Here is a 57,671-nt window from a genome sequence, read left to right as displayed (position 1 = left end):
TTGTGCGGGTTGCTTAAAACAAAGGCCCTGCATCTGGGGGATGCCGCTTTCCTCTCAAAATCTGCAAAGTCGATCTCATAGCGCCCATCCCTGAGCTGTAACGGACTGTTTACAACAACCCGTTTCTGCTGCTGTATCGAATCAGCGAAGGGATAATACACCGGTCTCTGGATCAGGACCTCATCGCCTTCCTCCGTCTCTGACAGCAGCAGGAGATTGATGGCTGTCACGACACCGGGGGTAAAACGGAACCAGTCCGCCGCCGCATTCCAGCCATTTCTCCGTTGCTGCCAGCGCAGATAGGACGCAATAACCTCATCAGTGACTTTGGTATATCCATACATGCCGTTCTTAGCTGCCTCAATGATGGCTTCCTGAACCTCCGGAAGCGTCTTCAGATCCATATCTGCAATCCAGGCGGGCAGAACGTCTTGGGTTCCAAAAGTCTTTTCCAGTTCAGCTGGCTCCCACTTAACCTGCCCCCACGGCAGGCGGCTTTCAAAGTGGTCAAAGTCAAACGTTTTTTCCATCCTTACCTCTTTCTGATCCTAAATCGGGATTTATCACAGGCCATTAATCTCCCTCACAAAATGGCATTTGACAAAATGATCCTTTTCGATCTCTTCCAGCTGGGGCTCATTTTCAAAACATTCCGGCTTCGCATATACACATCTGGGGGCGAAGCGGCAGGACTTTGTCACGTTGATAGGCGAAGTGATCTCACCCTTCAAAATGATCTGATTATCCGGCGCATTGTACTTGGGCAGCGGGATCGCAGAAATCAATGCCTTTGTATAGGGATGATATTGGTGGGCAAAGATCTCTGCGGATCCAGCCTTCTCTACCATCTGTCCCAGATACATCACCGTGATATCATCGGAGATATGCTTGACCACGGACAGGTTGTGGGTGATAAACAGATATGTGAGATTCCGCTCCTTCTGGAGCTCCATCATCAGGTTCAGAATCTGTGCCTGAATGGACACGTCCAAAGCAGAGACCGGCTCATCGCAGACCACCAGCTTGGGATCCAGAATCAGCGCCCGGGCGATACCTACCCGCTGGCGGCGTCCACCATCCAGTTCATGCGGATACAGGCCATAGGTTCTCTCTGCCAGTCCCACCACATCCATGATCTCACGGACTTTTTTCTGCTGCTCCTCTTTGGAATTGCAGAGCTTATAGATCTTCAAAGGCTCTGCGATGATATCTCCGATGGACATTCTGGGGTTCAGAGATGCGTAGGGATCCTGGAAAATGATCTGCATATCCTTGCGAAGCTCTTTCAGCTGCGCCTTGGTCACGTCCGAGATATCCTTTCCCTGAAAGATAATCCGGCCGCCTGTTCTCTGATGCAGGTGCAGGATCACCCGGCCCAGTGTAGACTTTCCGCAGCCGGATTCTCCCACGATCCCCAGCGTCTGTCCCTCCCGCAGACCGAAGGTGACGCCATCCACTGCATGGAGTGTCCCCTTTTTGGTGGCAAAATACTTTGTCAGGTCTTCTACTCTTAAAATCTCAGCCATACTCAAACCTCCGTGTCAGAAAAACGGTTGCAGCGGACCATGTGAGAGTCCGAAAGCTTCACCGGCTTGATTTTTCCGGTCTGGCAGGCTTCTGTCGCATAGGGACATCTGGGGTGGAACTTGCATCCATCCGGAAGGTTTGCGGGGTCCGGTACCATGCCCTGAATCACTTTCAGCGTAGATGCGTCGTTCTCAATATCCGGCAGAGAGTCAAACAGACCGATGGTATACGGATGCCGCTTATCTGTATAAATTTCCTTGAGGGTTCCGGATTCCACGATCTCCCCGGCGTACACCACCGCGACCTTGTCGCAGATCTTCGCCACAACGCCCAGATCATGAGTGATGAGGATCAGGGAGGTCTGATACTCCTGCTTCAATTTTTTCATCAGCTCCAGCACCTGCGCCTGGATCGTCACGTCCAAGGCTGTGGTAGGCTCGTCCGCGATCAGCAGCTCTGGGCTGCAGGCCAGGGCGATAGCGATCATCACCCGCTGCTTCATGCCGCCGGAAAACTGGTGGGGGTAGTCGTCGCAACGGGCGCCGGGGATACCCACCTGCTCCAGCATCTCCATAGCACGCTTCCGGGCCTCGGCCTTCGAGATCTTGTTGTGCAGCAGGATCACTTCTGCAATCTGATCTCCTACCCGTGTCACCGGGTTCAGGGAAGTCATGGGATCCTGGAAGATCATGGAGATCTTTCCGCCGCGGATCCGGCGCATCTGCTTTTCTGAGAGTTTCAGCAGATCCTCTCCCTCAAACAGGATCGATCCCTTTACGATCTCTCCTGGCGGATCCGGCACCAGCCCCATGATTCCAAGGGCCGTGGTGGTCTTTCCGGCACCGGTCTCCCCCACCAGGCCGATACTTTCGCCCCTCTCCAGAGAAAAGGTGATGTCATTCACCGCCTGCACAGTTTCCTCGTCTGTCACATAACGGATTTCAAGGTCGTGCACTTCCAATATATTTTCAGCCATACCGTACTCCTTTCACCGCTCACTTCTTCAATCTGGGGTCCAGGCAGTCCCGCAGGCCATCTCCTACAACGTTGAGTGCATAGACCACCACCATGATGGCAAGGCCGGGAATGACCGTGAGGTAAGGTTCTGTCCGGATGTACCGCCGGCCGGTGGACAGCATTGCGCCCCACTCCGGCAGCGGAGCCTGAATGCCAAATCCCAGGAAACTCAGAGCAGAAGCGGAAATGATGGCGCCCGCCATGGCCAGTGTGGCCTGCACGATCAGAGAGGAAATAGAATTGGGAAGAATGTGGTGGACAATGATACGCCAGTTATTGGCGCCGATGGCTCGGGCCGCCTCGACAAACTCCTGTTCCCGTGTTGACATAACTGCTGCCCGCACCACGCGCGCGAATTTTGGCGTAGAAGACAGGCCCACCGCCAGCATCAGGTTGAACAAGCTGGAACCCAGTGCCGTGACAATGCACATGGCCAGCAGCATCTGGGGAATGGCCATGAACAGATCCATACAGCGCATAATGATATTGTCCAGCTTGGGATAGTAGGCTGCCAGGACACCCAAAATTCCGCCTGTAATGACAGAAATTCCAACCGCCAGGAAGCCGATGGCCAGAGAATAACGGCTGCCATAGATCAGGCGGCTCAACTGGTCCCGGCCAAGGTTGTCTGTGCCGAAAATATGCTCTGCGCAGGGCGCGATCATGGCACGGCTGGCATCCTGATCATCATATCCGTATGGTGCGATCTGATCGGCGAAAATTGCGATGAGAACGAAAAGGATCAAAACGATCAGTCCCACCAGCGCCTGCTTGTTCTTTTTAAAACGTCTCCAGATTTCGGAGAGCATACTGTGATTTTTCATGCCGCCTTCTTCTCTCCTCTCTTCTTGAAACGGAAGAACCCGCTCTTGGAGCTCTCATACATGGTCTTCATGCGGGGGTCAATAAACGTGTAGATGATATCTACAATCAGGTTCAAAATGGCCGAGACAAACGCGATCAGCAGCACACATCCCTGCACGGCAGCATAGTCTCGGGCATTCATGGAATCCACCAGGTACTTTCCCACGCCATTGATGGAGAAAATCACCTCTGTGACAATGGAGCCGGCCAGCAGAACACCTAGCTGCAGCCCGATTACGGTGACAATGGGGATCATAGCATTTTTCAATGCATGGCTCAGGATTACCATCCAATAAGTCTGGCCCTTTGCCTTGGCCGTGCGGATATAGTCCTGCCGCATAACCTCCAGCATGGAGCTGCGGGTTGTCCGCATGATAGTGGCAGAGGAATTCACGCCCAGCGCAACCACCGGCATGATCATCTGCGTCCAGCTATTCCCGTAGCCCGAAGCCGGAAGCCAGCCCAGTCCAACGGAGAAAATCAGAATCAGCATCAGGCCCTGCCAGAACATCGGCATGGAAATTCCAAATAAAGCGCACCCTGTGCACAGAGAGTCCAGAATGGTGTTCTGTTTCAGAGCAGCTACGATTCCGAAGAATATTCCAAGTATAATGCCCAGAACAATGCTCCATGCGGAGATATTGAATGTTACAGAGAAGCGCACGAGAAGTTCGTTCAAAACCGGAGTTCTGGAGCGGTAGGAGATTCCAAGGTCCCCCTGAAACAGGCCCAGCAGTGTCCTTCCCAGCCGCTCCCAGTAGGTCCCGTTGATCCCCATCTCAATGCGGTATGCCTCAACAGCTTCCGGCGTGGCGTTATCTCCCAAGGCCAGATAAGCAGGATCACCAGGAGAAAAATAGAGAATTGTAAAAACAACAATGGTTACACCGATCAATATGGGAATGATCCATAAGATTCGCTTGATAATGTATTTCAGCATGGTTCGTTTTCCTCACTCAACCAGCGCGGCGCCCCGGAGGCCACCGCTTTTTTGTACTGTCATGTAAAAAAATAGGATGGGTGAATAATTGTTGTATTATCCACCCATCCCTTGGATCAAATCAAACCCTTAATCCGGAGAATCATTTTACGCGAAGTAGCAATACTTCAGCAGCGGAGCCTGGAATGCGCCATTGCGGAAGCCCTGCAGATCGCTGGTGTAGCAGTGGATATCCTCCTGCTGATAGATGGGAACGATGACACATTCATCCAGCACCTTCTGCTGGATTTCTGCATTCAGTTCGCTGCGCTTTGCAGAGTCCGCCTCCATAGCAGCAGCATCAATCAGGGCATCCATCTCAGGATCGCTGTATCCGAAGATGTTGTTGGCGTTATCGGTGTAGAAGAATCGGTTCGCATAGTCAATATCGCCGTTGGTGGCAGAGATGCCCCAGGTATAAATATCGAAGTTGTGCTCCACCTTCAAAGCCTGAGAGTTTGTGGCAGCGTCCAAAGCAACGATCTCCACATCAATACCGATCTGCCCCAGTGCATTGGCAAAGAACTCACCATAGGCCTGACGCACAGCCATGTGGCCCACGTGATATCTGCAGGAGAACCCGTCGGGGTAACCGGCCTCTGCCAGCAGTTCTTTGGCCTTCTCAAGATTATATTCATAGACCGGATAATCCACATGATAGGGAGAGTCCACATCCGCGATGGAATCAGGAATATTGCTGGGCAGCAGGCCTTCCGCGGGCTGACCGACGCCGTCCATGCAGACCTCCCATGCACCGTCAATATCCAGTGCATAAGCGATAGCCTGGCGGACACGGACATCGTCAAAGGGAGAATTCCGCAGATTGAAGCTCAGATAGCAGTTGTCCGTCGTATACTCACGGAATACCACAACATCAGAATTGGCCTCGGCAGCCTCGATATCCACGCCGGAAAGATTGTAGCACATATCTGCGCCGCCGGTCTCCACCTCGATGTAGCGGTTGCCATCTTCGGAAATCACTCTGAATTCCACATTCTTGATGGCAGGCTGGCCCTCCACATAGTAGTCGTCGAAGCCCACCAGACTCACGCTGCTGCCGATAGACCATTCGCCCCAGGTATAAGGACCGGTACCGATGTCCATATTGGCCCAATCCCCGTTTCCTTCCTCATATCCCTTCTGGCTGAACATCACGCAGGTAGGGAATGAGAGGTTGGCGATTACAGGCATATAGGGTTCGTCCATCACGATGACAAAAGTCCTCTCATCCACCGCATAGCTGTTTTCCAGATCCATATGGTCGGTAACAGAGGTGTTGGAGCTCTCCCGCAGGCAGCGCAGAGAGAAGAGGCAATCCTCGGCCGTCAAAGGCTCGCCGTTATGGCACATGACGCCTTCCCGAAGAGTCATTGTCAGCTCAGTGGCATCATCGTTGAATTCCCAGGATTCGGCCAGAAGCGGCTTGTACTCTCCTTCCGGCACTGTGCGCTCGATCAGGGTCTCGTAGACATTTGCCTTGATCTTCAAAGTATCATTGGTGCTGCTTCCGTTGATAGGGTCCTTGTCTGCCATATCTGCCTGAACGGCAATAGTCAGAGTATCTTTCGCCTCTCCCCCATCATCGCCGTTTCCGGCATCTTCTGTGCCGCCGCCACATGCAGTTGTCAACATGCAGAGACACAGCACGGAGGAAAAAATCCGCAGCAACTTTTTTTTCATAACATCTCTTCTCCTTTTTCATATTTTACAATCACCGGTTTTCACCGGAAACTGCCATTTTTGTTGCCCCCTTTAAAACCGGTCATAGCTGACGATTTCTTCCATATTCTTTTTTGTCTTCCGGGGGCTGTTGTCCGCACCATATCCGAGCGCTACCATAGATACGACCCGCGCAGATGCCGGAACATGCAGCAAATCTTTGACCGCATCTTCTCTAAATGCACAGATGATACACGTATCTAACCCCTGTTCTGCCGCTTCCAGCAGAGCAAATCCTGTGGCCAGAGACATGTCCACTACATAGCCATATTGCCCGCAGGGCATTACAAAATCTGTGCGGTCCGTAGCGCAGAACACCAAAAGTACATCTGCTTCCTCCACCATGGGCTGTGTCTCAGCCTGCTGGCGGATCTGCTGCTTCAAGGCACTGTCCCGTACCACGATCACCCGGATATTCTGATCGTTATGTCGGGAAGGCGTCAGGCGGACAGCCTCCAGAACTGCATTGAGTTTTTCCTGTTCCACCTTGCGGGGCAGATAGCTCCGCACACTTCTTCTAGCCTTCATGGCCCCTATGACATCCATGCCTTTTCCTCCAAAAGCCGCTGGTCAGCGGACCATCTCCTGAATCTCCTCCAGCGTCTTGCCGGCCATCCCCAGCTTTTCTGCGGTGCGTCCCTCTTTCCAGAAGTCCCGACCGCAGACAGCACTGGCGATATTGACAAAGGCGTCCATCATCGGGGTGGGGATGCCCAATGCATGGCCCACGGAAGCCAGAGGTACCAAGCCGGACATGGTATCCTCCACGATGAACCGGTGCTTGGTATTGGTCGGGTTGCGCAGAGCGCGATAGGATTCGATGCTCTGAATCAGATCATACAGGCTGTCCTTCGGCTCCAGCTTGTAGGTCTTGACCAGCATATCCCCCAGCGCCAGCGCATCCACGCCCAGCGCCCTGCATACAGCGACACGCTCCTTGTCGCAAGCGGAGATGATATCGGCAATATGTGGGGTGATTCCCTCCATGTAATAGTCGTAGCTCTGCCCCAGATCCATCTTGTTGATGTTCATGAGGCTGGGGATGGGGTGCAGCATGGCGCCGGCGCCCTCAAAGCCGGTCTCCAGCACATTGGCCGCAGGCTGCAGGCAGGGGAAGATGGGTCCCAGCACTTTCATCAGGCGGTCGATATCACTGGCGGGCAGTGTCGCCACCGGCACGTGGACCTTCAGGCCCGTGTGAAGGATATTGCCGACCTCATAACTGCGGCAGCCATACATCAGGTCCCCCGCCTCCGCAATGATAAGATCCTTGCCGCAGCCATCCTCGCCGCGCAGGATATTGGCGATCTCCAGAGCACCTCCGCAGTGGCCGGGATTCAGCATGACGATCTGCCCATCCTTCAGATAGGGCTTGCAGGCATAGGCGATGCTTCTATGGGCATCCGTAGTAGAGACGACCATGATCACGTCCACGTCATCCATGACTTCATCGATCCGGTCCGTAATAACCGCCGGTGCGGCCTCGCAGGCAATGACGCCGGTGACCTTGATTGTTTTGAGTTCCTGCAGACGATGGATTTTTTCCTTGTCGATGTCATACAGCTTGGCGATATAGCTCTTGCTGGTGAGAATGGCGGCCATGCTCTGTCCGCCTGCGCCCGCTCCGATAATCGCAAATTTCAACATCTTGATTCCCTCCACATTTCATTTTCCTATGGAATTTGAACAAACGTATTTTGCTTTGAAAAAATACCCAAGGGCGTTTCTCCTTAGGTGTTGTTTCCATTTCCAAAATTACCGCGGCTTCTATGCCTGATTGAAGGTGATCTCGTCAGCTCTTTTCCTGTCCGTACTGCTCCTCTCTGCAAACATTGTGTTTTTTGTCTGATCCTGTCCTGTTTTGCTTGTCTTAATTTTATCACATTGACAGGAAATCCGTTTATATGGTATTGTTAGTACTAAATATATGAATTTCATATCTTTACGGGCACACTTCAGGGAGACTGTCTCTCCCGGGCGCACGCCGGATCTCCTGTCCGACTTCCGCGTTTTTCCGGACTGTGACAGGACATTGGAGAGCAATCCCAAAGGCCCCTCAGCAAACTGGGCGGAAAATGCCGAGGCTGTCTAGGGGGGCATTATTATGTACGGAGGGAGGATCCAACATGACGTTCCAACAGCTCAGCTTCGTGGTAGAGGTCGCCAACTGCGAATCCATCAACAAAGCCGCCGAGCGGCTCTATACGTCCCAGAGCAATGTCAGCAACAGCATCAAGGCCTTGGAGGAAGAATTGGGAATCCAGATCTTCCTTCGAACCAAAAAGGGCGTTTCCGTCACGGAAGAGGGGCGGGAGTTCTTGAGCTATGCAAACGAGATCATAGACAAAAAAATTTTTGTAGAAGATCTGTATGCAAAGAGCCACTTCCGCAAGCAGTATTTCAGTGTCTCTTCCATGCGATCCTTCTTTCTCAGCACGCCCATCACAAGGCTTTGGCCGCAGATTTCAGACGGCCACGGCGGCTCTATCTATATCAGGCTGAAAAAACAGTCTTTTTACGATGTTCTGGATGATGTGCAGCACTGCCGCTCCGACCTGGGGATCGTCTTCCTGATGAAATCCCACAGTAATCGGATCACGCGGCTTTGCAGCGTAAAGGACTTGGATTACCATCTGTTGGGGGAGAGCCATATCAGCATCGTCACGAGAGCGGACCACCCCATTCTGCAGGCTCAGGAGACCGTTCCGGTGGAAGACCGTATGACGGACTATCCCTATGTGATTGCAGAAAACCACGAGAATTTCGGCAGATTTTACGATGATGATTCCGAGTCCATCTCTCAACTGTTTCAGTCTCCCCCAAAATGCATCATCTCTATTAACGACAGTGCTGCCAGCCAGGATATTGTGGCCCAATCCGATGCTTTTTTCATCAGTTCTACCCGCTGGCAGCATCCGCAGCACTACCATTTTTCCTCGGTCCCGCTTAAGGGAGAAGATAGTATCCTGGCCCATTATTATGTCACCAAGAAGAGGCAGACGCCTCACCCTTTGACCGCTCCCTATGTGGAAGAACTGAAAAAAATGTTCCATGGTCTTTAACGAGGATATTCCGACATACTGAGCAAACAGCGACATGGAGCAGCCTCCTTCCATCCTCAAATCTCCCCTTCCGAAACACTTCTCTGCCCAGTCTCGTCTCGGCCTCGCATCCTGTGCCTTTTATTACATAAAACCTGCTTGCTCCAGGCGGAGATTCAGAAACTGCTGATCCAGAGTATAACTTGGACCATCCTTGCTCATCCATACCCGGGATTTTTCTCAGATTTTCTTCTATAAAAGAATGATGAATGAGATTTTTTCTGGCGTGGAGGGTGTTCCGGACAGCTACTTTTCCCTGTGGATGACCGTTGGCCGCATCTAAGCGGGAACTCTGCTGGGCTATGGTATCTATGCGGCGATAGCCCCCCAGAATAAGGATGTCCTTCCGAGTCTCGTAAATACGGACAGCATCGTCCCCCCCCTGCCCTGTTCCGTAAAGAGTGGTCTATCCTTCAGCCCGTCTGGAGTTCCTGGCAGGCGCAGGATATGGATTTTACGGGGGCAATACACAGCAAGTAATTGGCTGGACATAGGAATATTTACACAGGTATTGAATAAGATCGGACGCCGCACCAATGGACTTTTGGTGCGGCGTCCCAATATATTCTTCAAAATGACAGCCCCGAGATAGATTTCTAATGTTTCTGAGCCAATTGTTTATGAATGTGTTTTGTCTGGGGACACCGGAAATTTTATATTTCCGCTTCTAACGCTTCTGCAACCGTTTCCAGCAGATCACGGGCGGAAGCCTCTGCGGGCAATTTTCTCCCGCAGGCCACAGCGGATGCAGTCGGATGCCTTTCTGTAAGTCTGGGGCAGAGCCGCATAATACGCCTCCTGGTTGGCAGTGTAGCCCGTGTTGTTCCCCAATCGCTCCGGATTTCTCATGCCGCTTAAAACAGTCAAAGCCCCGTCCAGCCCCGCAATGAGCCGGATGGACCAGGAGGAGGCCGGTCCGGCGGTCGCATCAGCTTGGTACAGCAGCACAGCGGCCTCCTCCGGTAAGTTCATCAGAGCACCTCCCTTCACCGGCTCCACGACCGCAATCTCTTTCCCGTATCTCCGGGCCACCTCATCGCACTTCCGGCACTGGAGATTGGGATCCCTCCCAGTCCGGACAGTTGCGCTGAAGCTGCACCAGCTCAACTATCTGGATGATCTTGGGGGATCTTCTCCAGGGCCTCCGCAGCTCTTCGGAAAGAACAACTGATATGCTGCGCCAACTCCTTGTCTCGCATTTCACGGGGAAACCGGAAGCTGCCAACTGGATCTGGTCCGGGAGCCGGATCGAACCATGACTGTGTGGTAAAAGGGATCGTCATGTAACCCTTGTCATGCTTGCCCTCAGAGCACTTTTTCTCTATGAATTGATGCGCAGCCTCGTTTACAGGGGCATTGGGGAGATATCCACCCATCAGCAGGAAAAGTTCTGTAACGAAGCGGAATTGCGGATGTAAATATCTATTTGACCAGACTGGTAAGGCGATGCATCAATACCGGCAAAAGCCACCGACGCCGTCTTGGAGTGGAAACGGCGGACATCGCCAATCTCCGCCATAAGTTGTGAGCCGAGCGATGGACCAACACCAAATATCCTCATCACCACGGGATATTCCGGGCGTGAAGATGCCCAAGATCGCATTTGCAGTTTTGCAGTTTCAGGGCGGCCAATGCTGCACAGGCCGTCCGGAGTTGAGAGACAGCCCGTTCTGCCAGAAGTCTGGCAGTATCAGTTTTCGGCATAACACCAAAGTGACTACGGGCAGAAGCATAAATATCCAATGCCCTATCTTCGCTGAAGTTGTAGCTATATTTCTTACACCACCTTTGGTATTTGGAAATAAATGCTTTTTCACATAAAACGCAAACGCACTCACAGTTCCAAAATGTCGCTGCGAAGTCCACCATTTCTCGCTGCCATCGGTACGCGGAGGGCTTGAAAACAGGCGGTTTGCGCCCGGAAAAGCTGTGTCTAACAGAGAGATCAGGTTGTTCTTCAACTTTTGAATACGGCTGGTATTGCCTGGCAGCAGTTTCTGCGCATCAATCAGGTATCTATACCTCGCCAAGATAAGCCAGTGGCCAAGACCGTCGTTTGCCGGTTTAATGGCATCCTTCTTGTCGGTCTTGGCACGGCGCAAATTGGCACCAGCGCTGCACTGACTGCCGAAGCATAGAATCCGGAGGCATTCAGCAGTCAGGCTTCCGGTAAATGATAATTACCCGTAGACTCCATTACAACACGGGGCTTGCCTGGCAGCCCGCGAAGCAGTGATCGTTCGCTGTCTGTATGTTGCCCCATTGTGGCTGAATCTTGGGAACGAATGAAGCACGTCTGACGGGTGTGCTTCACCCGTTGTAGTAGCGTCCAAATAGGAGAAAACTGGTAGGAGCCATTTCGATGGAATCGCTCCTGTAGAAAAGGCTAAAAACTTCAAGATATAACCGTTTTCTAAGAGATAAAATCAGAAACAACATCCACGAGATGCGGGGGAGAAAGCTGGCGGGCAGAACAGGATTCAGCTAGTTGATGGGCGGTTCCGTAATCGTTGGAAAAAGGGGCAGTAACTGCTACTGTAATCCAACTTCGGCCTATTTTTTCTTTAGCAAGAATGCCGTAAGATCTGGAAGATAAAGAATGTATCTTAAATACCTCATACTTGTACATGACCAGTCACCTCAGTATCCCCGGATTCTTTTGCTGCATGGGTATGAACAAGAGACTCCTGACGTTTAGATGCAGTTATTGGAGTGCCAGAGGCTTCCATCAGATCTTTCAGAAAGCTATTCATATCAATTTCGAGAAAGACTGCAAGTTTGATTGCGAGAAAAAAGCCAGGCATCTTCTTACCAGATTCAATTTTCTGAATCCATCCATGGGAGGTCCCAACCGCCTCTGCAAGTTGAGCCTGTGTCAGTTGAAATTGCGTACGTTTGAGAAGGACGTGCTTTGAAAAAATTCGTCGTAAAGTTATTTTTGTCATGGGAAAATCCCTCCTTATATAGAGGATTTTAACCATGAACTATAAAAATTTGGACGGACCTATAGTTCTTGTTGGATAGAGCAACAGAAAAACATCGGATTTTGTCGCAAAACACATAAAAGCAAGCCCGCTTCTAGCGAGCTTGCTTGCAGAGATAGATCACGTGTTAAACTGCTCTGCGAAATAGCAGTTTCGTCACCCAATGTCATCCAATTTTCACGTATTCTTGCCTGAGCCTCCTTGCAAGATGTCTCTATCTACTCCCCCTGTTTCATGGATGCTGCCGGAATCAGATATCCCTCTTGCAATACAACCAAGAAAATCATATAATAAATCTATAAATTGTGCATTTTATATAATTTCAGGATGTGGTTGCAGGATGGATACTTACGCCTATCTGGCCCATCTCACAGAAGACGGCCGGACCCAGACAATTCTGGAACATCTCAAAGGCACCGCGTCTCTGTGTTCCGCTTTCGCAGCTGCTTTTGACGCAGAGGCGCAGGGACAGCTGGCCGGTATGGCTCACGACATCGGAAAATACTCCGCTGCCTTTCAGCGGCGGCTCCATGGCGGGCCGAAAGTGGATCACGCCTCTGCCGGGGCTTTCGAGTGTCTGAAAGCTCAACAGCTGGCGGCTGCTTTTGCGATCTCCGGACACCACGGCGGCCTCCCCGACGGCGGCGGCCGGGGAGACGCCGCTGGCGCCGGCACCTTTTGGGGGCGCATCAATCGGGCGAGTCAAGGGAGGCTGGAGGACTATCATGCCTGGCAGAGTGAATTCTCCCTGCCTCATGCAAATACCCCCGCATTTGCGGGAACAAGGCTGGAGGGGATGTTTTTCACGCGGATGCTCTTTTCCTGCCTGGTAGATGCAGACTACACAGATACGGGCGCGTTTATGGACAACAGCCCGTATCTGCCAGCATCGTCCTCCTCTATGGAGGAATTGTGGCGCCGCCTGGAAACCTATGTCTCCGGCTGGTTTCCCCCAAAAGGCGCTCTGAACATGCAGCGATGTGTGATTTTGGAACAGTGCATGTCGGCGGGGGCACAGTATGGACCAGGCCTCTTCACGCTGACAGTGCCCACCGGCGGAGGAAAAACCGTGGCATCCCTGTCCTTTGCGCTGGCGCAGGCCAAAGCCCGCAGGATGAAGCGAATCGTTTATGTGATCCCCTACACATCGATTATCGAGCAGACTGCCCAGGCCTTTCGGGAGATTTTGGGTGATGAAAATGTTCTGGAATTTCACTCCGGTGTGCAGTTCGACCAGCAGGAGGACGATGCATCCAGTCCGGAGGCCGTTCCGCTGACCCGGTCTGTGGAGACGTGGGATGTTCCTGTAATCGTCACCACAGCAGTCCAATTCTTTGAATCCCTTTATGCCTGCCAGCCTTCCAAATGCCGGAAGCTCCACAACCTGGCCCAGAGCGTCCTGATCTTTGACGAGGCCCAGATGCTCCCCCTCCCCTATCTGCGACCCTGTGTCTGGGCGATTGCCCAGCTGGTCCGGCACTACGGCGCTTCCGCTGTTTTGTGTACCGCCACTCAGCCCGCTTTGGACCCCATTTTTCAGGAATTCGCTCCGGAGATCCCCATCCGGGAGATTTGCCCCATGGCCGAAGCGCACTGGGAGTCCTTCCGCCGGGTTTCCTTCCAGCAGGCAGGAACGCTGTCCTGGATGGACCTGGCCGCCCGCCTGCAGCAGCAGGAGCAGGTTCTGTGCGTCGTCAACACCCGCCGGGCCGCGCGGGAGGTCTTCCACCAACTGTCCGGTCCAGGCAATTTCCATCTCTCCACCCTGATGTACCCCGCGCACCGCAGGAGAATTCTGGATGAGATCCGCCGGCGCCTGCGGGATGGGCTGCCCTGCCGGGTGGTCTCCACCTCTCTCATCGAGGCCGGTGTCGATGTGGATTTCCCAGCCGTCTATCGGGAGCTGTCCGGTCTGGACTCCATCCTCCAGGCCGCTGGGCGGTGCAACCGGGAGGGCAAGCGCCCTCCGGAGGACAGCATCGTCACCATCTTTCAGGGAGAAGATCCACCTCCCCGTCTGTTTGAGACCTCCATCGGCGCCGGGAAGATCGTCCTGGATCACTGCCAGGACGTCAGTTCCCGAGCGGCCATACACACCTATTTCTCCACGTTGCTGGATTTGAAAGGCGCGGAAGCTCAGGATGCCCACCACATCCTGCCGCTGATGGAATCGGAGTTCTTCCCCTTCCGCACTGTGGCGGAGCGATTCCACCTGATTGAAAGCCCCACCACAACCGTGTACCTTCCTCTGGAGGAGGGCGCCGGACTTGTGGAATTGCTGCGGAGCGGTCAATACAGCCGCACACTGTACCGCCGCCTGGGGCAATACGGCGTGTCGGTCTATCCGCAGCATTTAGCGGCATTGGAGCAGGCAGGGGCGCTGGAGCATCTGGAGGACGGCTCCGTGGTCCTGCGGGATATTGGGCTGTATACACAGACTACCGGGCTGACTCTGGAGCCCAGCGGTGGAAATGCCCTGTTCATCGGATAGGCCGGAGAATCCATTGAAATACCTATACCAAAATCTGTCTATGGAGCGGTACGCTGCTCCACCCTTCCACAAACGAAAGAAAGGAGTGCATGCTGATGCCCATCTCTTTGGAGGTCTGGGGGGACTACGCCCTCTTCACCAGACCGGAGATGAAGGTGGAACGGGTCAGCTATGATGTCATGACCCCTTCGGCAGCCCGGGGGCTGATCGAGGCAATTTACTGGCATCCGGGGCTGCGGTGGGTGATCGACTGCATCCACGTGTGCGCGCCGATCCGGTTCACCAATCTGCGGCGCAATGAGGTGAAGTCCACTCTCTCCGCCCGGTCTGTCCGCACCGTCATGGAACGCGGGACCGGAGAGCTGTATCTCTGTACTGCCAACGACATCCAGCAGCGGGCGGCGCTGCTGCTGCGGGATGTGCACTATGTCATTGAGGCCCATTTTGATGTGACGGACAAAGCCGCTCCCGGGGATAACCCGGGCAAGTTCCAGGACATTGTCAAGCGCCGCATCCAGCGGGGGCAGTTCTATCATCAGCCCTGCTTCGGCTGCCGGGAATTTCCCGCCCAGTTCCGTTGGTGCGAGGAGCCGCCGCCCTGTCCGGAGGAGCTGAAAGGGCCAAGGGATCTGGGCTGGATGCTGTATGACATGGATTACACGAACCCGGAGGATATCCGCCCCCTGTTCTTCCGGGCGTCCCTGGAAGACGGCGTCCTGCGGGTCCCTGGGCGGAACAGCAGGGAGGTGCGGGGATGATCTTACAGGCGCTGACCGACTACTACCGGGTACTGGAACAGGCCGGGAAGATCGACGCCCCCGGCTGGGCGCCGGTGAAGGTGTCCTATGCGCTGCTGCTCTCGGAAAACGGCACGCTGGAGCAGGTGCTTGACATTCAGACGGAACAGCCGCGGGGAAAGAAGATGGTTTCCGCGCCGCAGATCCTCTCCCTCCCCGCGCCTGTGAAACGAACGGTGGGAGTGGCCGCCAACTTCCTCTGCGACAACGCCGGTTATCTGCTGGGGATCGACAGCAAGGGCAAGCCCCAGCGAACGCGGGAGTGCTTTGAAGCCAGCAGATCTCTACACGAGCGGCTGCTGGCGGGTGTAGACTCCCCCGCCGCCCGGGCGGTCACCGCTTTCTTCCGCTCTTGGGACCCCGAGACAGCCCGGGAACACCCCGCTCTGGCGGAGCATCTGGAGGACATCCTCTCCGGCGGCAACCTGATCTTCCGCACCCTGGACGGCTATGTCCACAGGGACCCCTCCGTCCGGAGGGCCTGGGACGCATCCTATCAGACCAAGGGGGATGGTCCTCAGGGAATCTGTTTGGTCACCGGGCAGCCGGGACCGGTGGAAAGCGTCCACCCCGCCATCAAAAATGTGGCGGGTGCCCAGTCCAGCGGAGCGGCCCTGGTGTCCTTCAACGCCCCGGCCTTCTGCTCCTACGGAAAGGAGCAGAACCTCAACGCTCCCACCGGCAAGTATGCGGCATTTGCATATACCTCTGCATTGAACGCGCTCCTGGCCGACCGGGAACACGTCTTTCGCGTGGGCGATGCTACCGTCGTCTGCTGGGCCAGAAGCGGAGAGCGGGGATATCAGGACGTCTTTCAGACGTTTTTCTCCGATTTCTATGACGAAACGGACCTGAAAGGGCTGGTTGGCGCCTTGTGTCAGGGCAATCCGGTGGTCTACGATGAGACAAAACTGGACCCCAGCATGGACTTTTACATCCTGGGCCTGTCTCCCAATTCCGCCCGCCTGTCGGTGCGGTTTTTCCTCCACAATACGTTCGGCGGGTTTCTGCGGAATGTCCAGGCCCATTATGACCGGCTGGAGATCGTCCGCCCGGCCTACGACAAATTTGAGACGCTGCCCCTCTGGAAGCTGCTCAGTGAGACCGTCAACCAAAATGCCAGGGACAAATCCCCTGCTCCCGACCTGGCCGGTGAAGTGCTGCGGGCAGTCCTGACCAATACCCGGTATCCCGCCACGCTGCTGAACGGCGCGGCCCTTCGGATCCGGGCGGAGCGGGAGGTCACTCGGGGGCGGGCAGCCATCGTAAAAGCCTACTACCAAAAGCTTGCAGAAACTACCAAACACGAAAATCCAGACATACCAGAGGAGGTCTTGCAAGTGTCCCTGAATCCGGATGCATCGAACGTGCCCTATACGCTGGGCCGGCTCTTTTCCCTGTTGGAAGCCATTCAGGCCTCTGCAAATCCCGGCATCAACGCCACCATCAAGGACAAGTATTTCAACTCCGCCGCCGCTACGCCGGCCGTGATTTTTCCCGTTCTCATCAATCTGGCGCAGAAGCATCTGAAAAAGCTGCGCGGCTCCAACGCAGGGCTGGTGGTCTTCTATGAAAAACAGCTGACAGAGCTTTGCAGCCGCATTGGGAAAGCGTATCCCGCCCACATGAATCTGCCCCAGCAGGGCTCGTTCCAGCTGGGCTACTACTGCCAGACCCAGGCCCGCTATCAGAAAAAGGAGGAAGCGAAAGATGTCTGAACCCATCAAGAACCGCTATGAATTTGTCATTCTCTTTGACGTGGAAAATGGCAACCCCAATGGAGACCCGGATGCGGGGAATATGCCCCGGGTAGATCCCGAAACCGGCCTGGGCCTTGTCACGGACGTGTGCCTGAAGAGAAAAATCCGCAATTATGTAGAGACGGTCAAGGAAGACGCTGCCGGCTACCGCATCTATGTGAAGGACGGGGTCCCTCTCAACCGGAGCGATGCCGAGGCCTACAAGGCGCTGGATGTCGATGAAAAAACCGCTAAGGAGAAGAAAAAAGCCGATCCGGAACTGGACCGAAAAATCCGGGACTGGATGTGCGCCAACTTCTACGACATCCGCGCCTTCGGCGCGGTGATGACCACGTTTATGAAGGCCGCCCTGAACTGCGGGCAGGTCCGCGGCCCGGTGCAGCTGGGCTTTGCCCGCAGCGTGGAGCCCGTTATCCCCCAGGAGATCACCATTACACGGGTGGCCATCACTACCGAGGCGGACGCGGAGAAAAAGGGGACGGAGATGGGCCGCAAGTACATCGTCCCCTATGGACTGTACCGGTGCGAGGGCTATATCTCCGCCAATCTGGCCAGCAAGACCACCGGTTTCTCCGAGGAGGACCTGTCCCTGCTGTGGGAGGCCATCCTCAACATGTTCGAGAACGATCACTCCGCCGCCCGCGGCAAGATGGCAGTCCGGGAGCTGATCGTCTTCAGGCACGACAGCGAGCTGGGCTGCGCCCCCGCCTGGAAGCTGTTCGACACGGTAAAGATCGCCCGAAAGGACCCGGCGGACGCCTCCCCCGCCCGCTCCTTTGGAGACTACACTGTCTCAGTGGACGAGTCCGCGCTGCCCGCCGGCATCACCTGTACCCGCATGGGGTGATTGATTTTTCTGAGGACCTCCTCCCCCTCTCCGGTCTGCAGCACTTCGCGTTCTGCCGGCGGCAGTGGGCACTGATCCATCTGGAGCAGCAATGGCAGGAGAACCTGCGGACTGTGGAGGGCGGCCTTCTCCATCGCAGAGCCCACGACGAGGCGGCCCGGGAGCGGCGGGGCGATACCCTGATCCTCCGGGGATTGCAGGTGGTCTCCCATCAACTGGGGCTTTCCGGCCAGTGCGACGTGGTGGAATTCCACGCCACCCCCAAAGGCGTACCGCTTCAGGGGGAGGAGGGGCTTTGGCAGCCGTATCCCGTGGAGTATAAGCGGGGAAAGCCCAAATCCCATCAGGCGGATGAACTGCAGCTGTGCGCCCAGGCCATGTGCCTGGAGGAGATGCTCTGCTGCTCTATTCCAGAAGGCGCTCTGTTCTATGGGGAGCCACGCCGCCGCACGGTGGTGCTCTTCACCCCGGAGCTACGGGAGACGGTGCGCAGGGACTCCGACGAAATGCACCAGCTGTACCATCGAGGCCATACGCCCAAGGCCAAGCCCTCCAAATCCTGCAACGCCTGCTCTCTCAAGGAGCTGTGCCTGCCCCAGCTGGTCCGGCGGGAGAGCGTCCAGACGTATCTGCGCCGCGCCATGGAGGAATCGCCATGAGACATCTTCTGAATACGCTGTTTGTCAACAGTGAGGACATCTACCTGTCTCTGGACGGGGAGAATGTGGTGGCCAGCCGCGGCAAGCAGGAGATGGCTCGCTATCCCCTCCACATTCTCTCCGGTATCGTCTCCTTCTCCTACGCCGGCGCCTCTCCGGCGCTGATGGGGGCCTGTGTCCAGAGGGATGTGTCTCTGGCGTTCTGCACGCCCCGGGGACGGTTTCTCGCCCGGGTATCCGGGGAATCCTCCGGGAATGTGCTGCTGCAGCGGACACAGTACCGGACAGCAGATGATCCCGGCCCCTGCTGCCGGATCGCCCGCAACATGATCTTTGGAAAGGTGCACAACACCCGGTGGAGCGTTGAGCGTACCCGGCGGGACCACGGCCTCCGGATAGATGAAAGCGCGTTTTCCAACGCCTCCGCCCAGCTGCGGGCGCTGCTGCCCCAGATCGCCGCCGAAACCTCCCTGGAGCAGCTGCGGGGCCTGGAGGGCGCCGGGGCCACGATCTACTTCAGCGTGTTTGACCAGATGATCTTAGGGGAGAAACCGCTGTTTGCCTTTTCGAACCGAAACCGCCGGCCGCCGCTGGACCCGGTCAACGCCCTGCTGTCCTTCGCATACAGCCTGCTGACGCACGACTGTGCCTCCGCTCTGGAGAGCGTGGGGCTGGACGCCTATGTGGGATTTCTCCACCGGGACCGCCCCGGGCGAACCTCTTTTGCCCTGGACTTGATGGAGGAACTGCGTCCCTGCCTTGCGGACCGCTTCGTCCTGACTCTAATCAACAATCGTGTCGTGCACAGGGACGACTTCCAGTTCCGGGAAAATGGGGCGGTCTATCTGACGGACTCCGGCCGCAAGGTCTTTTTGACCCACTGGCAGGAGCGGAAAAAAGCTGAACTGACGCACCCCTATCTGGGAGAGAAGATCCCCTGGGGCCTGGTCCCCTATGTACAGGCGCTGCTGTTGGCCCGGACTCTGCGGGACGACCTGGAGGAATACCCGCCCTTTTTGTGGAAGTGAGGCGTCCGAATGCTGGTACTGATTACCTATGATGTGAACACGGAGGACCCCGCCGGCCGCAAACGCCTGCGGCAGATCGCCAGGCAGTGCGTCAACTACGGCCAGCGGGTCCAGAACTCCGTCTTTGAGTGTATGCTGGACACTGCCCAGTGCAAGGTGCTGCAGGCCAAACTGCTCTCCATCATGGACCCGGAAAGAGATAGTCTGCGGTTTTACTATCTGGGAAAGCGCTATGAAAACAAGATCGAGCACTTCGGCAATCAGCGCAGCTACCAACCGGAGGCCCCTCTGATCCTCTGAGTGCGAAGGGGAAGCGAACATCGTTTTCCCGGCAGGTTCGCACTCAAATATCATCAAATGGACAGGAGATTTCCGTAAATTTAAGCGTGCGAACTGTGACACAGACACGGCTCCTGGCCATTCCAGTTTACGAAATTGCACATTTGTCACAAAACATACCTGTGCCTTTGTGCTGTTTCGCTGTCGCTCCCCTCACGGGGAGCGTGGATTGAAATACCCTTAATCCGGATCCGTTGTATCCCTGGCTTGGTCGCTCCCCTCACGGGGAGCGTGGATTGAAATTCCTCCCACAGCACCGCCGTCCCCTCCAGCATGTGTCGCTCTCCGCGAGGGGAGCGTGGATTGAAATAAAGCGGACGGCCACACCGTCCACGACTTTGACGTCGCTCTCCGCGAGGGGAGCGTGGATTGAAATTCATGAAACAAGCCTATCCCATCATCCTGACGCCGTCGCTCTCCGCGAGGGGAGCGTGGATTGAAATATCCTCCACCACCTCATAGCCCATCAGGCGGGCGGTCGCTCTCCGCGAGGGGAGCGTGGATTGAAATAGCTCCGTCTCCAGACGGTGCACCAGAGCGGAGAGTCGCTCCCCTTACGGGGAGCGTGGATTGAAATCCCGGCGGCTCCGGAAGGGGCATCCACCACAAGAGTCGCTCCCCTTACGGGGAGCGTGGATTGAAATTTTACCGGGAACTCGCTTTGATGGCGCAGGACCCGTCGCTCCCCTTACGGGGAGCGTGGATTGAAATTTCACGGCGGCGTCAATGGCGGCCTGCTGCTCTTGTCGCTCCCCTTACGGGGAGCGTGGATTGAAATCCGAGCCGGACGAAGCGTTGGATGTGAGGTGATCGTCGCTCACCGTGAGGGGAGCGCGGATGGAAATTCAATGTCCGCAGACAGGATCTGCTTGGCGCTGAGAAAATCCGCATGATTCTCATGCAGAGGGAGCACAAGGTCAACACAAGATTTGTGGCTGATATCTATGCGTGAGATGGGGTTGATCTGTGTCCGAAGTACTTCAAAATCGGAGGGACTATGCTTCTGAATCAGAGTTCAAGAACAGGATCGACTCATATATTGAATTCCGCAATACAACATGGCCTTATCGCACATTAAAAAATTGGACTCCATGCCAGATGGAGGAAGACTACCAAACGTAGTGGTGCCAATCCTAAGAGGTTGGCATATAGGGGTTCAGATTTCGGAAATCTTCTGTTTTGTAAATCGATTTCAAGTTTTTTGTGTTTTCATGTCCCATTTCTATTGCAGATATGAAAATGGCTGAAAACCTTGCTGTGTCAAGGTTTTCAGCCATAAAACACCCCCACCTAATCCGTCAGTCTCATACAAACTATTCAGATTAGGCGGGGGGCGTTCAAATCATTGAAGTGTAGTAGCCCACAAAATCTATATCCCATCTATTTGTTTTCATCTGCACTAGCTTTTCTTATCTTAACTAGATCGCTTAATCAACAGCTGCCTAGCTGAAAGGATGCTATATAATGTCTTCTCGTAGCAAAAATCCGAGAGGAGACCCTCTGTTTACAAGAAAGTCCAAGACATTTAAAACCTTGTGCTTACGCAGGGCATCCGATTTGAAGAGGTACAGCCGCTTTTGAACATAACGGTACATATACTCTTCCATATAGTAGATAGTGTTTGTGGGAAGAGCGGTTTGACGCAGCTGGGGGTTGTTGGATATAATGTCGCTGAGCCATTCCACGCCGTCTTCAAAGAACACTTGGGAACCGATGCTGTTCAATACCCGACCGACAGAGTACAAAATTGCCGGATGTGCTCCCGTCCTATTTACTGCCGTTTTATAAAAGACCGCACAGTCCTCCCGGAGGGAGTGCCAGGTTGTGATGCCTTCTCTCCATTCAGGTCCTGCCAAAAGATACTCCGTCAGGACATTTCCTATTCCAAAACTGATGGCCCGATCCTCATCCATCTGTTGCTCGAATTCGGGGGCCCGTTCGAAGGCAGAGAAGATGTAGTTTTTCAGCAAATCCCAAAATCCCCAAAAGGCGCTATACCTAGGTTTAATATCTTCGGCCTGGATAACATCCCGCAAAAAGCGGGTGAATTCCTTGCCGTATTTCACGTGCTTCACCAAATGGTCCAGAAAGATGCTCTGCTGCTCCGCAGATAGGCCCAGAACATAGTCGCCGAGCCACTGTGTATATGCGTACTCTCCTTCGTAGTCCTGATAGCCGTCTCTGTCCGTGTCCTCAGGTCCGAGCAATGTACCCCAGACCCGGTCCCCGATTTTTAATACGAAAACGAAGGAGCCTTCTACATTACCGGACGGAATCATCCGCTGCAGGGCAATCAGTTGGTGAACCTCAAGGCCGCTCAAAGGGATGTCTTCTAAATCGGAGACCTCCTCTTGAAACAGCGCCTGGATTTCTTGACTGTGCTGCTCAAAAAAGGTCCTTGTAGAAATGCCGTTGTAGCAAAGGACTTGGGAGAAATATCGGGGTGCGAGCACCGCATAGGTATGCATTAGCTTTCGGGCCACATTGGGGGCGGAGGGCCAAAGGATGGAGGCCACACTGTTCAGCGCTTCATTCTGTTTGCCGTTATACATCACAAGGGCCAGCAGCATGAAAAGTGGAGAAGACCAATCGGCGATGAAGTCGTCACTGGAAACCAGACTTGCCACTGCGGAGATAACTCCATTCAACTCATAGGGACCTAGATGGCAATCTCGATTCAAAAAGTTCAGACAGGTCGCCAGAAGTACCTCGGTGCAAAAGGCAAGCGTTGTCTCATTTATAGCCGTCCGTCGCTCCCGTAAAAGGACTGCACAGGCATTTACGGCACTGGAAATGTCGTGGGAGTCCGCTTCTCCCTCCTCCAGAATCTGATAGATCTCATTTACCACTGGCTCGATACCGCCCTCAAACTGTGGGTACTGTTGGGCAGCTTCCTGATTGCCTCGAAGTTTTGCATCTGCCCAAAGCATTAGCGGTACATGCCGCATAAAGTCCTCATAATTGCGTTGGGCCTGTTCGCTGAGGGCTGTGAGATTTTCCGGCATATCTGGCACCACAGAGATCATCACTCTGTCCTGGGACACCTTCTGGCTACTAATCTGACGCCTTCGAAGGTCGCTCCGATAGTACGCAAACTGATATACCTCCTCCCAGGAATCGATGCTCTGGGTTGCCTCGTCAAATGCGGCATACAGCTGTGTCTTTCTCTCTTCCAGCTCATTCTCAGACAGAATGCCTTTTTCAATCTGGTAGTCCACCAAAACTTGTTCAAATTGCTTTTTTCGGAAGGGTAGTGCATTGGTCTCCATCCGCTCATGGTCGAACCAGCGATGAGATGCCAGCGTTCCTTTCAGAAAATCGGCACTGTGCTCCGCCTGCAGTCGGGCGATGTCGAAGACAAAGACCTCCTTGGTCTTCAACAGAATACAGCTGATGGGAAAGAGCTTATCTGGATAGGCAATCACCACACTCAGTACCACGGCAGTAATGGCTGCGCTTGCGGATTTCCTCAGCAGATACTCACAGAACTGGCATATGGTTTTCTCCTCGGTAAACTCGGCCAAATCCAGTAGCCATTTTTCCAGTGCCATCAACACGCTCTCCAACAACTTGGGTGCTACATGAGTACCTCGGTACATCTTCCACAGTCTGTCGCTGCACACCTGTCGCTGTACCGTGCCGTCAGTGAAATGGATTTCAATCTGAGAACATTCAGAATACTCTGTTGCCAATTTGGAAGAACTGTAGCAGTTTGTGGCGTAGTTCATGATCCGCAGGATCGTGTTCAACGCCCGGATTGGTGCCTCCTGTAATAGGAAAAACAGCGGAGTTTGAAGGGCGCTTTCCGCCTTGTATTTCATATCCAAGCTGTGGGACAGGCCGAAATAGTACTCCATGCTGTCATGAGAATAGTCATTATGTTCTCGTTGAGAAGAGTCGCACCAATAACGCTCCGCAAGACTGAGTACCTGCTCCGGAATTGCCTGGCAAACTCTTCCGCATTCATAAACATTGGACAGGCTCTTTTGCAGGAGTAAATAGTTTTCCTTGTAACTATCATCCGTCTGTGTATCTGTAAAGGATTGGAAGATGTCGGTCAGTTCCTGCTTCAGTTCCATTGCGGCAGCCAAAATCACATCGGTAAGGGTGATAAATCGCGAGTCTCGCCGAAGGGTATAGGGATACCGCTCCCTTTTCCATATCTCACTTTTCAAATAGAGGGCAATCCTCCCCGCCAGTCCCGTTGTCTCTCCTGTTTCATATTTCGCTGTCCATGTTTTCAATGTATTAGTGACGATGTCCAGATTTTGGGCTGTCCAAGGAATCAGGCCACGGTTATTATAAATATATTGAAAGACCGTAAACCAAGCCCGTCCTACAGGGCAGGTGAAGCGATACTTGTTCCCTGTTGGCGTGGACAGTTTCTTTAACAGTTCCCGGTCGATGTCACGGCAGGCGGTGTTCAGTAGAAAGACCATGCGGGTGAACAAAGAGTATCGTTCCTGACTCAGAATGGGGTCGATTGCCCGGAAACAGTCCACCTGATCAGACTGCATCAGTGCGATCAGCGTCTCATCCTTCCAAGCCTGATCCAGTCCGCTTTGGAGCATAGAGATCAAAAAATCTGCATAGCGACCTCCACCGCTAGCAAAAACGGATTCCAGCCAGATGCGATACAGCTTCCTGGCTCGTAGAGATAGGCCGAACCCCTCTAGAACCTTCTCGGCCTCTATTCCCTCCTGGTACCGCTGGGTCAAAATGTGTTTTATAATCAGCTCCTCATACACATCGTGACTCATCATCCACCGACGTGGAGAGTTGTCGTAAACGGCGATAATTCCGCTATCCTCCAGCGCGGTCAGCGCCATATAGTCATCGTTGGCACTGCTTATGTAAATGGTGGATCCCCGTTGCAGCATAGAGAACACGATGTGCGTTACCATCTCCTCTCGTCGGACGGGGAGGTTTTCTGCGCGACGGTGGCTGTCACAGATGACCTCCTTCCAGACCTGCTGCAGAAACAGCTCCTCAGAGGATACCAAATCCAAGCCAGCCGGATCTAGCTTTAAGTACAGCTTTAAATAGAAGAAATCCTTCAGGAGGCTTCGAAGATTCTGGTTTTGGGGAAGTGGGAAGTGATACTGCTCTGAGATCGCTTCTAGCACCTCATCAGCTATGCTCTCCACCCGAAACTCGTCATAAGCGATGTCTTTGAGGAGAATATTGCAAAAGCTGTCCTTGTATACGGTACGGATGGTGAAGATCATCTTCCAGCCGTGGTCAATGAATTTATGGACAAGGGCAGCAAATACCTGTGGGCTATTAAGTGCGGAGAACTTCTCAGCGGATTCAATTACACAGACCTTTCGCTTCTCTTGACTGTAGAGGGTAAATAAGTCTTCCAGTTGGTAGTTTCCATACTTGCGTAAAAACAGACTTTCTTCCTCCACATCCAAGTCGGTGGAAGAGAACAAGAAGCAGGCAAACTCATCGCCCTGCTCCTGCCGCCGAGAAATGAGATCCTTCACTACGCCAGATTTACCCGTCCCTGCGTCACCATATATGATACAGACAGCTTTTTCCGACTCCCATAGTACATCGAGCTTCTGCATATCATAATAGATTTTGATCCGCTCACCCTGGCACGGAATCTCCGACTGAATATTGGAACGGATGGAGTCACTCCGGTTTTGGATCTGCTCAACCCACTGGGAAAGACCCGGCATAGGGTTAAAATATAAATCTCTTACTGTGGGTAGTGCCAAAAGTATCTGCTCGATATGGCTTGGCCCCCGCCATTCAACAGTGATGCCAAGGCTTTCGCCGTGTGTTTCGATATTCTCTTGATATATGGGCTTCTGGGTATGAGGGCGCTTGCTGACAGACATTTCCTTATTAATATAAAAAATAATCCGGCTGATTCCTGCATATTTCTGCTTTGCATCCGCAATAGCATTTTTGAAATCCACTTCTTTAGATGAAATCCGAGTGGAAGCATCATAGTATTTCGCTTGAAATCCGGTCAAAAGGCCATCCGGAGCCATCACGGGCTGTGTTTCGATATATGGTTGATTGAAGTACCGGAAAATACCGTGCGAAAGCCCCATCTCGTGGCAGAACAGCGTGGTGACAAGGCCCTCAAAGGCAGCCCTGGGATTCTGAGAAAACTTGGACTCAAAAACCTTCCAGTCAACGGGGATATTCGTCATGTATAGCCCTCCCTGCGGTGCCGAATATAACGTTATTACAATTTCATTATGGCATAATTGTGGTAGATTTACAATGCTACTCTCATAGAGACATGAATCAGATTTCTGTTAATGGTATATGCGGTGTAGTACAATTCATAATCCAAAATAGGGTAGTTCCTTTCATGTGATATGCTAATTCATATCACATGAAAGGAGCAAACACCATGACCTACACAGATCAAGAGAAAACCGCTATCATCACACAGTACAGACAGGGCAGGCCAATCCAGCAATTATGTACAGAATGCGGCGTCTGCGCACGGACGATCTACCGCTGGGCGAAGATATACTGCCCAGTGGTTCCGGACGAAAAACGCACCTATACCGTCAAAGAGTATGATGCACTTCTTCGCAGAGTTGCCAAATTAGAAAACATGGTCGCTATTTTGCAAACTGTCGGCTGCACGGTCCATGCTCCATTGAAGGAGCGGTTAGGAGAACTGGAGTTGTTATACGGCCAATACGACGTACACACTCTTTGTGAAGCTATGAATGTCTCCCGCGGAACCTTCTATAACCATATTCTCCGAAATAAGCGGAGCAATGCTTGGTTCCAAAAACGCAGAGAGGAATATTGCGGATTGATCCGTGAAGTATTTGATGAGTATCGTCAGGTGCTGGGTGCTGAAAAGATCCGCACTATTCTTGTTCAACGAGGTCATCAGGTTAGCCCAGAATATGTGGCAAAGTTGATGAAGGAGATGGGGCTGACCAGCATCCGCAGTACTGCGAAGCAGGATTACATGAAACTTCATGAGCCAGAAAAGAAACGGAATGTCCTGCGTCAACAGTTCCAGGCGGACAGGCTCAATCAAATCTGGGTCAGTGATGTTACCTGCTTTAAACTGGGGGAGCTTTATCTCTATACCTGCGTAATTCTAGACCTGTTTTCACGCAGGGTTGTTGCCTATAAAGTGTCCAGGAAGAATAGCACCCAGTTGATTACCTCCACATTTAAGGACGCATGGGAGCAGAGAGCTCCCGATACCGGCCTCATTTTTCACAGTGACCGTGGGGCTCAATATACCTCACATCGGTTCCGACAACTGCTTCATGAGCGCGCAGTGGTGCAATCTTTCTCCAATTCGAGGAAACCTCATGGCAACGCTGTTGCGGAGTCTTTCTTCGCCACCCTAAAGAAGGAAGATCTGTATCGGAAGGATTACACCTCAGAGGCGGCTTTCAAGCGTGGCCTTGCCTCCTATATCGAGTTTTACAGCACCCAGCGCCCACATCGTACCTTGAAAAATCTGACGCCATGCCAGGTTGAAGATGCGTTCATGAGTGACAAATCATGAATCCGTATCCCAGTGACACAGCTGGGGGGCAGATTCCATCGATTGCGCGTTTTGCGTCTTGATTTCGCCCTGTTTGCATTTGTTTGGTGACATAGTGCCCTCTATAATAGGAACGCCAGAAACCATTGTGGCACAATGGTTTCTGGCATAAAATGACCCTACCTATTCTGAACATTGACATCTTTTTGTTCAGATCAGGTAGGGTCATTCAGCAGGCTGACTTGGATGATAGCCAGCCTGCTGAACGAAGACGTTTATTCGATGTTTTGCCTTTCGGCAGCAATACGTGTTCTTTTGCCTGAGAATGCAATGCCGATTTTTATAATTGACGTAACATTCATTGCCTGCAAATCAACGCTGTATGCACGGTCGTTAATCTGTTGCAAGGCAACATTAGCAAGGTCTTCAAGCTGTGCTTCAGAGCGGCCTTTTCCAGCCTTTAATTCAATCAGAATACCAGGAAGCCGCTTATTCAAAGGAAGCATCTGAATATCAAATCGTCCATCACCAGCTTCGCGATTGGAGGTAATGCGATAGCTGTTGTCCATCACAGCGCACATACCCAATATCAGACCATGGTAAAATGTTTCGTCGGCAGCATCGTGGAAACTTATTGTTTGGAGCAGAAACTTCTCCAAAGTTTTTTGCAGTGAGTCGCTATCTACCTTGTAGATAGCTTCCTGAATAGCAATAGCAACGGAACGAGGAATAATATTCTCAAGCTGAGAGAGGACCTCCTTGCTGTAGACGAAAGAAATCTCTTTGTTGGGCAGAGCTACTTCGCACATATAATCCTCGCCGTAAGACTGGTCGCAGCTCACAGCCTTCAAATAACCTGCCACCAGCAGGAAGCTGTAAACAGAGGACGGATCATTCTGAATCTGCGGATAAATGACGCCAGTGTCAATGTGCGTAACGAAGGATTCGCCCTTCATCAACAGCTCCAGACGCTCCATAATATCCGGCGTTGCAGAAGCCAGCACCTCGCGGATGATGTCATTGCTTCCGGTAGACTGCCAGAACGCTTTGGGACGGCAGTTATTATTGAAGTATCCAATAACAGACCAGGGATTAAAAATCTCGGTATTGCCGAAAAGATAACCATCATACCAATCGCAGAGCTCCTGATATTTATCAGAAGCATGATAGTAGTCCGCCATCTCATGTACTTCGCTTGAAGTGAAGCCGAAATATTCACTGTAGCGCTCGTCTAAAATCGAGTTGATCTTCAGGTTGTTCAGGCCGCTGAAGATACTTTCCTTGGCAACACGCAGGATGCCGGTCAGGAAACCATAGCTCAGATGCGGATTGTCCTTCAGACCACCGGAGAACAGGTTTCGCATGAACCCGATGATCGTGTCGTAGAAGCCGCTCACATGGCCCTGCTGAATGGGAGTATCATATTCGTCAATGATGACGATAGGTGCGACATTGTGGTGCTTATGGAGGAGCAGCGTCAGTGTCCGCAGGGACATTTGATATTCCACTTCGTCAGCAGCTTCTGTTGCAAGAAGGGAGTATTCCTCTTTTTCGTAATCACTAAGTGCGGAGCTGGATGCCAACTCGTCGTGACGGCGGAATTCCTGTGCGATCAGCTTTTGGAGCGTCTGATAGGTTTCTTCCCAAGAGGTGTATTTAACATCCTTAAAGGACAGGAAGATCACAGGGTACTTTCTATGATGGGCAAGATAGGATCCTCCGCAGGACCAGATTTTCTTATCTCTGAAGTAAACGGAAGTGTCCTCGGTCGTCTTTTCGAAGAAAGTGCGGAGCATATCCATGTTAAGCGTCTTGCCAAAGCGTCTGGGGCGGGTAAACAGAGATACTTTGGGGCGCTCGTCCAGAAACTCTTTGATCATTAAGGTCTTGTCTACATAGTAGTAGCTTTTGCAGGCGTCCCGGTAATCAGATACGCCAATGGGCAACGGCTTGCGCGCAGATGATACTGCGGGCTCCACCGCACTCCGATGACCACGCTTATCCATCGGCTTTTGAGCGCTGTCCGGGATAAACCACTGCCTGCCCTCCTTATACGCGCCGGAAATGCGTCCGGCTTTGCAAAGTGCATTGACCCGCCGTTCGGTAATCCCCCAAGCGGCAGCCGCTTCTTTGATCGTCATATTGGAACACCTCCATTGCAGTTCGTCAAGAATATTATAACCACGCTTCCGAATAAAATCAACTATATTATTCCGAATAATGTCGGTGTTATTCGGAACGGTAGTTTTCCTGCAAATATTCCGTTCTTTCCGGTAGCTATTTCCTGCTTTCTGTGATATTGTTCGTTTGCCAAAAGGAGGCGACGATATGCAGAAAGAAAATACCATGACAGTCGGGCGGTGGTGCGGCCGGTGGTTCATCACCAACCGCCATAAATGGAACGGCAACACCGAGGGCGGGTACCGCAATCTGATTTACAGCCACATCATCCCCGGCATCGGAAGTGTGGCGCTCTCTGACCTGACAGAGCAGACCATCACCGATTTCTATGAGACGCTACGGAGTCAGGGACTCAGCGCCAGAAGCGTCTGGTGCGTCCACCTGCTTCTGCGGCGGTGCATGGACGAAGCGGCACAGGACCAGCTTATTCCCTACAACCCGGTGCGGCTCTGCCAGGAGCCCAAGGCAGAGGAATACAAAACAGCCCCTTTGCGATTGGGGCAGCTCCAGCGTTACCTGAACGCAGCGGAGCAGCTCGGCGTACTTCCCGTCATCTATACAGGACTATCAAGCGGCCTGCGGCAATGTGAACTGATCACCTTGTCGTGGGCCGATTTTCATATCCGCTGCAGGTACATCCTCAAAGGCCAACGGTTGCTGACGCTCAATGAGAAAGCGGCGTATCTCCTGACGCGGATATCAGAAACCAGTTCATCATATGTGTTCCAGAACCCTAAGACCGGAGTACCCTACAAGCTCCACGAGTTCTACTACTTACACAAGAAGATCCTGAAACAGGCCAGGCTCCCGTGGGTGGCCTTTCGGGATCTGCAGCGCCAGTGCATGGAGGTGGGAATATGACACTTCAGGAATACATCAGCTTCTGGCAGGAAACCTATGACAAGCATCAGAGCAGGCCGACTACCTATGCGGCACACAACTATGTATTCAAGAACCATATTCTCCCCGGTTTGGGTGATATACCGCTCTCTGAATTGACATCGGAGATGGTTGGAGAATTTCTGGAGGAACGGAAGCGCTTCGGCAATCATCGAACCGGCAGTTCTGGCTTGGGAGAAGAAACCATGCGGCACATCCACCGCCTGCTTCAGCAATGCTTGGATCAAGCCATACGGGACGGTCTCCTAACAGAGAATCCCGCCAAGGCATTCCGCTACCGCAAGTCCACAACGGTGAAAGCGAATATCATGACGCCTCTGGAAACGGAGGACTATCTGGACGCTGCCGAGCGGCTGGGCTACCTGCCCATGTTCATGCTGGCGCTGACGACAGGCCTACGCCAAGGCGAGCTAATCGCCCTGAAATGGAGCGACCTTGATATCGAAAATCGGACGCTGACCATCGCAGAAAACCGTGCCGTGGTACGGCGAGAGCTGGTGGAGTACGGCAGTCAGACAAGGACGATAGCACTGACACCAGAGGTAATCGACCTCCTAATCAGGGAACACGACAAGCACCCAAGCAGTCCGCTCATGTTTATGCACCCGGCCACGCTGAAACCTTACTCGCCGCAGATGGTGCGCCGGATGCACGATGAGATCATAAAGGAAGCGGGCATCGACCATATCAGGTATGTGGATCTCCGCCATACCTGCGCCATCCTCGCTCTGAAGAACGGCATGGATACCAAGGAACTGGCGCAGATGCTTGGACACTACCGCCCCACGATCACCAGGCAGAACTATGAACCCTATCTGCCCCACAAGGTACAAAAGGACGAAGATATACCAAATGAGGCCACCCAGAGCGAACTGCAACAGGCGGCAAATATTCTGGATAATCTTCTGAAGTTCTAATAGCTATTCCGCAAAAGGTGTGGTATATGTCTGTGTCACAAGGAGGCGAAGCCCATGAAATACAAGCTGATCAAAGAACTATATGACTGCTTCTACACTCCGCCGGAGCTTTCGGTACCCCGGCAAGAAATAGAGGACTGCCACAAAGCTTTGATTGAGGTGCTGGAGAAACCCGAACGCAGGCTGGTACTCCAGATCATCGATGCCAAGGACCGCATTGCCGAAGACACTTCCATCGACAGCTTCATCTCCGGATTTGAGCTGGCGTGGCAGCTCTCTATGGAACTGAACAACTATAAAAACGAGCGCTTGGTCTCCTGCCGAACTGGGAGACTGGGCGCTCGTTTCACACGCAAAGAGGAGGAGCCAAAATGAAAAAGCGTATCATCATCACCGTAGCATTTACCGCCTGTATGGCCCTGTGTGCCGCCGTGTGGCCGCAGGCCGAAACGGTCGGGGAAACACCCGCACCGCACCAAACACCTGCCGTAAGCGCCCCAGAAGCGACCGTTGTGGAAATCAAAACAGAAGCCGAAACGGCACTTTCGTCAGAGAAAGAAAAGGCTGTGATTCCGCAGCCGGAACAGACCCAGGAGGCCGTCGCAGAACCGAAGTCAGCACCTGCAGAAACACCCGCAGTCCAGCTCGCCCCGGAGCCAGTACCTGTCCCGGAAGCGTCTTATGGTCTCACCCCGGAGCGAGCTGCAGAACCGCCCGTAGCTAAAACAACCATTGAACCTCCGTCTGGCGACATGGTCTATGTCCCCGGCTTTGGCTGGATACAAAGCAAAGGCCCCAACCATGTCGAGTATGCCGAGGATATGTACGAGAACGGCAACAAAATCGGCATCATGGGATGACCTCAAAAACTGCGCCGCATAAACAATGAAAAAGCCACCTTGAAAATCGGCGATAAAAAATCGGTGATAAATGTCGGCGACAAACGTAATAAACCAATAGTCCGAACCTATGGCAATCAATAGATGTAGAATTTTTGCTGAAAAGTATACGGGCACACAATGATATAGCAAGCATCAACGAATAGCGGAAATAATACGAAATATGTTCAAAATGGTTGAAAAAGACGTAAACACTCAGTATAATATAGAAATGAATCTGCGGAAACATACGAAGACGAGGTGTGCCAAATATGTCTAATTCAATCAACGAAAACTATATTAGTATCGAAGATGCAGCGTTGTTTCTTAATATTAAACCAGTCACTTTACGCAAATGGATAAAAGATAAAAATGTGCCCGCTCACAAAATCGGTAAGCAGTGGAAGTTCAAACGTTCTGAGCTGGAAGAATGGGTAAAAAGCGGAAAGAGCGCTATGGAGTAATTTCGCTGATTTCGTAGGAACACTTAGGGAAGGAATATATATAATGTCGGTTAATATAAAATGTGTTGACTTGTTTTGCGGCTGTGGCGGTATGTCACTTGGCTTTCAGAAAGCTGGATTCAACATCGTCGCAGGTATTGATAACTGGAAATCCGCGATTCGAGTATATGGAATGAATTTCAATCATCCGATTATAGAGCAAGACCTATTGGATGTAGATGAGGCAGTTAAAATAATTGCGGCATATGCTCCCGATTTAATTATTGGAGGGCCTCCGTGTCAGGATTTTTCAACAGCAGGATATCAAGACGAAAGCCGTGGCAGGGCTATTTTATCAGTCTGCTATTCACAAATTGTCAGCAAGGTCAAGCCAAAATATTTTGTCATGGAAAATGTCGCAACAATTCGCAATACGACATCTTTCCGTAATGCTATTGCTAATTTCCATACAGCAGGCTATGGATTAACACAAATGGTTCTGGATGCTGCGTATTGTGGTGTACCGCAAACGCGAAAAAGGATGTTTGTTGTAGGAATGCTCGATGCTCCAGATAGCTTCTTAGATGAGGAGTTGCGCCGTAATTTATCTCAGACACCTATGAGTATTCATGATTATCTTGGTGATTCGCTTGGGATAGGCTATTATTTCCGAGTCCCGACAAATTACAGCCGAAGGGGCGTGTTCAGCATTTATGAGCCGTCTATGACAATCCGTGGGGTTGATCGTCCAATTCCGAAAGGCTATAAAGGGCATCCTAATGATCCGGTCCCAGTAGAACAGGTGCGTTGCCTGACCCCGAAGGAAAGAAGCTACATTCAAACATTTCCGGAGAGCTTCCAGTTTGTTGGTGGAAAATCTGATGTCAATTCAATGATAGGAAACGCTGTCCCGGTCAATTTAGCGAAGTATGTTGGCTCGGCCCTTATGAGGTATATAATGTCTAACGAAAGTAGAGATAACAATGAGGGTAATTGACTTATTTGCGGGTTGCGGCGGTATGTCCTTAGGATTTGAAAATGCAGGATTTGATATTATCGCAGCATTTGACAATTGGGATGCCGCAATAAAAATATACGAAAGTAACTTTTCCCACCCTATTTACAAAAAGGATTTGAGTAAAGACGATATCATACAGCAGCTTTCTGATATGCGCCCCGATGTAATTATGGGTGGTCCCCCATGTCAGGATTATTCTATAGCAGGAAAGCGAGAACTGGGTAATCGTGCAAATCTTACGATAAGGTTTGGAGAAATCGTAATCGCAGTAAAACCTATGTGGGTAGTCTTTGAAAATGTTTATAATATTGAACGCTTTTCGACCGTCACCACGCTGAAACAGATGTTGGTAGATGCTGGGTATGGTATTACCACACGAGTTTTAGATGCAAGCCGCTGCGGCGTGCCACAAAAGCGTCATAGGTTCTTTCTAATCGGTAAGCTTGGCGAAAAAAATGGCTTTCTTGATGAGACGCTTGTGTCCAACCTGTCATGCAAGCAAATGACTGTACGAGACTACCTTGGTGATGCCCTAAACACAGAATTTTACTATATGCATCCGAGAAGCTACCATCGTCGGGCCGTTTTTTCAGTAGATGAACCAGCTGCAACGATTCGTGGCATTAACAGACCGATTCCAGATAATTACAAACGCCATCATGCTGATAAGGCTGATATATGCGATGGTGTTCGTGCCTTAACGACACGCGAGCGTGGCTATATTCAAACTTTCCCGGATACTTTTGATTTCCCTGGTGCGAAAACAGATGTCGAACTTGCAATAGGCAATGCTGTTCCACCAGCTTTGGCCAAGTATGTGGCGAATTGTATAAAGCAGTACTGTACTGAATAGGAACAGAAAGAGGTGTGTTTATGTCGTATTTCAACGAAATATCTGATTATGCAACATATTCTGGGCATGAAGCAGATTTTCATTTCTCCTATAATGCAAACAGTGGCGGCGGTCAGGCTTTTTTAGGTGGTCGGTTTTACGATGAAAATGGTCACTTGACTTCTCCGGAAACTTTAAACGGGCGAATCGTTGCGTTTAAATATCTCTTCCGAACCGAGAATGGTGAGGAAGTGTCTGTTGTTATTGATGATGAAAAAGCAAAATATGAAGTTAAACCACGAGGAAACGGCTCAACATCAATGAAACTTGGCATCGGGACCGATCGCGTGTCCCCGAGTAAAGTGGTGTCAGCGTTTATGATGTTGCCTCCTACCTGCGGCGTGAAAACGCCAAGCAATTTGCAATTATCCATATTAAGTGCAAATAATTATTGGCTTCAGTCCATGTGGCTTGAATGTAGCACAGAAACCGAAACACCGACTGAAGCTATTTTCATCGTGAAAGATTGCGTTTTTGGCGGTGGCGTGAGCAAGGAAACTACGGATCGGGCAGGCCGCTATTTTAAATTAGACATTGAAAAGCGGATTGCGGATATTATTGCTTTATCTCACAAAACAGATGCTTTTCGCGAAGAAATCGCAATGGCGATTAAGCTCTTTGCTGATATTTATCTTGGGCATCGCGCATTCAATTATGAAGAGTGCAATCAGGCAACGAAATCCCTTATGGAATTGCTTGCGCAGGATTTTCCAGATGTCTACTCAGGTATCACAGATCCGTTGTCTGCAATGCATGACATTGTGATAAAACAGAGTCATGAAAATACTGTCGATGCAGAGGACACCTCTGTTGATAACGAAGCCGCCTTTAAGGATTGGCTGGCACGTCTCCCAAAAGCAAACGGTGAGCTATATTCTGAAAATACCAGAAACCAGTATATCAGTGCACTTAAATCTGTTGCAAACCAGTTTGCAGATACTATCGGCCCTTTTACCTCTGTTTTTGAGATTGCTGATGTGGAGACATTTAAGAAAGTTGCTTCTGCCATCAAAGGTCATGCTACATATGAAGAGTTCAACCGTAGCCGTGGCAATGGCTCCTTATCCGCAGGCCTCGATTTGTATCGTCGTTTTTTGGAAGAACGGAATCCAAATGATGGGGTAGAATATCTCTCTCCTGCGTGGTTCAGACTTGCCGCTGAAAAGTATGTCCAAGTGGATACGGAGTCAAATGCTCTGTATCAGCAGTTTCAAAGTCTGTATGCCCCGGAAAAACTACGTACCCTCTCTGACGATGACCTGTTGGGGTATATTTTTCTCGGCGTAAATGATCGCAGTCTGTGCAATGCATTAGAGTTCGATGCCCAATATACACAGTTTGGCAGCATCGCTGGTGGCACCGCATACAAATACAATCTGTTCTACAGTAGAAATGAAGAAACCTGGAAGACCTCCTTCGGTGAAGGTGGGCAGCGTTCCGTGTCTCAAGAAGAGGCTCTTGAAATTGGCAAGCAAATCCGTGATGCTCTGGTGGCCGGTGCGGATGTTATCGCAAACCATGAAACACTTGCGACGGTCAACGACTACAATGCTCTACTGAATGAGTTGAACGCTGTCATTCCGCAGTATATCACCAAAATGTGGTTCTTGAAGTATTACCACATGATGTTCCCTCATATCCTGCCCAACTTTTACAATGAAGCATGGCAGAAACACATTCTCTGCAATTTGAACATTGTTCCTTCTGATGCGCAATTTATCCGTATGGGACAAATCAATGCTTTTGTAAATGAGTGTGGTATCTCAAACATCGTCTTTTCAAAAATCATTTTTGATAGTATAGGATCTCCAAAAACATTTTATCGAATTGGAACAGGCGACAATGGTATCTATTTTGGCGAGTGGCGACAGAATAACTACATTGCCATCGGTTGGAACGAATTAGGCGACCTCTCTGCTGCATACCAAGAGGATGCTGATAGCAAAGCAATAATCACCGATGCGTTAAAGAGCCAGTGGAATTATGATAACAGGCTGGCCTCGCGTAAATATGGCGAGATTAATAGTTTCTATTCGGCTGCAGCCGATACCACATACGCAGTTGCAATGGCAGGACAGAAGATTCTTGCTATCGGACTTGTGACTGGCGGTTACTTCTTTGATGAAGAAAAAGAATACGGTCACTGCCGACCTGTTCGCTGGCTCAAAGTTTTTGAGGAAGGAAAAACACTTCCTTTCGAGGGTGAAGGTAAGCTGACCACTTTCTATGAACTGAAAAACAGCGAAAATATATGCTACTTGTATTCTCTTCTGCATGGTCGTGATGAAACCGCTGTTTCTGTCACAGAAGAAGAAAATGTTGTAGCGCAAATCCGCCCGATCAGCTTCGCTACAGGTCTGAGCAGTGACCAACCCCGTAACCGTATTCTCTTTGGTGCCCCTGGTACTGGTAAGAGTTTTACGCTGAATCACGAAAAGGATCTGCTGCTTGCAGATGGTGGTGAGTACGAGCGCGTGACCTTCCACCCAGATTACTCCTACGCTAATTTTGTCGGTACATACAAGCCGGTGCCCTGCAAGGACAGCGATGGCAAGGACGCCATTACTTATTCCTATGTACCCGGTCCGTTCATGCGCACCTATGTGAAAGCCCTTCAGAACAGCAGAACTGATGCACCCAAGCCTTTCCTGCTTGTAATCGAGGAAATCAATCGTGCCAATGTTGCTGCCGTGTTCGGTGACGTATTCCAGTTGCTTGACCGTGGTGATGACGAGGTTAGTGAATATCCGATCCAGGCATCCGAGGACATCAAAAAGTATCTGGCAGAAGAACTCGGCGGCAACCCCGACGATTACGCTGAAATTCGCATCCCAGACAATATGTTCATCTGGGCTACCATGAACAGTGCTGACCAGGGCGTATTCCCGATGGATACCGCTTTTAAGCGCAGATGGGACTTCACCTATTTGGGCATCGATGACAGTGAAGCCGGAATTGTTGGCAAAAAGGTTGTCCTCGGTCAAGGCGATTATCGCCGTGTTGTGGAGTGGAATGCTCTCCGCAAAGCCATCAACAATGAGCTGCTCACTTATAAGGTGAACGAGGATAAACTGATGGGCCCGTATTTCATCTCCAAGAAAAATCTGCCGGAGGGTGAAATGATTGACCCTGCCGTCTTTACCCGTATATTTAAGAACAAGGTCATTATGTACCTGTTCAATGATGCCGCAAAGCAGAAGCGCATTACTCTGTTCGGTGGCTGCGATGAGAAGGCAAAGAACCAGTATTCCAAGATTTGCAGAGAATTTGACACCAAGGGTGTTTACATTTTCTGCGAAGGAATCAGTAGCCAGTTTATTGATAATGTCCCAGAGGATGATGGAGAATGATTTCAGTATTTTTACGAGAACAAAAACGCTATACCCAGGAAGACCTGGTTAAAGAGTTTCGTTGCTCCGAGGAAAAGACTGTCCGCATTCTGAAACGACTGAAAGAATATGGCGTTCTGAAGGCCGTAAAAGCAAATGACACACAGAAGGACCTTACCGATTTGGTGGACGAAGACATCGAAATCGCTGATGTTGAGGTCGGTGAAAACGAATATCTGTATGTGTTCACTTTTGTGGGTGTTATTACAATTGAGGGTCGTGTGTTGAAATGCTATCCGAAATATCTGCTCGATGCCACGGCCCCCAAAGCAGAACTGAAACAAGTGCTGAAGGTTCTGGAAAAGTACAATTCCAAGGAACAGATCATTCGTATGTACAACGATACGAGCGACAGCAGTGCATTTAATATGTTGGCTGTTATGCTGTTCCTCCTCCAGGATTATTTCGAGTATGGTGCCTACACCAACACGCAGGACATCATTGAATCCAACGGGTCCGGTGACATTCTTTGGGATAAGACCATCAACGAAACTTTCACTCTCTTAAGCAACAATCGGCCGTATTACCCGGAATTGCTGACCATGAAGCGTGTGAATGACGATTTCGATTTCTTCAAGCGTCTACATGAGTGTATCCTCACTCATTGCACGGAGGAATTGAGAGATGCCGATCTGTTGGATCTGTTCGATATTATGGGTGTCGATATTTCCGATGAGCATATCGAGGACTTTGGTGACAAGGAGTATGTCCTGGAGCGCATTGTCAAAGAACTTAATGTCCAGTTCAATACCCGGAAACAGCTTCTGCTGAAAACGCTATATGCCTATATAGCCAACAGCAGCGCACTGGACGATTTGGACTGTTTCAGTATGTTCGGCACAAACAGTTTTAACCTGGTGTGGGAAAAAGTCTGTGCGGAAGTGATGGACAACCAATTGCAGAAACCTATCGGTGGACTGCGATTGCCTATGCCGTTGGCCGAGCAATACCGTGATATGCGGCATAAGAAACTCATTGACTTGATTGATAAACCGCAGTGGTCTGGGAATGCTCCAAACGGTGAGTTGTTTATAAAGCAGGCCGAGGATACGCTCATCCCAGATCTTATTTCCATCGTTAATGCCGATGGGAACTATCAGTTTATTATTTTTGATGCCAAATACTATAACATCCAATTGGAGCATAACAAAAAGTTGCGTGGTCAGCCCGGTATTGAGTCCATCACCAAGCAGTATTTGTACCAGTTGGCCTATCAGCCGTTTGTGGAAGCACATCAGATTGGCACAGTGCGGAACTGCTTCCTCATGCCGACCTCTTCTGCTGAAATAGTCGAAAAAGGAACTGTGTCCCTTGATATGTTGAGCAAGTTGGGGCTACAGGATATTCAGATACGCCTTCTTCCCGCGCAAACAATGTATCGCCATTATATTGAAAACACAAAGATGGATATCAGAACACTTAATCTATAAAGGAGCTCGGCAACTTTACAGTTTTGCAAACAATGCAAAATATTTACAAACTCCTGATAGATAGTTTTGGAATGAAGTAGGTGGTGGTGTAATGCCTTTTGACATTGTTCGAAACGATATTCTGAATATGCAGGTGGACGCCATCGTCAACATTGCCAATCCAGAACCTATCCTTGGCTATGACTGTGATACTGGCATTCATAAAAAAGCAGGCCCAGAGATCCTCCAAGCAAAAAAGGTTGGATCTATCGGCGTTGGGCAGGTTGTTAAAAATGAGCGATAAAAGCAAGCAATAAAAGATGACGATAAAAAGCGTCGACAAAAATGTGACGGTAAAAACTGACAATAACACCACACTGCCGAAAGGAGCTGGGACCGGCGAGTCTCAGCTCCTTTTTTCATACTGACTATTCCTTTTTCTCTGATCCATTCAGGCTGGCCCAGTGCTGGCGCAGCAGCCGTTCTACTTCTCTGCGAAGGGAATTTTGGAACATGACAGCCATAACCAATGCGCTAAGCACTGCAGCCACAGACTCCAGCCAGGGATATGCGGCCCAAAGCTGTTCTCCCCAGCAAGCAAGCGGAACACCAACAAGCAGCATAAACAGCAAAATAATGATGACAACGTCGGGTCTGCCGTAGCCTTCACGTCTTTTGATTTTGGCCCGTATCTGTCGAAGCGCACGGGCTCGGATATCCCGGATGTTTCTGGACGAACACTGTTTGTCCTGTGCGACGGATTCAGTGGACTCGCCATTGATGACCGTGCGGAACAAAATCTCCCTCTGCAGTTCGGTCAGTGCATGCAGGGCGTCATAGATTTGGGTGTCCAGATACATGAAGGGATCTTCATCAGAACCCTCTGGCAGATACTTGCTTCGGTCAAACCAACGTCTGTCATTGTAAATCGCATTGCGTACTTCCTCCGGCAGGAACGCTTCCGGATTGTAAGATTGGGGCTGCTTTATATCCACATCCTCCAGAGTATCCGGTGCTACACGCTTGTGAAAGTTCGCCTCGCTGTAGTAGAGCATATGCTCCAGCTCCTTCCACTCCTCTGGATGCTCCTTCACCCATTGGTCTGCGGCAGCGGTAGCTTCCGGGTCCATTTCATGTATCCAGCGCCAGTCAGACCGAAGTTCTTTGTACGACTGAGTATCTTTGAAGGACATGAGCTCACCACCCTTTCTGCGTTCACAAAAAATTTACGATTCCAGACCTTCCGATTTTGCGAATTTTCTCTAAGTAATAATAGAAGGACAATTTCACCCGGGTGAGGTTGCCCCTGGTTCGGTACGGCACGGTATCCGCGCCGACGAATCCACATGACCTTTGACAGAGCATCTATGAGAGCATGAGCGCTCTCCGCCATACGGCGATCCGCTCGGAAGGTCATTCCATCTCTGGCCGTGTTCCCGGGAGCACGGCCTCTTTTTATTCTAACACGGAGGAGGCGAAAAAGATAGTTTACAGATGAGGGCAAAGGAGGAATGTGGATCACACAGCACACCCGAAAAACAAAAACCGCCGTGACTGCGGCAACAGTCCGGCGGCTCGGCGCACACACAGGCACGCACAAATTTACTGATAAAAGTATATCAGGTAAACAGCAGAAAAGCAATGAAAATTTTTCTGTTCCCTGTGTGAGCGTCATCGGACTCTACGACAATACAGGAGGTATGAATTGAGTTTCAACAAATGGCCCAAGCGCAGCGCAGAGAAAAACTATTTTATGGTACCAAACGAGATATTCAGCGTCGGTCTGGATTTTCGTGAGATCTCCATCTATTCCTATCTGCTCCGGTGCGAGAATCGTAAGACCTACCAGTGCTACCCCAGTTACAAAACCATCGGTCATGCGATCGGCATGAGTGAAAATACAGTGGCAAAGTATGTGCGGCAACTGGAGGAGAAAGGTCTCATCTACACGGAGCCGACGATGGTACGAAGCAAAGATGGCAGACCCCTGAACGGAAATCTGCTCTACACCATCCGCCCTATCTCAGGTGTACTCGAAGCGTTCTATGAGCGGCAGTTCCGGCAGGCAGAGGAGGCTGCCGCCCGCTATCGTGTGGCAGAACTCCTCAAAAAGTCCAACGCACAGGGCCGCCAGAACGCCTTGTGTGCGCCTTTCCGGGAGGAAGAGAGTCCCAGTCCCAACCAGGGGGTTGAAACCGGATGTGAGCCGTTTTCGGAGGGATTTGAGAGGACGAAAGAAAAAGCAGGATAAAGGCATGGCGTCGCAGGCGTCGCCGCAGCCGCCACTTCTGCCCGCAGTGCGGGCAGTTTCGGACGCTTGAAGCTGGCGTCTTTGAGAGACAAAAAAAGCTCCGATGGCGTCAGCTTCCCCGAAAAGCCCCGTGTTGCAGGGTTTTTCAAGGATGTCTTACAGCAAAAAGGAGGAATTGAATGAGTAAAGAAACCAGAGAGCGCATTGCATTCCGGATGCAGCCGGAAACCAGAAGAAGGATCGAGCAGTGGTACGCCGCCGACAACTGCCAGAGCAAAAATGAGTTCATCGAGAAAGCCGTGAACTTCTATGTGGACCATCTGGAGATACAGGACAACCAAACGCTTTTGCCTATGGCGATCCAGTCTGCCATTGACGGCAGACTGAGCAGAATGGAGGACTATATCGCCCGCAGAGATTTTACCAGATGCGTGGAGCAGGACATGACCAACGGCATCATCGCGGAAGCGTTCGAGATGGATCAGGATGATCTGAAGCGCAGGCGGGCACAGAGCGTCCGGAATGTGAAGACCACAAACGGTCTCATCTCGTTGGAGAAATACGCACGCTCCCGTCAGGAGCAGGACTGGGATGATGATGAATGGCAAGACTGATCCTCAAGAGCCCTTATATCAAAAGCACCGGAGGAGCCTCCGGATACCTTCGCTACATCGCAACGCGGGAGCGGGTGGAGCTTATCCCGGATGACCGTCCGCCCACACGAAAGCAGGAGCAGCTCATCGCCAAACTGGTCAAGGACTTCCCGGACAGCAAGACGCTCTACGAGTACGAGGACTACCTGACGAAGCCCACGAAAGTCAACGCCTCTGCGTTCATCACGCTGGCGCTGGAAGCCAACTGGGATGCCATCCACGAGTCAGACCAGTACATGAAGTACATCGCCACCCGGCCTCGTGCCGAGCGCATCGGCGCACACGGTCTGTTCGGTGATGAGGAAACGGTCTCTCTGGAGAAATCCATGGAGGAATTGGAGCGCTACACCGGAAACGTGTGGACGCATATCATCTCTCTCAAGCGGGAGGATGCGGTCCGGCTCGGCTTCGATAACGCCGCGGCGTGGCAAAATCTCATTCGGGCGCACCGCAACGACATCGCGGCGGCAATGAAGATACCGCCCGGTGACTTCCGATGGTATGCTGCCTTCCACGACGAGGGCGAGCACCCGCATATCCACCTGATGGCCTGGTCCGCAAAGCCGGGACAGGCCTATCTTTCCAAAGAGGGCATCCGTCAGATCAAGTCCAAGCTGACCAACGATATCTTCCGCAACGAAATGCTCCATCTCTACGAACAGAAGTCAGAGTCCAGAGATGAGCTGGTGCGCCAAGCGCGGCGGGCGATGCTGGAACTGGTGCGTACCATGCAGGACAGCGTATGTGACCACCCGGATGCCGAGCGGCTCATGCTGGAGCTGGCGGCGCAGCTCGGAACAGTCAAGGGCAAGAAATCCTACGGCTACCTCCCCAAACGGCTGAAGAATCTGGTGGATGAGATCGTGGACGAGATGGAACGGCTCCCAGCCGTGAGCAAGTGCTATGACCAGTGGCTACTCCTGCAAGGCAAGGTGGCTGCCTACTACCACGACAAGCCCCAGGAGCGCATCCCGCTCTCACAGCAAAAGGAGTTCCGGCAGATCAAGAATGCGGTCATTCAGGAAGCGGAGCGCCTGCGCTTGGGTGAGATCGGCTTCGAGGAGAAGGGTCTCAATCAGCAGGACGAGCCGGAGGAATACCGCAACGCCTCCTACGACTACTGGACACTGCGGGATGAGATCCGGGACGAGAGCCTGACCATGGAGGAGCGCGGCGAAGCCGTCTCTGAAATGGAAAAGCTGGCGGAAAGCGGCGATATGTACGCCCAGTACCTGATGGGAAAGCTCTGGCGGGACGGTCCTCTGCTGATACCCAACTCGGCGAATGCCCGGTACTGGTTTGAACAGGCGGCGGAGCAGGAACACATTGTGGCGCAGTACTCTCTGGCCAAGCTGTACCTCTCCGATGATGTGGAGGTACGGGATATCCGGCAGGGAATGAATTGGCTGTACACCGCCGCGGTCAACGGAAGCAGCTACGCCATGTATCGGCTGGCCAAGGAACTACTCAAAGGCGATTTGATCAAACGAAATAGTGATGCCGCGGTGGAGTGGTTCACCAGGTCGGCGGAGAGAGGAAATCCCTACGCCCAGTACATGCTGGGCAAGCTGTACCTCACCGGAAAGGAACTCCCCTGTGATGAGGAACGAGCAATCCACTGGCTGACCCGATCCGCCGAGCAGGGTAACCAGTATGCCCAGTATCTCCTGAACCATCTGGAAGAAAACCGCCCTCCCTCTGCAATGCTGGCAGTCACCCGGCTGCTCCATCACATGAGCCGGGTGTTCCGGGATAACTCCGTTCCCAAGTCGCGCCCCGGTGGTATCCAAATCGACCGTAAGCGGCTGAAGAAGCTGCAGGAGAAGCGCATGGCCCTGGGCCACAAGCTGGATGACCATGAGGAGCAGTGGCCCAATCTGACCATGTAAGAGGCGCAAAAACTGGGCCGCAAAACAAAGAATTAAATCCTTCTGGGCGGAAGGTAGAAAGGAACTGAATGAGAAAATCCAAATACAATTCTTTTGACGAACTCCCGCTGATGCTGACCGTGGAGGATGTGTCCCATGTGCTGGGCATCGGTCTGGCCCACGCCTACGAGGTGGCCCACCGCAGGGATTTCCCCACCATCACACTGGGAAGCCGCATCATCGTTCCCCGTGACAAATTCATGGAATGGATCGACGAACAGGCCGCGAAAAAATCTGAAATATTTTAGTAGCTATTCCAAAAACTCTGTGGTATGTGTTTGTGTTAAAAAGGAGGGATCATAAATGGCAAAGAAACGAGCCAACGGCGAGGGCAGCATCCGCAAAAAGCCCAGCGGCCGCTGGGAAGGCAGATATACCCAGGGCATCGACCCAGTCACCGGCAAGGCCATCCAGGAAAGCGTGTCCGCCAAGACCCAGGCGGAGTGCAAAGAAAAGCTGGCGAAAGCCATTCGGGAAAACCGGGGCGTGCCGCTCAATCACACGGGCGACTACACCGCAGCGGAGTGGTGCCGCCTGTGGTTTGAAACTTACAACAAGCCCAACATCCGCTACAACACCGCCAAGGGCTATGAAGGGATCATTGAACACCACATCATCCCGGCCATCGGCGCGATCAAACTCAAACAGCTCTCGTCCATCCACATCCAGAGAATGTATAACGACCTGAAAGAAAACGGCAGGATGCCCCGTGGGGCGAAACAGAATGACAAAGCCTTGTCCAACACCTTCGTGCGGCGTGTCCATGCGGTGCTGCAGGCGGCGCTGAAGCAGGCGGTGAAAGAGCGGCTCATCCCGTACAACCCCTGCGAGAACTGCCGCATCCCGCCCAAGGACAAGAAAGAGATGACCATCCTCCCGCCGGAGAAGATCGGCAGATACCTCCAGGAAGCGGAGAAGTACGGCGTCCTGCCTATGTTCTATCTGGAGTTGTCCAGCGGCCTGCGCCGGGGCGAACTGCTGGCGCTCCAGTGGACAGATTTGAATGTAAAAGAGCGCATTCTGACGGTGAATAAGCAGGTCACCCGCATGGAGGGCGAGCTGGATGTGACAGAACCGAAAACGAAAAACTCTGTCCGCAAGGTGGCGCTGTCGCAGCAGGCGGTCGACCTGCTGGTACAGGAGCACGAGCAGCACCCGGACAACCCCATCCTGTTCCCGTCGCCCCGCACGGGCGGCTACTGGAGTCCGGACGCCGTGTCGAGGATCAACCGGAAGCTGCTGAAAAACGCAGGCATCGAGGAGCACGTGCGCTTTCACGACCTCAGACACACTTTCGCCACGATGGCAATCTCCAGCGGTGTGGATGTGAAGACCCTGTCCAGTATGCTGGGCCATTACAGCGCCGGGTTCACTCTGGACACCTATACGCATATCACCAACGATATGCAGCGAGGCGCGGCAGAGAAGATCGGCGGCTTCATGGAATCGGCCACGGCTAAGCCGGAACCGGAACCGCCTGATCCGCCGGAGGAGAGCCGGTGCAAGGTGATACCTTTTGAAAAGGTAGTCTAAGTGAGCAAAGGGATTCCCTGGATCACTTTTGTTGTCCAGGGAATCCCTTTAGGATGTATTAGAAAACACTAATTACTAATATGGAGCCTTCAGTAATCACTTCGACTATCTTGAAATTCCTGCAATGCAACCCAAAACGGCGAAGGTTCTTTACTGAACCATCTCCCATATTGATTTTGCAAATTCTTTGAACGAATAAGAATACACGCTTTTCTTGCACGACTAACTGATACAAAACAAAGCCTTCGGGCTTCTGCCAGTTTTCTTGGAGTGTTATCATAGTAGCTGGGAAAGCTATCCTTTTCCATGCCCGGCAATATCACAACATCAAATTCAAGCCCTTTGGAGCTGTGCCTGGTTGTTAGGACAACTTGATTTTCTGGGATACCAAGCCGTGTTAGAAACTTAATCGTTAGCTGCGTATCGTGGCTTCGTGCTGTTTCGAGCAACTTATTGTAATTATCAATCTCGTCAGGATATCGCTCTGAAGCAGTAAAAGCAGAAACAATTCCCACCTTTTTGTCAAGATAGCATAACCATTCCGATAGATTATCCTTATAAACCTTACTTGCAGTTAAAGTTTGAAAAATTGTTCTTTTAAGTAAAAAGTAATCGTCTTCACTAATGATCCGCTTTTGAGAAATAAACGATTTCCAAGTTGAGCAAATTTCATCAAATGAGACGGAGCATTTATCCGAAACCCACTTTGCACAGTTTTGAATCCAGATAATAAGATCTGTTAATCTAAATGTTTGACGAGCAATATACGCCGGAATATTTTGTCTGGAACATTCTTGTGCCAATTCTGTTACTTGTTTATTATTTCCGACTAAAACTGCTATTTCGTGGTATGGTATGCCTTCTGTGTGAAATCTGGATATCTGCTCAATAACTCTTTCATATTGTTCATCCATCCCTTTGGAACATTCGATGAATTCCAGTTTGGCGTGGTAGTCTTGGAGCTTTCCAGAAGCAATATATCCCCGGCTACTTTTTAGAACATATTCCGAGGCATCTACTATTGTTTGTGAACTTCGATAATTGTTTTTCAGGTGAATGCAAGAAACATCTTGGCGTTGGCTTAATTCTATAAGGTAATCAGGAGCTGCTCCTTGAAAATCATAAATTGATTGATCTGCATCCCCAACAGCAAAAACTTTAATTCTTGTAAGATTTAATAGCGTTAAAATAAGTTCATGAAGCGGTTTTCCCAAATCTTGATACTCATCGACAATAATCCAAGGATACTTAGCCTCAAGTGCTTTGCGTACATAGGACTCATTTTTAATGAGTTCTACAGATTTTTTCACCATGCTGATAAAATCGAGATACTCGTTTTGTATCAAGAGTTCTTCAAAAGAGATGGCAGCCTTTAGTGCAATATCATAGCTTTCTATCGCAACACGACTAATTCCCTTTATATTCCTTGTGCGCTCTTTATCTACATCAATGAGCTTTGGAGTTCCCTCATAATTCTGAGAATTAAAGAGACGATTCTTTTCAGCTTCAGAGATAATCCGGATAGGCAGTGGTATTTTGTATTGCGGATATAGGGCTGCGAAAGGAGTAATAATTTCTGAAAGACAAAAACTGTGAACTGTACCAAGAAAAACATTTTTGCGCTTTTCCAACCCTAACTTTACTAACCGACTTTTGAATTCTCGGACAGCCTCCGTACTATATGTTAAACATGCAAGGCCGCGTGGTGGATAAATCATCTCGGCTAATAGTTGCATAACTTTCAAAGTCAAAACTGTTGTTTTCCCACTTCCAGGTCCAGCAATTACAACTGTATTATTTACAGCTTTATATGCAGCAAACTGCATGTCATCTTCGCTTATTTCCTGCAATTTTTTCTCAAAATAAGCATTCACCACATTCACCTAACTTTTGCAACAATCGCATCTATTGCATTCGATATATATTCTGGAATTATCGAGGCAGATATATGAGTGGCTAACCGTTGAGCGAAGCGGCCTTTACCGATTCCACTATAAGTTGACTCTATTTTGGAAAGGCACTTGTTATACCTTCCAGAGGAAAGCTCTGCAGAGAAGTTATTTTTTTGAACCTGGCCACCATTTGTTAGTTGATTAAAAATAGAACATAGAACATCTCGATCTGGCCCAGTGGCCTTTTTGAAGATATCCACCTCAAGTGTGTATTCACCAATATAAGTGCCAAATGTTTCAAAGTATTTGCGCTTTTCCTCATTATTCAAATGGATATACTCCGGATCAACAGAGCCTTGATACATTCGATAAATACGATCAATCCCATCAAAGCCCTTGCCCACATGGTTTGCATCTTCAATATCTCCAAAATGCTTTTTTTCATCAACTATATGATAATAATCACCATCAGTGATAATAACATAAGGAATACCAAGTGCACCTACGAAACGACAATACGGTTCAAAATTCGTAGAATTTATGTTACAAATCACTACGCCGAGACGATCAAGGTCGTATCCTTTGGCTTTTGAAAAACTGGGAACCAAATATTCTTCGGAAATTCCCTCCACAAAAATAATACCTTTAGCAGTATAGAGTTCGCCTCGTTTGACATCAATGTATCTTGTTAAATCCGCATAATCGTCCTCAGACAAATCAATGCCTGCTGTTGTTTTTACCTCGGTACCATCTTTTGTCGTAATTAGATGAACAAGAGACGTAATGGGTGCAACTGAGGATATATGTGTTGAGTGAGTTGTGATTATTACAGAGGTGTTAGTTTTGTTCATAATATGGCGATAGAGAAGCCGTTGATAAATTGGATGGAGATGCGATTCGGGCTCCTCGACAGCAAGAATGGTGATGCCATTCGCTGTTGGAACAAAATCCGAAAAGAACGCATATAGACCATCGTATAATGTGGCATCTTGCAGAGCCGCAAGATTCAAGGCGTAGTCATCGGAGCTGGCGGATTTTTCATAACTTCTTTCAAGTAAATGTTCATGATCCTGTTTTATCAATTCACGATATAAATCGCCGGATAGGAATGTTTTGATAGTATCATCTTCAATGAGTAGTAGAATCAAAGCTACATAGAGAATATTGTTGATTCCCAAACTTGTGTTGCCCGTTTCTCGGCTGTTAATTAGAGGTCGTAGGGCATAAAGAAGTTTAGTTGCATCGATATTCATTGTTTTCAGAGAAATACTGAACTCATCTGCACTAAAGGACACCATGTCATTCAATAACCGTTGCAGCCTATTCTCTAAATCATTTACTTGACCAATTTGTAAAGTATCTGCACCTTTTTCATCAAGAGCCTTTGATATCTCTAAAAGTACACTCTTGCTGACAGAATATTTTTGCTTAATAATTTGTGTTAGAGGAGAAGTTCGGGAACTTTTCATTTCTGCCTCAACATCACGGATGGCTTTTATCACACGAATATTAAGCATTTTTCGATCTTCATATGTAAAAGCCCTGCTTTCATCGTTTCCCTTATAGATGATGTAGCTATAGTCTGGTTTTGTAGCATCTTTTTTAAAAAACTTGTAGCTGATTTTTAATGTTTCTTTGCCTTCTACCATTACCGACGCATCAGCCAACTGGGCAAGCAAATTCTTATTATCCTCGAAATTTGCGAGATAGATCTCAATCAATATATAATGCCCATTATCCATAGGGTTTTCTATACCATCCCAAAAATCGGATTCTTCAAGCATTCTGTCTTTTTCAGAAAGCGTTGGATCAAGAATCAGTTGAAGTGCGTAAAGAAGATTACTTTTGCCGACTGCGTTTTCGCCAATTAATACCTGCTTTTCGCCAAGAGAAAAATCTGCTGAATGGAAGTTTCTAAAGTTTTCGATATGAACTCGACAAATATACGGTTGAGTTTTCATCCGGTTTACCTTCTTTCGCACGATCTTCCAGTTTCTTGTTCCAGCGGAAGTATCAATGATATACTCTTTGCTACATGTAGTGCAGTGAAGATATACACTATGCTCTCTAAATCCTGGAATGTTGTCATGCTCCTCGATAATTGTTCCTTTTCCACATGGACATTCGTATTCATAATATTCTGTGTCGCCAGCGCCTGCACCGTATCCTGAATGCTGTTCACACTTAGCAATAATTCTTTTAGTCCGCATATACATCTGCCCCTTTTTGCAAAAAAGCCGCGTGGGAGTACACCCACACGGCGGCCTTGGTGATACAAAGGCTCACCGTAAAATAATTATAAGGGATAATGCCGAAAAATTCAAGTTTCCGTCGTATCTGCGGCGAAAATACCGAGTTGCACCCGTTAGGGATTGGTTAGGGATTTAGCGGTTTTTGCCACTCTACCATACAAGGCTACAACGACAATTTTACCTCTCTGACCACAGTTGAAATGTGGTCAAGTGAAACTCAAAAACAAACTTTTAACGCAGAAAAACCGCCTAAAAAGGCGGTTTTTCAAAGAAAGGTGGTCGGAGTGCAGGGACTCGAACCCTGGGCCTCCTGCTCCCAAAGCAGGCGCGCTACCAACTGCGCAACACCCCGTTATGAAGTTAGGCGATCCGGCTGGGCGTATTCTCCCAAACCACCCGCGCTACCAACTGCGCTAATCCCGGATATTCGATTTTTCTGCATGATACTATGCGGAGAAGGAAAAAGCAAGTTTTTCGTGTCTGTGGGCAGTGCTGTGGTCAAGGCCGGTTTTGCGGGGGGATCTTCAGGCGGGGGATTTCCGCCACAGGCTACTGTCCCAAGGACTTCCGGGCTTTCACTTTTGGGGGAATGGATAGACCGTCTATCCTCCCAAAGCAGGCGCGCTACCAACTGCGCTACACCCGGATATGAAGTTGTGGGGTGGCCCGGGCGTATTCTCCCAAAAGAGGTTCTCAGCATTTTTTATAGTTGTTTATAGTAATTTATCATCATTTCTGCTCCAACCCAGTTACTTTCTAGCGATCTTGTTTCCACTGTTTCCGTGTATTCCAGCTCTGTCTGTGGTCTTGCATGTGGTCAGCGGAAAAGTTTCGGCCAGAATCCCTGCCCCACAGTGACACCCTAGGTGGTACAATTTACCTCAAAGTTTGAAAAATGGTACCTCTATCTCGAAAAACATACAAGACTTTTTTGAGAGAAAACCGATCAATTTTTGTGTCGCTATATCAAAGAAAACATCTGTCAAGAACTCCCCCCAAAAATCCGCCGTAGTCTCTGAGGCTACGGCGGATTTTCTTGAATGCTCAATTGCTACAGGTGCCCGGATTTTATAATGGCCCTAAAAGAGGTTGTCATTCACCCCATCTCTTTTTTGCCGATGATATTTCAGGTATTGGAGATGCGCTTGACACAACCGGAATATTCCTATAAAGTTAATCTTGACAAAGCTGGCTACCAAAAAATAACAGGACCATACTCTTTTTGATTGCTTGCTGTAGAAACAACCCAGAGAACAGTCCTACAAAAAGTTTTTTCACGAATAAGCCTGATGCTTTAGATACTTTAGCCGTTCTCTCTGCCTGAATGGGAGGCCTCAAAATGAATCTTTTTGATTTACTCAATCCGAGAATGTTCCGGCCGCTGACAGGGCGAAATCAGCGCATTTATGCTGACTTGCTGATGCTGATCTGGGACAGATGCAGCACATCCCAGGACTACAGCATCGGGAAAGGTGCTCTTACAGAACTGGCAGAGACCTATATGGAAGGACTGGGCACGATCCTGCCGCTTGATGAAGAGGATTCCCCGGGCGAATCAGCCACGGATGCCAGGAGCCAAGGATTGCTGTTTGTGCGCCGTTTACGGGACGCAGGGTGGGTGGAAGATCTGGAGGGCGGATATGAGGAGGAAAACCGCACGGCCCTGTCTGCCCTGGCTGTCCGTCTGCTGCAACTTTTTGATGAACTGCTCCATCCCAAGACTGTCACATACAGCGGAAAGCTTTTAAAGGCTTATCGATTGCTCCAGGACATGGAGCACGAAAAAAGCCCTTATGAAAATGTGCTCAAAGAGGTCTCCGCTGACATGGCGGACCTGAACACCTCTCTGCGGCAGCTCAATGCATCTATCGGGAGCTACATCGACCAGCTGACTCGGAATCGGACCCCTCAGGAAGTCTTGGACCTATTTCAGCAATATGAGGACGAAGTCGTGGTGGCGGCCTACCACCGTTTTAAAACCAGTGACAATCTGTTCCAATATAGGACAGAGATCCTAGAGGGCTTGGATGCCTGCAACGGGCAGTATGCTGAGGCATTGGCTGCGGATTACTGCAGAGTGGAGCGGGTCAGCGAGTCGGAAGCCGCCATTGCAGTACGAAGGCTGGTTCAGAAAGTGCGGGATGATCTGGAGATTATGCGGGATCTGCTCTCGGAGATCGATCGCAACCATGTGACCTACCGGAAGCGGGCTGTGCAGCGGGCACAGTTCATGCTGCTCTCCGACGGCTCCGCTCAAGGAAAAATCAGCGATCTGCTGCGGTATTACGCCCAAACCATTCAGCGCCCGGAAGAGCTGTTCGAGCCAGACGAGAGCCCCTTGAGCCGCCATTGGAAATTCTATCCCACAGAGATCCTAGGCAGGAACTTTCTCAAGCCAGCCGTTAACAGCCGAAAACCCACTCCTATCGAGCAGGCACCTCCGGAACCGCCCATATCCGAGGAGGAACTCCAGCGCCAGCAGGAACTGCTGCTGGAATATGTCCGCCAGGCGGTCACTCTGGAAAATGTAAATCGTTTTGCCGGCCAGGTGCTGAACCACCGAGAGACGGTTTCCGCTCTGGAACTGGCTTCCACGCAAAGTCAGGAATTTATCAAAATCATCGGACTTCACACATACTCACAATCCCCCGACCGCAATTATGAGATCTCCGAACAGGAGGAATGGGTCTCCTGCGGTGGGTTCCGATTCCAGCAGTTCTGGATACGCAGGCGAAGCTGAAAGAGAGGTTTCTATGGACGTAAGAGAGGTCGCCAACTATTTGCTCAACCACTGCTTTCTTCCGTCGCAGGCGGAAGACCTGCTGGAAAAGCATTACTATGCGGTCAATCACTTGGAGGAGCTGCGCCGGATCTTCAAGCCCCTTGGCTATACGGTTGTCTACCATTCCGCGCCTCTGAAGGTGATCGCACTGGTCAGCGAGTATGAGGGCAACCAAGCGAAGCTGAATAAATATGAGAGCATCCTGCTGTTAATTTTCCGGCTACTGTATTTGCAAAAGCGGGAGAAGCTCTCTCTGGATGGAGCGCATGTCGTCGCCACAGTGGGAGAGATCCAGGAGGAGTATCAAAAGCTGGGTCTTCCCCGCAAGCTGGACCGGATCACGCTGGAAGCCATCCTGCGGACCCTCAAGACCTACAATCTGGCAAAGCCGCTGGACCGTCTCACCGAGGAAGAAGCCAAAATCGAGATCTATCCCACTGTTATTCTGGCGTTGCCAGACAATGTCCTGAAGTCATCCAGGGATGAGACGGCAGCGGCACTGGACAAATACCGCAAAGCCGGTGAGGAGGATGATGTATGATTGCACTGTGCCGCCTGCGGCTGATCAACTGGCATAATTTTGTCAACGACCTTCTGAATATCCAGCAGATCACCTATCTGATCGGCGTCAACGGTGTGGGCAAGACCACGATCCTGGACGCCCTGCGGTATTGCCTCACCACGAGCAAAAGCTTCAACGCCCTGGGCAACCGCAAGAGCAAGCGAACACTGCTGGGCTCGGTACACGGCAAACAGCGGGATCAGGACGGAGACCGTCCCCGGTACAGCCGCAAGGGGCATACTGTATCCTATGTCGGCGCCGAATTTCGGGATGATACCGCAGCCCCTGGGAAGGACACCTTTGTCATTACGGTCCGGGTGGAATCTGAGAAACCTGACGAGGACATGCGTCACGTACAGCAGCGCTGGTACATCTCTCCCCGGGGCGTCATGCTGGAGGACCTCCCCTTCCTGGGCCCCGACTATATTCCCACAAAGCGGGAACAGTTCTGCCCGAAAAATGGGAAAATGCGGGATACCGACAATCAAAAGCTGGCAAAAGACCTGATCTGCCGCGCGCTGGGGATTGGAGCAGCAGACTCCCCGTTGGGGAAGAAATTCTGTGCGGTATTTCCCATGGGTACCGGGATGGACGACATTGAGGACTTCCGGGAATTCATCTATCACTACATCCTCCCCCAGCCGGAAATTGACCCCCAAGCACTGCAGCAGGAGCAGATCGAATTGGATCATCTGAACGACGTGCTGCTCCAGGCAAAGGAGCGGGCGCAGCTGCTGACGGAGATCGGTACCCTGGGTGAAACTGCCCGTTCCAAGCAGCGGGACTGCAGAGTGAACCAGGGGTTTGTTCTATATGCCAGCCAACAGGCGGCAGAGGGGGCAGAGGAGCAGATCCTCTCTGCCATCTGCGACGGAAACCGGGAGATCGACCGTCTGCAAGAAGAGCTGCAGTATCAGAAGGAGCGGACGGAGCAGGCCCACCAGCGGTGGATGGATGCCCTGCGGGAAAACCAGAACAGCCCGGAACGCCAGCAGCTGCAGGTCTTCGAGGATCTGGTAAAAGACCGTGAAAAAGACTACACGGAGGCCCGAAAAGCCCTCTCCTCTCTACAAAACGCCAAACAGGAGCTGGAAGCCCTCAATCGAAAGCTGTCCGACTGCAGACGAGCACTTCCGGCCGAACAGATGCCGGATGCCATTGAGCAGCTGCCGGAGCAGCGGCAGACGGAGCAGCTCACCGCCATGGAACAATTGCTTCGGGAGCGGGAAGATTCCCTGGATCAGGAGGAATTTCAGGTCCGAAGCGATCTCCAACAGCTGAAGGAGCGGCAAAAAGCCCTTCAGGCGAAAATTGAAACGCTGGAAAAGGGCCAGTTGGTCTATCCGGATCAGGACCGGGCAAAACGGGTCTGCCAGGCCATCAACCGGGAGTTGGCCCAGCAGGGTATGGAGGCCGATGCCCGCATTCTCTGCGAGATCCTGACGGTACAAGAGCCCGACTGGCAGGCGTGTATCGAAGCCTGTCTGGGAAACCGCCGCTTCGACATTTTCGTCTCCCCCCGGCATTACCGTACCGCCAAACGGGTATTTGAGCATCTGAAAGCCGAGGTCGGACAGGTCAGCCTTCTGGACAGTCCTGCTCTGGAGCGGGATGGCGAAAAAGACGCCGCCTCCCCGCAACTCAGTACTCTCGCCGCCAAAGTCACCAGTGAAAACTGGCTGGCCAAATACTATGTGCAGAACCTGCTGGGGCAAATCGTCTGCTGCGATACGTCGGAGGCGCTGGAAGCGTATCCCCAGAGCGCCACAAAAGATCTTCTGCGGCACTATCCTTATCGGTTGGCACGTCTGCGAACGCCCGTGCTGTATATCGGTATGGAAGCCCGCAAGCAGCAGCTGAAAGCTGCCTGGGAGGAGTTTTCAGCTTTGCGCGGACAGCTGACCGAGTGCACCGCCCAGGCACAGTCCCTGCGGGATATTCTGGAGCAATGCCGCCGCGTTCTGCACAGCAGCGTTCTGGAGGATCTGCGCAAAAACTGGGGCAGCGTCCAGCGGCACCAAGCCAGTTGGCAGGCGCTGGAGCAGGCACGGCAGGAATACGAGATGTGGAAGGAAAATCCCATTCTCCAGGCAAAGATCACCGCCGAACATCTCTGCCAGGAAGAATGGACGCGGCAGGATCAAAAGCGGGTGGAAATCGAAGCCACCCTCCGCTCCCAAACGAATAAAGTCCAGGAAAAACAAGGGATGCAGGAGCAGGCCAGCCGGGAGGCGGAAGACGCCAGAGCAGGCTGGCTGGCGTTTTGCCAGCAGGAACCCTTGCTGCAGACAGAGGTAGAGAAAAAATATCAGGACGCAGCCCGCAGCCGTCCCCCGGACAAGATCGTCCAATACCAAACGAATTATCAAAATCAGGTGGATAAAGCATTGGACGAATGGCTGCGGGATCAGCTGATCCCCAGGCAGCGGGAGTATAACACCATCTACACCTGTGATTATCCTCTGGGGCTGGATGGCATCGAGACCTTCCGGGAACAGCAGGAACGGCTGGTTCATGTAGATCTGGAACGGTACTCTACCAGTCTGCACCAGGCACAAGAACGGTGCCGCCAGCGCTTCCGTGAAGACATTCTTTATCGGATGAAGGACGATATCTATAACGCCAAGCGGCAATTCCGGGAACTCAACCACACAATGGAAAACCTGCAGTACGGTGAGGAGGTCTATCAGTTCGTTGTCCAGGCCAGCGCCGATCCCGAACGCCGGGCATTTTATGATGTAATCATGCAGGACAGCAACCGGCGGATCCAGGGGGACGGCAGTATCGAAGATTTTCTGGCCCGCAATGACCCGGCCTACGAAACGCAGGTGGACGAATTGATGGAGCGGATCCTAGCAGAGCTGAAAGCCAATGCCCAGCGCCGCCAAGAGGGAAAGCATCTGGCCACAGAGCTGTCTCGCTATGTGGACTACCGGTACTACCTGGAATATGATATTGAGTGCCGCAACCAGATCACCGGCGGCGTGACCCGCCTCTCTGCGGTCAGTCAGGACAGCAGCGGCGGAGAGAATCAGGCGCCGTTCTATATTGCAATCTGTGCATCCCTGCTGCAGATCTACGACAAATGCGAGAACAGCATTCGCCTGGCACTGCTGGACGAGGCGTTCAGCCGCATGACCAGCGACCGCATCCGCCCCATGATGCAGATGCTGCGCAAAATGCAGCTACAGACGGTACTGATCACCACAGTGGAAAAGGCCTCGGCCATCCAGCCCTACTGTGACACCACCTGTTCCATTATCAAAAGCGGTACGCGCAATGCTGTCCGCCCATTTTATCAGGATGTGAGGGAATGATGGACTACACCCACGAAATTCTCACGGCGATGGTGGATCGCTATGAACGCAGGAAAGGAACTTCTGCCCAGAACGGTAAGCCCCAGCGGGCGGTAACCTTTGATCTCGCAAAGTATTATCCCATATACCGGGACCACCTGAGCGAGGAGGAGCAGGCCATTGACGATGCGGTGACGCGCCTTTCCAGTTGGCAGATGGTTGCCGCCCCCCGCAGTGCCCAGGGATACTACACCAAGATTACTCTGCGGCTGGACCACATTCAGGAAATCTATGAATTTTTAGGGCGGAAACCAGCCCAGGAAACCCGGCAGGAGCAACTGCAGCTTCTATTGGATGCCCAGAGACAAAACCCGGATACTCTCTCCAGCCGCTTCGCCGGAGAGCTGATGGCCGCACTGCAGGCAGGACGTTCACCGGGATACGGCCTTCAGGGGAATGTTGAGAAACTACGGGATGTTCTGCTGGCTCTGGAAAAAATCGGGCAGTTAAACAAAGAGACCTATGTGCGCAACTTTTCCGAGGCCGTATTCCATGACTCCAAGCACTTTCACTCTATTTCCGGGATTATCCGCAGTATTCTCTCCGATTTGACAGACCAGCCGGTAGAAAAGAAGCAGATCCTGGAATATTACAATCTTTTGGAAAATCCAACCTACCTCTATTTGAAAGGAGGCTGGATATTGGAGTTTCCGGACTCATGTATCCGTGTTACTGATCTTCCAGGTGGTATCGGTTTGACCTCTGACGGTTTGAGTGCCATACGGTCTGTCCTTTTGGAGCCCCGGACAGTCATTACCGTAGAAAACCTCACTACCTATCACGACATTCCCTCAGACGATCGAGCCGTTTTATATCTGGGTGGTTTCCCAAATT

General features: G+C 51.2%; 45 protein-coding genes, 1 tRNA gene and 1 pseudogene (2 of these 47 cut by a window edge). 29 read left to right on the top strand and 18 right to left on the bottom strand.

The features are described from left to right. From OCV80_RS10485 to OCV80_RS10450, 8 genes are all read right to left on the bottom strand, one after another. On the bottom strand, positions 1–530 hold the 5' portion of the coding sequence (locus tag OCV80_RS10485; protein ID WP_025544474.1) for a MalY/PatB family protein. It extends 655 nt beyond the left edge of the window; only the first 530 of its 1,185 coding nucleotides appear in the window; its start codon is at positions 528–530; its stop codon lies beyond the left edge, outside the window. Between the two features lie 33 nt (positions 531–563). Next, entirely contained in the window at positions 564–1,526 is a 963-nt protein-coding gene (locus OCV80_RS10480) for an ABC transporter ATP-binding protein (protein ID WP_025544475.1), read from the bottom strand. A gap of 2 nt (positions 1,527–1,528) precedes the next feature. Then, entirely contained in the window at positions 1,529–2,503 is a 975-nt protein-coding gene (locus tag OCV80_RS10475) for an ABC transporter ATP-binding protein (protein ID WP_025544476.1), read from the bottom strand. 19 nt (positions 2,504–2,522) lie between these two features. Next, positions 2,523–3,368, bottom strand: coding sequence for an ABC transporter permease (locus OCV80_RS10470; protein ID WP_119311088.1), 846 nt, complete (start codon positions 3,366–3,368; stop codon positions 2,523–2,525). Then, positions 3,365–4,348: an ABC transporter permease gene (locus OCV80_RS10465; protein WP_025544477.1), complete on the bottom strand. Its 984-nt coding sequence runs from the start codon at positions 4,346–4,348 to the stop codon at positions 3,365–3,367. The genes OCV80_RS10470 and OCV80_RS10465 overlap by 4 nt, the downstream gene beginning before the upstream one ends. A 147-nt stretch (positions 4,349–4,495) precedes the next feature. Further along, positions 4,496–6,067 (bottom strand): ABC transporter substrate-binding protein, encoded by a 1,572-nt coding sequence (locus OCV80_RS10460; RefSeq protein WP_119311089.1) that lies wholly within the window; start codon positions 6,065–6,067, stop codon positions 4,496–4,498. A gap of 72 nt (positions 6,068–6,139) precedes the next feature. Next, on the bottom strand, positions 6,140–6,652 hold the full coding sequence (locus OCV80_RS10455) for a nitroreductase family protein (protein WP_119311090.1): 513 nt from the start codon (positions 6,650–6,652) through the stop codon (positions 6,140–6,142). Positions 6,653–6,676: 24 nt separating this feature from the next. After that, positions 6,677–7,753 carry an NAD/NADP-dependent octopine/nopaline dehydrogenase family protein gene (locus tag OCV80_RS10450; RefSeq protein WP_267288392.1) on the bottom strand — a complete coding sequence of 359 codons (1,077 nt, stop codon included), beginning with the start codon at positions 7,751–7,753 and terminating at the stop codon, positions 6,677–6,679. Positions 7,754–8,232: 479 nt separating this feature from the next. Here OCV80_RS10450 and OCV80_RS10445 point away from each other — a divergent pair, with 479 nt between their 5' ends. Then, positions 8,233–9,168, top strand: coding sequence for a LysR family transcriptional regulator (locus tag OCV80_RS10445; RefSeq protein ID WP_267288391.1), 936 nt, complete (start codon positions 8,233–8,235; stop codon positions 9,166–9,168). Between the two features lie 735 nt (positions 9,169–9,903). Here the strand turns inward: OCV80_RS10445 and OCV80_RS10440 are convergent. The 4 genes and pseudogenes from OCV80_RS10440 to OCV80_RS10425 form a co-directional block, all read right to left on the bottom strand. Then, complete coding sequence (locus tag OCV80_RS10440) at positions 9,904–10,179, bottom strand: aldo-keto reductase family protein (protein ID WP_136890698.1); 276 nt, start codon at positions 10,177–10,179, stop codon at positions 9,904–9,906. Positions 10,180–10,487: 308 nt separating this feature from the next. Further along, positions 10,488–11,464 (bottom strand): annotated as a pseudogene (locus OCV80_RS10435) (transposase); the annotation flags it as partial. Positions 11,465–11,620: 156 nt separating this feature from the next. Beyond that, the gene (locus OCV80_RS10430; protein ID WP_021751290.1) at positions 11,621–11,836 is read right to left on the bottom strand and encodes a DUF6514 family protein; all 216 of its coding nucleotides are present in this window, start codon (positions 11,834–11,836) and stop codon (positions 11,621–11,623) included. Further along, positions 11,823–12,152 (bottom strand): helix-turn-helix domain-containing protein, encoded by a 330-nt coding sequence (locus tag OCV80_RS10425; RefSeq protein ID WP_158629669.1) that lies wholly within the window; start codon positions 12,150–12,152, stop codon positions 11,823–11,825. Before OCV80_RS10425 ends, OCV80_RS10430 begins: the two co-directional genes overlap by 14 nt. 379 nt (positions 12,153–12,531) lie before the next feature. Between OCV80_RS10425 and cas3 the strand changes: the two genes are divergently transcribed. The 7 genes from cas3 to cas2 all read left to right on the top strand — a co-directional run bounded on the left by cas3 (position 12,532) and on the right by cas2 (position 20,073). Further along, entirely contained in the window at positions 12,532–14,682 is a 2,151-nt protein-coding gene (gene cas3, locus OCV80_RS10420; protein WP_119311095.1) for a CRISPR-associated helicase Cas3', read from the top strand. A gap of 95 nt (positions 14,683–14,777) precedes the next feature. After that, positions 14,778–15,440 carry a type I-C CRISPR-associated protein Cas5c gene (cas5c, locus tag OCV80_RS10415; protein ID WP_119311096.1) on the top strand — a complete coding sequence of 221 codons (663 nt, stop codon included), beginning with the start codon at positions 14,778–14,780 and terminating at the stop codon, positions 15,438–15,440. After that, entirely contained in the window at positions 15,437–17,197 is a 1,761-nt protein-coding gene (gene cas8c / locus OCV80_RS10410; RefSeq protein ID WP_136890701.1) for a type I-C CRISPR-associated protein Cas8c/Csd1, read from the top strand. Before cas5c ends, cas8c begins: the two co-directional genes overlap by 4 nt. Next, the gene (gene cas7c / locus OCV80_RS10405; protein WP_119311098.1) at positions 17,190–18,086 is read left to right on the top strand and encodes a type I-C CRISPR-associated protein Cas7/Csd2; all 897 of its coding nucleotides are present in this window, start codon (positions 17,190–17,192) and stop codon (positions 18,084–18,086) included. Before cas8c ends, cas7c begins: the two co-directional genes overlap by 8 nt. Next, positions 18,083–18,745, top strand: a complete 663-nt coding sequence (cas4, locus tag OCV80_RS10400) for a CRISPR-associated protein Cas4 (protein ID WP_394802914.1) — start codon at positions 18,083–18,085, stop codon at positions 18,743–18,745. Before cas7c ends, cas4 begins: the two co-directional genes overlap by 4 nt. Further along, on the top strand, positions 18,742–19,773 hold the full coding sequence (cas1c, locus tag OCV80_RS10395; RefSeq protein WP_119311099.1) for a type I-C CRISPR-associated endonuclease Cas1c: 1,032 nt from the start codon (positions 18,742–18,744) through the stop codon (positions 19,771–19,773). The genes cas4 and cas1c overlap by 4 nt, the downstream gene beginning before the upstream one ends. A 9-nt stretch (positions 19,774–19,782) precedes the next feature. Further along, the gene (gene cas2, locus OCV80_RS10390; protein WP_025543469.1) at positions 19,783–20,073 is read left to right on the top strand and encodes a CRISPR-associated endonuclease Cas2; all 291 of its coding nucleotides are present in this window, start codon (positions 19,783–19,785) and stop codon (positions 20,071–20,073) included. A gap of 1,496 nt (positions 20,074–21,569) precedes the next feature. Here cas2 and OCV80_RS10385 read toward each other — a convergent pair. Beyond that, the gene (locus OCV80_RS10385; protein WP_119311100.1) at positions 21,570–26,282 is read right to left on the bottom strand and encodes a hypothetical protein; all 4,713 of its coding nucleotides are present in this window, start codon (positions 26,280–26,282) and stop codon (positions 21,570–21,572) included. A gap of 206 nt (positions 26,283–26,488) precedes the next feature. On the opposite strand from OCV80_RS10385, the gene OCV80_RS10380 reads away from it, so the two are divergent. Further along, positions 26,489–27,622 (top strand): IS3 family transposase, encoded by a 1,134-nt coding sequence (locus OCV80_RS10380; RefSeq protein WP_119311101.1) that lies wholly within the window; start codon positions 26,489–26,491, stop codon positions 27,620–27,622. A gap of 254 nt (positions 27,623–27,876) precedes the next feature. Here the strand turns inward: OCV80_RS10380 and OCV80_RS10375 are convergent, their stop codons facing one another. Continuing rightward, on the bottom strand, positions 27,877–29,742 hold the full coding sequence (locus tag OCV80_RS10375; RefSeq protein ID WP_136890704.1) for an AAA family ATPase: 1,866 nt from the start codon (positions 29,740–29,742) through the stop codon (positions 27,877–27,879). 187 nt (positions 29,743–29,929) lie between these two features. On the opposite strand from OCV80_RS10375, the gene OCV80_RS10370 reads away from it, so the two are divergent. The 10 genes from OCV80_RS10370 (at position 29,930) to OCV80_RS10325 (ending at position 39,932) form a co-directional block, all read left to right on the top strand. Beyond that, positions 29,930–30,643 carry a tyrosine-type recombinase/integrase gene (locus tag OCV80_RS10370; RefSeq protein WP_136890705.1) on the top strand — a complete coding sequence of 238 codons (714 nt, stop codon included), beginning with the start codon at positions 29,930–29,932 and terminating at the stop codon, positions 30,641–30,643. Then, the gene (locus OCV80_RS10365) at positions 30,640–31,599 is read left to right on the top strand and encodes a tyrosine-type recombinase/integrase (protein ID WP_136890706.1); all 960 of its coding nucleotides are present in this window, start codon (positions 30,640–30,642) and stop codon (positions 31,597–31,599) included. Before OCV80_RS10370 ends, OCV80_RS10365 begins: the two co-directional genes overlap by 4 nt. Before the next feature lie 54 nt (positions 31,600–31,653). Then, complete coding sequence (locus OCV80_RS10360; RefSeq protein ID WP_136890707.1) at positions 31,654–31,974, top strand: DUF6809 family protein; 321 nt, start codon at positions 31,654–31,656, stop codon at positions 31,972–31,974. Further along, positions 31,971–32,459, top strand: coding sequence for a DUF6550 family protein (locus OCV80_RS10355; RefSeq protein ID WP_136890708.1), 489 nt, complete (start codon positions 31,971–31,973; stop codon positions 32,457–32,459). Before OCV80_RS10360 ends, OCV80_RS10355 begins: the two co-directional genes overlap by 4 nt. Positions 32,460–32,749: 290 nt before the next feature. Further along, positions 32,750–32,941 carry a helix-turn-helix domain-containing protein gene (locus tag OCV80_RS10350; RefSeq protein ID WP_136890709.1) on the top strand — a complete coding sequence of 64 codons (192 nt, stop codon included), beginning with the start codon at positions 32,750–32,752 and terminating at the stop codon, positions 32,939–32,941. A gap of 43 nt (positions 32,942–32,984) precedes the next feature. Further along, complete coding sequence (locus OCV80_RS10345; protein ID WP_136890710.1) at positions 32,985–33,917, top strand: DNA cytosine methyltransferase; 933 nt, start codon at positions 32,985–32,987, stop codon at positions 33,915–33,917. Continuing rightward, positions 33,904–34,791, top strand: a complete 888-nt coding sequence (locus OCV80_RS10340; RefSeq protein ID WP_136890711.1) for a DNA cytosine methyltransferase — start codon at positions 33,904–33,906, stop codon at positions 34,789–34,791. The genes OCV80_RS10345 and OCV80_RS10340 overlap by 14 nt, the downstream gene beginning before the upstream one ends. 20 nt (positions 34,792–34,811) lie before the next feature. Then, complete coding sequence (locus OCV80_RS10335; RefSeq protein ID WP_136890712.1) at positions 34,812–38,180, top strand: AAA family ATPase; 3,369 nt, start codon at positions 34,812–34,814, stop codon at positions 38,178–38,180. Next, the gene (locus OCV80_RS10330) at positions 38,177–39,649 is read left to right on the top strand and encodes an LlaJI family restriction endonuclease (protein WP_136890713.1); all 1,473 of its coding nucleotides are present in this window, start codon (positions 38,177–38,179) and stop codon (positions 39,647–39,649) included. Before OCV80_RS10335 ends, OCV80_RS10330 begins: the two co-directional genes overlap by 4 nt. Positions 39,650–39,740: 91 nt before the next feature. Then, complete coding sequence (locus OCV80_RS10325; RefSeq protein ID WP_136890714.1) at positions 39,741–39,932, top strand: macro domain-containing protein; 192 nt, start codon at positions 39,741–39,743, stop codon at positions 39,930–39,932. A 124-nt stretch (positions 39,933–40,056) separates the two neighbouring features. Here the strand turns inward: OCV80_RS10325 and OCV80_RS10320 are convergent, their stop codons facing one another. After that, on the bottom strand, positions 40,057–40,821 hold the full coding sequence (locus OCV80_RS10320; protein WP_136890715.1) for a sigma-70 RNA polymerase sigma factor region 4 domain-containing protein: 765 nt from the start codon (positions 40,819–40,821) through the stop codon (positions 40,057–40,059). A 318-nt stretch (positions 40,822–41,139) separates the two neighbouring features. Between OCV80_RS10320 and OCV80_RS10315 the strand changes: the two genes are divergently transcribed. The 6 genes from OCV80_RS10315 (at position 41,140) to OCV80_RS10290 (ending at position 45,993) form a co-directional block, all read left to right on the top strand. After that, complete coding sequence (locus OCV80_RS10315; RefSeq protein ID WP_136890716.1) at positions 41,140–41,337, top strand: hypothetical protein; 198 nt, start codon at positions 41,140–41,142, stop codon at positions 41,335–41,337. After that, complete coding sequence (locus tag OCV80_RS10310; RefSeq protein ID WP_136890717.1) at positions 41,334–41,879, top strand: helix-turn-helix domain-containing protein; 546 nt, start codon at positions 41,334–41,336, stop codon at positions 41,877–41,879. Before OCV80_RS10315 ends, OCV80_RS10310 begins: the two co-directional genes overlap by 4 nt. Positions 41,880–42,058: 179 nt before the next feature. Then, positions 42,059–42,493: a hypothetical protein gene (locus OCV80_RS10305; RefSeq protein ID WP_136890718.1), complete on the top strand. Its 435-nt coding sequence runs from the start codon at positions 42,059–42,061 to the stop codon at positions 42,491–42,493. Continuing rightward, complete coding sequence (gene mobP3 / locus OCV80_RS10300; protein WP_136890719.1) at positions 42,481–44,421, top strand: MobP3 family relaxase; 1,941 nt, start codon at positions 42,481–42,483, stop codon at positions 44,419–44,421. Before OCV80_RS10305 ends, mobP3 begins: the two co-directional genes overlap by 13 nt. A gap of 68 nt (positions 44,422–44,489) precedes the next feature. Further along, positions 44,490–44,708: a helix-turn-helix domain-containing protein gene (locus OCV80_RS10295; protein WP_119981460.1), complete on the top strand. Its 219-nt coding sequence runs from the start codon at positions 44,490–44,492 to the stop codon at positions 44,706–44,708. Positions 44,709–44,763: 55 nt separating this feature from the next. Beyond that, the gene (locus OCV80_RS10290) at positions 44,764–45,993 is read left to right on the top strand and encodes a tyrosine-type recombinase/integrase (protein WP_136890720.1); all 1,230 of its coding nucleotides are present in this window, start codon (positions 44,764–44,766) and stop codon (positions 45,991–45,993) included. An 89-nt stretch (positions 45,994–46,082) separates the two neighbouring features. On the opposite strand, the gene OCV80_RS10285 is transcribed toward OCV80_RS10290, so the two are convergent. The 3 genes from OCV80_RS10285 to OCV80_RS10275 all read right to left on the bottom strand — a co-directional run bounded on the left by OCV80_RS10285 (position 46,083) and on the right by OCV80_RS10275 (position 50,489). Continuing rightward, positions 46,083–47,867, bottom strand: coding sequence for an ATP-dependent helicase (locus OCV80_RS10285; protein ID WP_136890721.1), 1,785 nt, complete (start codon positions 47,865–47,867; stop codon positions 46,083–46,085). A gap of 5 nt (positions 47,868–47,872) precedes the next feature. Next, positions 47,873–50,095, bottom strand: a complete 2,223-nt coding sequence (locus tag OCV80_RS10280; protein WP_249390763.1) for an AAA family ATPase — start codon at positions 50,093–50,095, stop codon at positions 47,873–47,875. Positions 50,096–50,413: 318 nt separating this feature from the next. Further along, positions 50,414–50,489, bottom strand: a tRNA-Pro gene (locus tag OCV80_RS10275). A gap of 987 nt (positions 50,490–51,476) precedes the next feature. Between OCV80_RS10275 and OCV80_RS10270 the strand changes: the two genes are divergently transcribed. The 4 genes in view from OCV80_RS10270 to OCV80_RS10255 are tightly spaced (at most 13 nt apart) and all read left to right on the top strand, a layout consistent with a single transcriptional unit that may run on beyond the window. Beyond that, positions 51,477–52,877: a Wadjet anti-phage system protein JetA family protein gene (locus OCV80_RS10270; protein ID WP_119311102.1), complete on the top strand. Its 1,401-nt coding sequence runs from the start codon at positions 51,477–51,479 to the stop codon at positions 52,875–52,877. Positions 52,878–52,890: 13 nt separating this feature from the next. Beyond that, complete coding sequence (locus tag OCV80_RS10265; protein ID WP_249390765.1) at positions 52,891–53,460, top strand: DUF4194 domain-containing protein; 570 nt, start codon at positions 52,891–52,893, stop codon at positions 53,458–53,460. Then, positions 53,457–56,798 (top strand): ATP-binding protein, encoded by a 3,342-nt coding sequence (locus OCV80_RS10260; protein WP_136890722.1) that lies wholly within the window; start codon positions 53,457–53,459, stop codon positions 56,796–56,798. The genes OCV80_RS10265 and OCV80_RS10260 overlap by 4 nt, the downstream gene beginning before the upstream one ends. Continuing rightward, a protein-coding gene (locus tag OCV80_RS10255; protein WP_119311106.1) for a Wadjet anti-phage system protein JetD domain-containing protein crosses the window boundary here: on the top strand, positions 56,795–57,671 show its 5' portion. Its footprint extends 320 nt past the window's final position; only the first 877 of its 1,197 coding nucleotides appear in the window; it begins with the start codon at positions 56,795–56,797; its stop codon lies beyond the right edge, outside the window. Before OCV80_RS10260 ends, OCV80_RS10255 begins: the two co-directional genes overlap by 4 nt.

The organism is Oscillibacter acetigenes (genome assembly GCF_025567605.1).
Classification (GTDB): domain Bacteria; phylum Bacillota; class Clostridia; order Oscillospirales; family Oscillospiraceae; genus Oscillibacter; species Oscillibacter welbionis.
The sequence above is the reverse complement of the archived record's forward strand: the minus strand, read 5'-3'. Positions and strand labels throughout refer to the sequence as shown.

Coding starts and splice junctions, on each gene's coding strand:
- OCV80_RS10360 (WP_136890707.1), top strand. CDS start 31,654: ATGAAATACAAGCTGATCAAAGAACTATATGACTGCTTCTACACTCCG.
- OCV80_RS10290 (WP_136890720.1), top strand. CDS start 44,764: ATGGCAAAGAAACGAGCCAACGGCGAGGGCAGCATCCGCAAAAAGCCC.
- OCV80_RS10320 (WP_136890715.1), bottom strand. CDS start 40,821: ATGTCCTTCAAAGATACTCAGTCGTACAAAGAACTTCGGTCTGACTGG.
- cas5c (WP_119311096.1), top strand. CDS start 14,778: ATGCCCATCTCTTTGGAGGTCTGGGGGGACTACGCCCTCTTCACCAGA.
- OCV80_RS10450 (WP_267288392.1), bottom strand. CDS start 7,753: ATGTTGAAATTTGCGATTATCGGAGCGGGCGCAGGCGGACAGAGCATG.
- OCV80_RS10425 (WP_158629669.1), bottom strand. CDS start 12,152: ATGACAAAAATAACTTTACGACGAATTTTTTCAAAGCACGTCCTTCTC.
- OCV80_RS10430 (WP_021751290.1), bottom strand. CDS start 11,836: ATGTACAAGTATGAGGTATTTAAGATACATTCTTTATCTTCCAGATCT.
- cas1c (WP_119311099.1), top strand. CDS start 18,742: ATGAGACATCTTCTGAATACGCTGTTTGTCAACAGTGAGGACATCTAC.
- OCV80_RS10355 (WP_136890708.1), top strand. CDS start 31,971: ATGAAAAAGCGTATCATCATCACCGTAGCATTTACCGCCTGTATGGCC.
- cas3 (WP_119311095.1), top strand. CDS start 12,532: ATGGATACTTACGCCTATCTGGCCCATCTCACAGAAGACGGCCGGACC.
- cas2 (WP_025543469.1), top strand. CDS start 19,783: ATGCTGGTACTGATTACCTATGATGTGAACACGGAGGACCCCGCCGGC.
- OCV80_RS10375 (WP_136890704.1), bottom strand. CDS start 29,742: ATGACGATCAAAGAAGCGGCTGCCGCTTGGGGGATTACCGAACGGCGG.
- OCV80_RS10350 (WP_136890709.1), top strand. CDS start 32,750: ATGTCTAATTCAATCAACGAAAACTATATTAGTATCGAAGATGCAGCG.
- OCV80_RS10470 (WP_119311088.1), bottom strand. CDS start 3,368: ATGAAAAATCACAGTATGCTCTCCGAAATCTGGAGACGTTTTAAAAAG.
- OCV80_RS10455 (WP_119311090.1), bottom strand. CDS start 6,652: ATGGATGTCATAGGGGCCATGAAGGCTAGAAGAAGTGTGCGGAGCTAT.
- OCV80_RS10345 (WP_136890710.1), top strand. CDS start 32,985: ATGTCGGTTAATATAAAATGTGTTGACTTGTTTTGCGGCTGTGGCGGT.
- OCV80_RS10335 (WP_136890712.1), top strand. CDS start 34,812: ATGTCGTATTTCAACGAAATATCTGATTATGCAACATATTCTGGGCAT.
- cas7c (WP_119311098.1), top strand. CDS start 17,190: ATGTCTGAACCCATCAAGAACCGCTATGAATTTGTCATTCTCTTTGAC.
- OCV80_RS10260 (WP_136890722.1), top strand. CDS start 53,457: ATGATTGCACTGTGCCGCCTGCGGCTGATCAACTGGCATAATTTTGTC.
- OCV80_RS10325 (WP_136890714.1), top strand. CDS start 39,741: ATGCCTTTTGACATTGTTCGAAACGATATTCTGAATATGCAGGTGGAC.
- OCV80_RS10295 (WP_119981460.1), top strand. CDS start 44,490: ATGAGAAAATCCAAATACAATTCTTTTGACGAACTCCCGCTGATGCTG.
- OCV80_RS10370 (WP_136890705.1), top strand. CDS start 29,930: ATGCAGAAAGAAAATACCATGACAGTCGGGCGGTGGTGCGGCCGGTGG.
- OCV80_RS10265 (WP_249390765.1), top strand. CDS start 52,891: ATGGACGTAAGAGAGGTCGCCAACTATTTGCTCAACCACTGCTTTCTT.
- OCV80_RS10445 (WP_267288391.1), top strand. CDS start 8,233: ATGACGTTCCAACAGCTCAGCTTCGTGGTAGAGGTCGCCAACTGCGAA.
- OCV80_RS10280 (WP_249390763.1), bottom strand. CDS start 50,095: ATGCGGACTAAAAGAATTATTGCTAAGTGTGAACAGCATTCAGGATAC.
- OCV80_RS10475 (WP_025544476.1), bottom strand. CDS start 2,503: ATGGCTGAAAATATATTGGAAGTGCACGACCTTGAAATCCGTTATGTG.
- OCV80_RS10380 (WP_119311101.1), top strand. CDS start 26,489: ATGACCTACACAGATCAAGAGAAAACCGCTATCATCACACAGTACAGA.
- OCV80_RS10480 (WP_025544475.1), bottom strand. CDS start 1,526: ATGGCTGAGATTTTAAGAGTAGAAGACCTGACAAAGTATTTTGCCACC.
- cas8c (WP_136890701.1), top strand. CDS start 15,437: ATGATCTTACAGGCGCTGACCGACTACTACCGGGTACTGGAACAGGCC.
- OCV80_RS10270 (WP_119311102.1), top strand. CDS start 51,477: ATGAATCTTTTTGATTTACTCAATCCGAGAATGTTCCGGCCGCTGACA.
- OCV80_RS10340 (WP_136890711.1), top strand. CDS start 33,904: ATGAGGGTAATTGACTTATTTGCGGGTTGCGGCGGTATGTCCTTAGGA.
- OCV80_RS10465 (WP_025544477.1), bottom strand. CDS start 4,348: ATGCTGAAATACATTATCAAGCGAATCTTATGGATCATTCCCATATTG.
- mobP3 (WP_136890719.1), top strand. CDS start 42,481: ATGGCAAGACTGATCCTCAAGAGCCCTTATATCAAAAGCACCGGAGGA.
- OCV80_RS10330 (WP_136890713.1), top strand. CDS start 38,177: ATGATTTCAGTATTTTTACGAGAACAAAAACGCTATACCCAGGAAGAC.
- OCV80_RS10460 (WP_119311089.1), bottom strand. CDS start 6,067: ATGAAAAAAAAGTTGCTGCGGATTTTTTCCTCCGTGCTGTGTCTCTGC.
- OCV80_RS10315 (WP_136890716.1), top strand. CDS start 41,140: ATGTGGATCACACAGCACACCCGAAAAACAAAAACCGCCGTGACTGCG.
- OCV80_RS10440 (WP_136890698.1), bottom strand. CDS start 10,179: ATGAACTTACCGGAGGAGGCCGCTGTGCTGCTGTACCAAGCTGATGCG.
- OCV80_RS10385 (WP_119311100.1), bottom strand. CDS start 26,282: ATGACGAATATCCCCGTTGACTGGAAGGTTTTTGAGTCCAAGTTTTCT.
- OCV80_RS10365 (WP_136890706.1), top strand. CDS start 30,640: ATGACACTTCAGGAATACATCAGCTTCTGGCAGGAAACCTATGACAAG.
- OCV80_RS10305 (WP_136890718.1), top strand. CDS start 42,059: ATGAGTAAAGAAACCAGAGAGCGCATTGCATTCCGGATGCAGCCGGAA.